The organism is Streptomyces sp. NPDC028331 (assembly GCF_055565775.1).
In genome coordinates, this window is sequence record NZ_JBVHTR010000003.1 from 280,300 (window position 1) to 334,872 (window position 54,573).

At 71.7% G+C, this 54,573-nt stretch carries 55 protein-coding genes and 1 pseudogene (1 of these 56 only partly in view); 33 read left to right on the forward strand and 23 right to left on the reverse strand.

What is annotated here, in order from left to right:
- Positions 1–97 carry the final stretch of a ribonuclease Z gene (locus tag ACZ4SW_RS05350; protein ID WP_468238201.1) on the forward strand. It extends 809 nt beyond the left edge of the window, so the window shows 97 of its 906 coding nt (coding positions 810–906); its start codon lies beyond the left edge, outside the window; it ends in the stop codon at positions 95–97.
- A gap of 20 nt (positions 98–117) precedes the next feature.
- Positions 118–1,110: an adenosine deaminase gene (locus ACZ4SW_RS05355; RefSeq protein ID WP_468238204.1), complete on the forward strand. Its 993-nt coding sequence runs from the start codon at positions 118–120 to the stop codon at positions 1,108–1,110.
- Here ACZ4SW_RS05355 and ACZ4SW_RS05360 read toward each other — a convergent pair.
- Positions 1,074–2,321 (reverse strand): MFS transporter, encoded by a 1,248-nt coding sequence (locus ACZ4SW_RS05360; protein WP_468238206.1) that lies wholly within the window; start codon positions 2,319–2,321, stop codon positions 1,074–1,076. The two genes, ACZ4SW_RS05355 and ACZ4SW_RS05360, sit on opposite strands and share 37 nt — an antisense overlap.
- 198 nt (positions 2,322–2,519) lie before the next feature.
- A complete protein-coding gene (locus ACZ4SW_RS05365) occupies positions 2,520–3,302 on the reverse strand; it encodes an IclR family transcriptional regulator (RefSeq protein ID WP_468238208.1) in 783 nt (260 codons plus the stop codon).
- 178 nt (positions 3,303–3,480) lie between these two features.
- Between ACZ4SW_RS05365 and ACZ4SW_RS05370 the strand changes: the two genes are divergently transcribed.
- From ACZ4SW_RS05370 to ACZ4SW_RS05380, 3 genes are all read left to right on the forward strand, one after another.
- Positions 3,481–4,377, forward strand: coding sequence for a 5-dehydro-4-deoxyglucarate dehydratase (locus ACZ4SW_RS05370; protein ID WP_468238512.1), 897 nt, complete (start codon positions 3,481–3,483; stop codon positions 4,375–4,377).
- On the forward strand, positions 4,374–5,669 hold the full coding sequence (locus ACZ4SW_RS05375; protein ID WP_468238210.1) for a glucarate dehydratase family protein: 1,296 nt from the start codon (positions 4,374–4,376) through the stop codon (positions 5,667–5,669). The genes ACZ4SW_RS05370 and ACZ4SW_RS05375 overlap by 4 nt, the downstream gene beginning before the upstream one ends.
- A 99-nt stretch (positions 5,670–5,768) precedes the next feature.
- Positions 5,769–6,884 carry a carbohydrate kinase family protein gene (locus ACZ4SW_RS05380; RefSeq protein ID WP_468238212.1) on the forward strand — a complete coding sequence of 372 codons (1,116 nt, stop codon included), beginning with the start codon at positions 5,769–5,771 and terminating at the stop codon, positions 6,882–6,884.
- Positions 6,885–7,133: 249 nt separating this feature from the next.
- Here ACZ4SW_RS05380 and era read toward each other — a convergent pair whose 3' ends face one another.
- Positions 7,134–8,084 carry a GTPase Era gene (gene era / locus ACZ4SW_RS05385; RefSeq protein ID WP_468238214.1) on the reverse strand — a complete coding sequence of 317 codons (951 nt, stop codon included), beginning with the start codon at positions 8,082–8,084 and terminating at the stop codon, positions 7,134–7,136.
- A gap of 187 nt (positions 8,085–8,271) precedes the next feature.
- On the opposite strand from era, the gene ACZ4SW_RS05390 reads away from it, so the two are divergent.
- Positions 8,272–9,582, forward strand: a complete 1,311-nt coding sequence (locus ACZ4SW_RS05390) for an ammonium transporter (protein WP_468238217.1) — start codon at positions 8,272–8,274, stop codon at positions 9,580–9,582.
- Entirely contained in the window at positions 9,579–9,917 is a 339-nt protein-coding gene (locus ACZ4SW_RS05395; RefSeq protein WP_468238220.1) for a P-II family nitrogen regulator, read from the forward strand. The genes ACZ4SW_RS05390 and ACZ4SW_RS05395 overlap by 4 nt, the downstream gene beginning before the upstream one ends.
- On the opposite strand, the pseudogene ACZ4SW_RS05400 reads toward ACZ4SW_RS05395, so the two are convergent.
- From ACZ4SW_RS05400 to ACZ4SW_RS05435, 8 genes and pseudogenes are all read right to left on the reverse strand, one after another.
- Positions 9,817–10,830 (reverse strand): annotated as a pseudogene (locus tag ACZ4SW_RS05400) (DUF916 domain-containing protein); the annotation flags it as partial. The gene ACZ4SW_RS05395 and the pseudogene ACZ4SW_RS05400 sit on opposite strands and share 101 nt — an antisense overlap.
- A gap of 101 nt (positions 10,831–10,931) precedes the next feature.
- Positions 10,932–12,260: a beta-xylosidase gene (locus ACZ4SW_RS05405; protein WP_468238223.1), complete on the reverse strand. Its 1,329-nt coding sequence runs from the start codon at positions 12,258–12,260 to the stop codon at positions 10,932–10,934.
- A 141-nt stretch (positions 12,261–12,401) separates the two neighbouring features.
- Entirely contained in the window at positions 12,402–12,878 is a 477-nt protein-coding gene (locus tag ACZ4SW_RS05410; RefSeq protein ID WP_468238226.1) for a hypothetical protein, read from the reverse strand.
- 292 nt (positions 12,879–13,170) lie between these two features.
- A complete protein-coding gene (locus tag ACZ4SW_RS05415) occupies positions 13,171–13,524 on the reverse strand; it encodes a cytidine deaminase (protein WP_468238229.1) in 354 nt (117 codons plus the stop codon).
- Positions 13,525–13,622: 98 nt separating this feature from the next.
- A complete protein-coding gene (locus ACZ4SW_RS05420; protein WP_468238231.1) occupies positions 13,623–13,982 on the reverse strand; it encodes an MmcQ/YjbR family DNA-binding protein in 360 nt (119 codons plus the stop codon).
- A complete protein-coding gene (locus tag ACZ4SW_RS05425; RefSeq protein ID WP_468238233.1) occupies positions 13,979–15,286 on the reverse strand; it encodes a hemolysin family protein in 1,308 nt (435 codons plus the stop codon). Before ACZ4SW_RS05425 ends, ACZ4SW_RS05420 begins: the two co-directional genes overlap by 4 nt.
- Entirely contained in the window at positions 15,283–15,780 is a 498-nt protein-coding gene (gene ybeY / locus ACZ4SW_RS05430) for an rRNA maturation RNase YbeY (RefSeq protein ID WP_103838288.1), read from the reverse strand. The genes ACZ4SW_RS05425 and ybeY overlap by 4 nt, the downstream gene beginning before the upstream one ends.
- Positions 15,781–15,794: 14 nt before the next feature.
- A complete protein-coding gene (locus tag ACZ4SW_RS05435; protein WP_468238236.1) occupies positions 15,795–16,865 on the reverse strand; it encodes a PhoH family protein in 1,071 nt (356 codons plus the stop codon).
- Positions 16,866–17,143: 278 nt separating this feature from the next.
- Here ACZ4SW_RS05435 and ACZ4SW_RS05440 point away from each other — a divergent pair, with 278 nt between their 5' ends.
- Genes ACZ4SW_RS05440 through ACZ4SW_RS05455 form a run of 4 tightly spaced genes read left to right on the forward strand, consistent with a single transcriptional unit; the run spans position 17,144 to position 21,154 of the window.
- Positions 17,144–18,214, forward strand: coding sequence for a M4 family metallopeptidase (locus tag ACZ4SW_RS05440; RefSeq protein WP_468238239.1), 1,071 nt, complete (start codon positions 17,144–17,146; stop codon positions 18,212–18,214).
- Positions 18,215–18,236: 22 nt separating this feature from the next.
- The gene (locus ACZ4SW_RS05445) at positions 18,237–18,503 is read left to right on the forward strand and encodes a protealysin inhibitor emfourin (RefSeq protein ID WP_468238241.1); all 267 of its coding nucleotides are present in this window, start codon (positions 18,237–18,239) and stop codon (positions 18,501–18,503) included.
- A gap of 57 nt (positions 18,504–18,560) precedes the next feature.
- Complete coding sequence (locus ACZ4SW_RS05450; protein WP_468238244.1) at positions 18,561–19,892, forward strand: GH1 family beta-glucosidase; 1,332 nt, start codon at positions 18,561–18,563, stop codon at positions 19,890–19,892.
- The gene (locus ACZ4SW_RS05455) at positions 19,889–21,154 is read left to right on the forward strand and encodes an MFS transporter (RefSeq protein ID WP_468238247.1); all 1,266 of its coding nucleotides are present in this window, start codon (positions 19,889–19,891) and stop codon (positions 21,152–21,154) included. Before ACZ4SW_RS05450 ends, ACZ4SW_RS05455 begins: the two co-directional genes overlap by 4 nt.
- A gap of 13 nt (positions 21,155–21,167) precedes the next feature.
- Here the strand turns inward: ACZ4SW_RS05455 and ACZ4SW_RS05460 are convergent, their stop codons facing one another.
- Both ACZ4SW_RS05460 and ACZ4SW_RS05465 read right to left on the reverse strand, forming a co-directional pair.
- The gene (locus ACZ4SW_RS05460) at positions 21,168–21,977 is read right to left on the reverse strand and encodes an SDR family oxidoreductase (protein ID WP_468238250.1); all 810 of its coding nucleotides are present in this window, start codon (positions 21,975–21,977) and stop codon (positions 21,168–21,170) included.
- 73 nt (positions 21,978–22,050) lie between these two features.
- Positions 22,051–22,905 carry an NAD-dependent epimerase/dehydratase family protein gene (locus tag ACZ4SW_RS05465; protein ID WP_468238253.1) on the reverse strand — a complete coding sequence of 285 codons (855 nt, stop codon included), beginning with the start codon at positions 22,903–22,905 and terminating at the stop codon, positions 22,051–22,053.
- Positions 22,906–23,028: 123 nt separating this feature from the next.
- Here ACZ4SW_RS05465 and ACZ4SW_RS05470 point away from each other — a divergent pair, with 123 nt between their 5' ends.
- The 4 genes from ACZ4SW_RS05470 (at position 23,029) to ACZ4SW_RS05485 (ending at position 28,045) form a co-directional block, all read left to right on the forward strand.
- Positions 23,029–23,889 (forward strand): helix-turn-helix transcriptional regulator, encoded by an 861-nt coding sequence (locus tag ACZ4SW_RS05470; RefSeq protein ID WP_468238254.1) that lies wholly within the window; start codon positions 23,029–23,031, stop codon positions 23,887–23,889.
- A gap of 221 nt (positions 23,890–24,110) precedes the next feature.
- A complete protein-coding gene (leuA, locus tag ACZ4SW_RS05475; RefSeq protein ID WP_468238256.1) occupies positions 24,111–25,832 on the forward strand; it encodes a 2-isopropylmalate synthase in 1,722 nt (573 codons plus the stop codon).
- A gap of 184 nt (positions 25,833–26,016) precedes the next feature.
- Positions 26,017–26,724, forward strand: a complete 708-nt coding sequence (locus tag ACZ4SW_RS05480; RefSeq protein WP_468238258.1) for a TerB family tellurite resistance protein — start codon at positions 26,017–26,019, stop codon at positions 26,722–26,724.
- Positions 26,725–26,839: 115 nt separating this feature from the next.
- Positions 26,840–28,045: a sialidase family protein gene (locus ACZ4SW_RS05485; RefSeq protein ID WP_468238260.1), complete on the forward strand. Its 1,206-nt coding sequence runs from the start codon at positions 26,840–26,842 to the stop codon at positions 28,043–28,045.
- 3 nt (positions 28,046–28,048) lie between these two features.
- Here ACZ4SW_RS05485 and ACZ4SW_RS05490 read toward each other — a convergent pair whose 3' ends face one another.
- Positions 28,049–28,984: a dihydrodipicolinate synthase family protein gene (locus tag ACZ4SW_RS05490; protein WP_468238262.1), complete on the reverse strand. Its 936-nt coding sequence runs from the start codon at positions 28,982–28,984 to the stop codon at positions 28,049–28,051.
- A 158-nt stretch (positions 28,985–29,142) separates the two neighbouring features.
- Here ACZ4SW_RS05490 and ACZ4SW_RS05495 point away from each other — a divergent pair, with 158 nt between their 5' ends.
- Complete coding sequence (locus tag ACZ4SW_RS05495; RefSeq protein ID WP_468238265.1) at positions 29,143–29,631, forward strand: protein-tyrosine phosphatase family protein; 489 nt, start codon at positions 29,143–29,145, stop codon at positions 29,629–29,631.
- Here ACZ4SW_RS05495 and ACZ4SW_RS05500 read toward each other — a convergent pair.
- Positions 29,612–30,145 carry a GNAT family N-acetyltransferase gene (locus tag ACZ4SW_RS05500; protein WP_468238268.1) on the reverse strand — a complete coding sequence of 178 codons (534 nt, stop codon included), beginning with the start codon at positions 30,143–30,145 and terminating at the stop codon, positions 29,612–29,614. The two genes, ACZ4SW_RS05495 and ACZ4SW_RS05500, sit on opposite strands and share 20 nt — an antisense overlap.
- Positions 30,146–30,408: 263 nt before the next feature.
- Here ACZ4SW_RS05500 and ACZ4SW_RS05505 point away from each other — a divergent pair, with 263 nt between their 5' ends.
- The 6 genes from ACZ4SW_RS05505 to ACZ4SW_RS05530 all read left to right on the forward strand — a co-directional run bounded on the left by ACZ4SW_RS05505 (position 30,409) and on the right by ACZ4SW_RS05530 (position 37,035).
- The gene (locus ACZ4SW_RS05505) at positions 30,409–31,212 is read left to right on the forward strand and encodes an SCO2525 family SAM-dependent methyltransferase (protein ID WP_468238271.1); all 804 of its coding nucleotides are present in this window, start codon (positions 30,409–30,411) and stop codon (positions 31,210–31,212) included.
- 72 nt (positions 31,213–31,284) lie between these two features.
- Positions 31,285–33,123 (forward strand): SCO2524 family protein, encoded by a 1,839-nt coding sequence (locus ACZ4SW_RS05510; protein WP_468238273.1) that lies wholly within the window; start codon positions 31,285–31,287, stop codon positions 33,121–33,123.
- A 2-nt stretch (positions 33,124–33,125) separates the two neighbouring features.
- The gene (locus ACZ4SW_RS05515) at positions 33,126–34,043 is read left to right on the forward strand and encodes an SCO2523 family variant P-loop protein (protein ID WP_468238515.1); all 918 of its coding nucleotides are present in this window, start codon (positions 33,126–33,128) and stop codon (positions 34,041–34,043) included.
- Complete coding sequence (locus tag ACZ4SW_RS05520) at positions 34,040–35,023, forward strand: SCO2522 family protein (protein WP_468238276.1); 984 nt, start codon at positions 34,040–34,042, stop codon at positions 35,021–35,023. The genes ACZ4SW_RS05515 and ACZ4SW_RS05520 overlap by 4 nt, the downstream gene beginning before the upstream one ends.
- Before the next feature lies 1 nt (position 35,024).
- Positions 35,025–35,993 (forward strand): SCO2521 family protein, encoded by a 969-nt coding sequence (locus ACZ4SW_RS05525; protein ID WP_468238279.1) that lies wholly within the window; start codon positions 35,025–35,027, stop codon positions 35,991–35,993.
- A gap of 145 nt (positions 35,994–36,138) precedes the next feature.
- Positions 36,139–37,035, forward strand: coding sequence for a DUF6879 family protein (locus ACZ4SW_RS05530; protein WP_468238281.1), 897 nt, complete (start codon positions 36,139–36,141; stop codon positions 37,033–37,035).
- Between the two features lie 15 nt (positions 37,036–37,050).
- On the opposite strand, the gene ACZ4SW_RS05535 is transcribed toward ACZ4SW_RS05530, so the two are convergent.
- Positions 37,051–37,884, reverse strand: a complete 834-nt coding sequence (locus tag ACZ4SW_RS05535) for an ABC transporter permease (RefSeq protein ID WP_468238284.1) — start codon at positions 37,882–37,884, stop codon at positions 37,051–37,053.
- Positions 37,881–38,795: an ABC transporter ATP-binding protein gene (locus ACZ4SW_RS05540; protein WP_468238287.1), complete on the reverse strand. Its 915-nt coding sequence runs from the start codon at positions 38,793–38,795 to the stop codon at positions 37,881–37,883. Before ACZ4SW_RS05540 ends, ACZ4SW_RS05535 begins: the two co-directional genes overlap by 4 nt.
- 134 nt (positions 38,796–38,929) lie before the next feature.
- Here ACZ4SW_RS05540 and ACZ4SW_RS05545 point away from each other — a divergent pair, with 134 nt between their 5' ends.
- Both ACZ4SW_RS05545 and ACZ4SW_RS05550 read left to right on the forward strand, forming a co-directional pair.
- On the forward strand, positions 38,930–40,138 hold the full coding sequence (locus tag ACZ4SW_RS05545) for a sensor histidine kinase (protein ID WP_468238290.1): 1,209 nt from the start codon (positions 38,930–38,932) through the stop codon (positions 40,136–40,138).
- Positions 40,135–40,788, forward strand: a complete 654-nt coding sequence (locus tag ACZ4SW_RS05550; protein WP_468238292.1) for a response regulator — start codon at positions 40,135–40,137, stop codon at positions 40,786–40,788. The genes ACZ4SW_RS05545 and ACZ4SW_RS05550 overlap by 4 nt, the downstream gene beginning before the upstream one ends.
- Positions 40,789–40,879: 91 nt before the next feature.
- Here the strand turns inward: ACZ4SW_RS05550 and ACZ4SW_RS05555 are convergent, their stop codons facing one another.
- Positions 40,880–42,121, reverse strand: coding sequence for a TolB family protein (locus tag ACZ4SW_RS05555; RefSeq protein ID WP_468238295.1), 1,242 nt, complete (start codon positions 42,119–42,121; stop codon positions 40,880–40,882).
- 409 nt (positions 42,122–42,530) lie between these two features.
- Between ACZ4SW_RS05555 and ACZ4SW_RS05560 the strand changes: the two genes are divergently transcribed.
- From ACZ4SW_RS05560 to ACZ4SW_RS05575, 4 genes are all read left to right on the forward strand, one after another.
- Complete coding sequence (locus ACZ4SW_RS05560) at positions 42,531–43,274, forward strand: class I SAM-dependent methyltransferase (RefSeq protein WP_468238298.1); 744 nt, start codon at positions 42,531–42,533, stop codon at positions 43,272–43,274.
- 542 nt (positions 43,275–43,816) lie between these two features.
- Positions 43,817–44,038 (forward strand): hypothetical protein, encoded by a 222-nt coding sequence (locus tag ACZ4SW_RS05565; RefSeq protein WP_263229803.1) that lies wholly within the window; start codon positions 43,817–43,819, stop codon positions 44,036–44,038.
- Positions 44,039–44,082: 44 nt separating this feature from the next.
- A complete protein-coding gene (recO, locus tag ACZ4SW_RS05570) occupies positions 44,083–44,829 on the forward strand; it encodes a DNA repair protein RecO (RefSeq protein ID WP_468238302.1) in 747 nt (248 codons plus the stop codon).
- 78 nt (positions 44,830–44,907) lie between these two features.
- Positions 44,908–45,744, forward strand: a complete 837-nt coding sequence (locus ACZ4SW_RS05575; protein ID WP_468238303.1) for an isoprenyl transferase — start codon at positions 44,908–44,910, stop codon at positions 45,742–45,744.
- 90 nt (positions 45,745–45,834) lie between these two features.
- Here ACZ4SW_RS05575 and ACZ4SW_RS05580 read toward each other — a convergent pair whose 3' ends face one another.
- From ACZ4SW_RS05580 to ACZ4SW_RS05595, 4 genes are all read right to left on the reverse strand, one after another.
- Complete coding sequence (locus ACZ4SW_RS05580; protein ID WP_468238305.1) at positions 45,835–46,266, reverse strand: Fur family transcriptional regulator; 432 nt, start codon at positions 46,264–46,266, stop codon at positions 45,835–45,837.
- A 61-nt stretch (positions 46,267–46,327) separates the two neighbouring features.
- Positions 46,328–47,230 (reverse strand): metal ABC transporter permease, encoded by a 903-nt coding sequence (locus tag ACZ4SW_RS05585; RefSeq protein WP_468238308.1) that lies wholly within the window; start codon positions 47,228–47,230, stop codon positions 46,328–46,330.
- The gene (locus ACZ4SW_RS05590; protein WP_468238310.1) at positions 47,230–47,997 is read right to left on the reverse strand and encodes a metal ABC transporter ATP-binding protein; all 768 of its coding nucleotides are present in this window, start codon (positions 47,995–47,997) and stop codon (positions 47,230–47,232) included. The genes ACZ4SW_RS05585 and ACZ4SW_RS05590 overlap by 1 nt, the downstream gene beginning before the upstream one ends.
- A gap of 17 nt (positions 47,998–48,014) precedes the next feature.
- Entirely contained in the window at positions 48,015–48,974 is a 960-nt protein-coding gene (locus ACZ4SW_RS05595) for a metal ABC transporter substrate-binding protein (RefSeq protein WP_468238313.1), read from the reverse strand.
- Positions 48,975–49,135: 161 nt separating this feature from the next.
- Here ACZ4SW_RS05595 and ACZ4SW_RS05600 point away from each other — a divergent pair, with 161 nt between their 5' ends.
- Together ACZ4SW_RS05600 and ACZ4SW_RS05605 are read left to right on the forward strand one after the other, a co-directional pair.
- Complete coding sequence (locus ACZ4SW_RS05600) at positions 49,136–50,518, forward strand: glycine--tRNA ligase (RefSeq protein ID WP_468238315.1); 1,383 nt, start codon at positions 49,136–49,138, stop codon at positions 50,516–50,518.
- Between the two features lie 92 nt (positions 50,519–50,610).
- Positions 50,611–50,757 carry a hypothetical protein gene (locus ACZ4SW_RS05605; protein ID WP_468238318.1) on the forward strand — a complete coding sequence of 49 codons (147 nt, stop codon included), beginning with the start codon at positions 50,611–50,613 and terminating at the stop codon, positions 50,755–50,757.
- A gap of 293 nt (positions 50,758–51,050) precedes the next feature.
- Here the strand turns inward: ACZ4SW_RS05605 and ACZ4SW_RS05610 are convergent, their stop codons facing one another.
- Positions 51,051–51,509: a VOC family protein gene (locus ACZ4SW_RS05610; protein ID WP_468238320.1), complete on the reverse strand. Its 459-nt coding sequence runs from the start codon at positions 51,507–51,509 to the stop codon at positions 51,051–51,053.
- A 601-nt stretch (positions 51,510–52,110) separates the two neighbouring features.
- On the opposite strand from ACZ4SW_RS05610, the gene ACZ4SW_RS05615 reads away from it, so the two are divergent.
- From ACZ4SW_RS05615 to ACZ4SW_RS05625, 3 genes are all read left to right on the forward strand, one after another.
- Positions 52,111–52,848 carry a chitinase gene (locus ACZ4SW_RS05615; protein ID WP_468238323.1) on the forward strand — a complete coding sequence of 246 codons (738 nt, stop codon included), beginning with the start codon at positions 52,111–52,113 and terminating at the stop codon, positions 52,846–52,848.
- A gap of 46 nt (positions 52,849–52,894) precedes the next feature.
- A complete protein-coding gene (locus ACZ4SW_RS05620; protein WP_468238325.1) occupies positions 52,895–53,704 on the forward strand; it encodes a thaumatin family protein in 810 nt (269 codons plus the stop codon).
- A 223-nt stretch (positions 53,705–53,927) separates the two neighbouring features.
- Positions 53,928–54,368, forward strand: coding sequence for a septal ring lytic transglycosylase RlpA family protein (locus tag ACZ4SW_RS05625; RefSeq protein WP_468238327.1), 441 nt, complete (start codon positions 53,928–53,930; stop codon positions 54,366–54,368).
- Positions 54,369–54,573 lie beyond the last annotated feature (205 nt).

Here is a 54,573-nt window from a genome sequence, read left to right on the forward strand (position 1 = left end):
CGACGACTTCGAAAGGCAGGCGCGGGAGGCCGGGTTCCAGGGCGAGCTGACGGTGGCGCACGACCTGATGCGGGTGCCGGTTCCGAAACGGCGGTAAAACACCCGTACGATGCTTCGATGCCCCTCCCGAAAGCTGAACTGCACCTCCATATCGAAGGCACCCTGGAGCCCGAGCTGGCGTTCGAGCTGGCCGCGCGCAACGGCGTGAAGCTGCCCTACGCCGACACCGGCGAGCTGCGCGCCGCCTACGCCTTCGAGGACCTCCAGTCGTTCCTGAACCTGTACTACGAGCTGATGGCCGTCCTGCGCACCGAGCAGGACTTCGAGGACCTCGCGAACGCCTATCTCGCGCGCGCCGCCGCGCAGGGCGTGCGGCACGCCGAGATCTTCTTCGACCCGCAGGCCCACACCGCCCGCGGCGTGGACATGGGCACGGTGGTGGAGGGCCTGTGGCGCGCACTCGGCAGCAGCGAGCGCAACCACGGTGTCTCCACCCAGCTCATCATGTGCTTCCTGCGGGACGAGTCCGCCGACTCGGCCATGGAGACCCTTCAGGCGGCGCGGCCGTACCTCGACCGGATCACCGGTGTCGGTCTCGACTCCGCCGAGGTCGGACATCCGCCGGTCAAGTTCCGCGAGGTGTACGAGGCGGCCGCCGCCCTGGGCCTCAGGCGGGTGGCGCACGCCGGTGAGGAGGGGCCGCCGGAGTACATCACCGAGGCCCTCGACGTGCTCGGTGTCGAGCGCGTCGACCACGGGCTGCGCTGCATGGAGGACCCGGCGCTGGTGGAGCGGCTCGTGAGGGAGCGGGTCCCGCTGACCCTGTGCCCTCTGTCCAACGTCCGCCTGCGTGCCGTCGGCACCCTGGCGGAGCACCCCCTGCCGGCCATGCTCGACGCCGGGCTGCTGTGCACCGTCAACTCCGACGACCCCGCCTACTTCGGCGGCTACGCCGGCGACAACTTCGACGCCGTCCGCACGTCCCTGGGGCTCGGCGAGGACCGGCTGCGCGAGCTGGCCCGCAACTCCTTCCTCGCCTCCTTCCTGGAGCACGACGAGGAGCGGCGGGCGCGCTACCTCGCCGAGGTGGACGCGTACGCGTTCCCGTAGGCGTCGGGTACGTCCACGACCGGTGCTCCCCCGAACTCCTCGAGCAGGACGGGCCCCCGGCCCCGGCGCACCGGTCCCAGCCGCAGTGTGCGGCCCCCGGTGTGCAGGGCGACCGCGGCCAGCGGGAGAGCCATCGCGAGCAGGCCGGTGGCGAGGATCGCGCCCATCGCGGGGAAGCCCGCCCGCGCGGACAGCACACTGCCGATGAGGGGGCCCGCCGCCGTGCCGAGCGAGGACGCGGAGCCGACGAGGACCGCCCACCGGCCGCGTCCGTCGAGGGAGGCGGCGAGGCCGATCAGATACGACAGCACGATCGGGTAGAGCGTGTTCCAGGCGATCTCGCCGGTGGCGAAGGTGCCGAGGCCGGTGGCGGACGCGCTGACCGCGATGCAGCCGGCGATGAGCGCGGTGCCCGCGCCGATGGGAAGCGCACGGCCGAGGCGGGGGCCGAGCGCGCCCGCGGCCAGTACGCCGAGCAGCCCGGCGCCGAGCGCGACGGCGAAGACCACGCCGACGGTGACCTCCGTCAGGTGCGCCTGGGTGAGGCCGATGCGTCCGCTCACGCCCCACAGGGAGTTCTGGGCGAGGGACCAGCACAGGATGCCGGCGGACAGGACCAGACCGGAGCGCGGGTGGGGCAGCCGGCCGCCGTCGCGGGTGGCCGCGGCGGCCGGGCCGTCGGAGGTGAGGCGACCGGTCGCGGGCCACACCAGCAGCGCGGTGAGCGCGATCGCGGCGAGCGGCAGGCCGTGGCCCGGGCCGAGGTGCGGGACCGTCAGATAGACGGCGCCCGCGAGCGCGGAGACCCCGAGCAGGCCGAGCGTGGAGGCGCGGTGGGGATCGCGATGGGCCGCGATGCCGGTCGCGGCGACGGTGGTGACCGTCCCCGAGCCGAACCCGCCGACGACCGCCCCGGTGACGACCACGGGGATGCTGTGGCTGAGGGCGGCCGTGCCGTAGCCGACGGCGGCGCACAGGAGCCCGGCGCGGGCGAGGCGGCGGGGGCCGATGCGCCGGACGTGCGCGGCGAGCAGAAAGCCCGCGGTGGCCGAACTCAGCAGCAGGGCACTGCCGATGGAACCGGCCTCGGTCGCGGAGAGCGGAAGACCGGAGTCGAGCCTGCCGACGGTGGTGGGCAGCAGGTAGGAGGCCAGGTAGCCGGCCGTGAAAAGGGCGACGAGGGGCCAGGGCGGGGCGGTGCGGGAGGACACGGGCGTTCCAGGGCGTGCGAAAAGAGCGGCTCAGAAAGGGGGGTGGGGCGCCGTCCGTCGAACGACAGGACCGTGCAGGGAATTTGTATCAAGCACGCGGTTCGGGAAGAAGCGCAGTGTGTGTGATGTGGACCACTTTCGAGTTTGATCCTGGTGGGGTCGGGTAAGAGCGTGCGCCCTCTTGGTCGTCCGCCGCCCTCAGCGCCAGTGCGGAGCGCCCGCGCCGCCCACCGGGATGCCTTCGATCCTGGCCCGGATCTCCCGCATCACCGCGACGATCCGCTCCTCGTGACCGGGCGTCAGCCGGGCCACCGGCACCGAACAGCTGATCGCGTCCTGTGCCGGGGTGTCGTAGCGCAGGGCGAAGCCGAAGCCCACGATGCCGACGACGCTCTCCTCCCGGTCGACGGAATGGCCCCGCTCCCGCGTCGCGGCGAGGTCCGCGAGCAGCGACTCCCGCGTCGTGTGGGTGTGGGGTGTCAAGGGCGCGAACGGGCCCTGCGGCACCGCCTCGTCCGGCCGTTCCGCCAGCAGCGCCTTGCCGAGCGCGCCCGCGTGTGCGGGCAGTCTCCGGCCCACGCGGCTGATCGTGCGCAGGTATTCGTGCGACTCGCGCGTCGCGAGGTACGCCACGTCCGTGCCGTCCAGCCGTCCCAGGTGGATCGTCTCGCCGAGCGCCTCGGACGCCTCGTCCAGATAGGGGCGGACGATGCGGACGCGGGGGTCGGAGTCCAGGTAGCTCGTCCCCGTCAGCAGCGCGTGGATGCCGATGCCGTAGAGCGAGCCGGTGACGTCCGTCCGCACCCAGCCCCGCGAGATCAGGGTCTGCAGCAGGGCGTACATCGAGCTGCGCGGGATGCCGAGTTCGTCCGCGAGCTCCTGCAGGCGTGCCGGACGGTCGCCGCGCGCGGCGAGCACCTCGAGCAGTTCCACCGTGCGCGCGGCCGACTTCACCTCGCGGACGCCCCCTGTGTCGGACATGCGGCGATGGTAATGCGGCGGGCGGCGCGGCTCTCCGGTCCCGGCGCGGGGCATTGACGGTCTCCGTTCGTCTATCTAACCTTCATCTTCATACGTGGATGGCATCCAGATGGGGAGATGAGCCAGGGTGAGCGGCGGTTCGGGTACGGAGGCCGTGGCACGGCGGCTGCGGGACGGCATGGCGCGCGGGGTCCTGTCCTTCCCGCTCACCAGCTTCCACCAGGACGGCTCCCTCGATCTCGAGGGCTTCCGCGCCCATGTCACGGCACAGCTCGCCACCGGCCCCGGCGCCGTCTTCCCCGCGTGCGGCACCGGCGAGTTCTTCTCCCTGGACGAGGAGGAGTACGGGCAGGTCGTCGCCGCCGCGGTGGAGGCGGCCGACGGCCGCGTGCCCGTCGTCGCCGGCATCGGATACGGCTGGGCGCAGGCCGTACGGTTCGCGCGCATCGCCGAGGACGCGGGCGCCGACGCCCTGCTCGTCCTGCCCCACTACCTGGTCGCCGCCCCGCAGGACGGGCTCGTCGCCCAGCTCGAACACATCGCCGCCCGCACCCGGCTGCCGCTGATCGCCTACCAGCGCGGTCAGGTCGCCTACGGCCTTCAGGCGTTCCGGCGCATCACCCGGATCCCCGGCGTCATCGGCCTCAAGGACGGCCACAGCGACCTCGACCGGCTGCAACGGCTCACCCTCGCCGCACCCGAGGGCTTCCTGTTCTTCAACGGCGCCGCCACCGCGGAGGTCCAGGCCCGCGCGTACGCCGCCGTGGGCGTCCCGGCCTACTCCTCCGCCGTCCACGCCTTCGCGCCCGAGATCGCGGACGCCTTCTTCACCGCGCTGCACGCCGGCGACGACGCCGCGGTGGACACGCTGCTGCGCGACTTCTACGTCCCGTTCGTCGCACTGCGCGACCGGGTGCCCGGATACGCCGTGTCGCTGGTCAAGGCCGCCGCCCGGCTGCGCGGCCGCCCCGTGGGGCCCGTGCGCGCCCCGCTCACCGAGCCGTCGGCCGGAGACCTGGCCGACCTCAAGGACCTGCTGACCGCCGGACTCGACCTCGTAGGAGCCGCCCTGTGACCCGCGATCTGACCGTCTCCGAGGTACGGCTGACCCCGATCCTGGTCGCCGACCCGCCCCTGCTGAACACCCAGGGCGTCCACCAGCCGTACACGCCCCGGCTGATCGTGGAGGTGGTCACCGCCGACGGGACCGGCGGGATCGGCGAGACGTACGGCGACACCAAGTACCTGGAGCTCGCCCGGCCCCTCGCCGACAAACTGGTCGGCCGCCAGGTGTCCGACCTGAACGGGCTGTTCGCGATGGCCGAGGAGGTGGCCGTCGACGGCTCCCGGGCCTCCGACCGGCTCGACGTCGGCGGGCTGCGCGGCGTCCAGACGACCGACAAGCTGCGCCTGTCCGTCCTGTCCGCCTTCGAGGTCGCCTGCCTCGACGCGCTCGGCAAGGCGCTCGGGCTGCCCGTGCACGCGCTGCTCGGCGGCAAGTTGCGCGACGAGGTCGAGTACAGCGCCTACCTGTTCTACAAGTGGGCAGGCCACCCCGAGGGCGTGGCGGGCGAGCAGGACGACTGGGGAGCCGCGCTCGACCCGGAGGGCGTCGTCGCGCAGGCGCGGCGGTTCAAGGAGCGGTACGGCTTCACGTCCTTCAAGCTCAAGGGCGGCGTGTTCCCGCCGGATCAGGAGATCGCCGCGGTCCGCGCCCTCGCCGAGGCGTTCCCCGGGCATCCGCTGCGCCTGGACCCCAACGGCGCCTGGTCGGTGGAGACCTCGGTGAAGGTGGCCGAGGAACTGCGCGACGTCCTCGAGTACCTGGAGGACCCCGCCCTCGGCACGCCCGCCATGGCCGAGATCGCCGCGCGGACCGGAATCCCGCTCGCCACCAACATGTGCGTGACCACGTTCGACGAGATCAAGGAGGCGTTCACGCGGGGCGCCGTGCAGGTGGTGCTCTCCGACCACCACTACTGGGGCGGGCTGCGCAACACACGCGAACTCGCCGCGATCTGCCGCGCGTTCGGGGTCGGGGTGTCCATGCACTCCAACACCCACCTCGGCATCTCCCTGGCCGCGATGACCCAGGTGGCCTCGACCGTGCCGGGCCTGCACCACGCCTGCGACACCCACTACCCCTGGCAGTCCGAGGACGTCATCACCGAGCGCATCGGCTTCACCTCGGGCCGGGTCGCCGTGTCCGACGCGCCCGGGCTCGGCGTGACACTGGACCGCGACCGGCTGGCCGCGCTGCACGAGCGCTGGCTCGCCGACGACGGCGGCCTGCGCGACCGCGACGACGAGGCGGCCATGCGGGCCGCGGACCCCGGCTGGGTCACGCCCACGGTCCCCCGCTGGTAATCGGTGCCGCGGCACCGGCCGCCCGCACGGGTGACCGGCACCGCCCGACGGGACGCTTGGTGCACACTGGCTGGACCAGCACACGCCAGGGAGTGCACCGTGACCGCGTCCATCGGAGAGGGACCACACCGCCACCACGCCCACGTCGACCCCCTTGCCGCGCAGCGCGCGCCCGGCGACCCGCCCTGGGACGTCTACCTCACGGGAACCGTGTTCCTCGACATCATCTTCACCGGCCTCGACTCCGCCCCGGTACGCGGCACCGAGTCGTGGGCGCGGGGGATGGGGTCGAGCCCCGGCGGCGTCGCCAACATGGCCACCGCGCTGGCCCGCCTCGGCCTGCGGACGTGCCTGGCGGCGGCCTTCGGTGACGACCACTACGGCGAGTACTGCTGGGACGAGTTGGCGGAGGGCGAGGGCATCGACCTCTCGCCGTCCCGCAAGGTCCCCGGCTGGCACTCCCCGGTCACGGTCTCCATGGCGTACGAGGGCGAGCGGACCATGGTCTCCCACGGCCACGAGCCGCCCCCGGAGGAGCCGGCCCCGGACCACCCGCCGCGCGCCCGGGCGGCGGTCGCCTCGCTGACACCGGGCCGGCGGGAGCCGTGGATCGCGGAGGCCGCGAAGCAGGGCACGCGGATCTTCGCCGACGTGGGGTGGGACGAGACCGGGGCCTGGGATCCGGCGGGGCTGGCCGACCTCGAACACTGCGAGGCGTTCCTCCCGAACGCCGAGGAGGCCATGCGGTACACGCGCACCGACTGCCCGCGCGCGGCCGCGCACGCGCTCACCGAGTACGTGCCGCTGGCCGTGGTCACCCTCGGCGCGGAGGGGGCGTACGCCGTGGACGGGCGCACCGGGGAGAGCGCGGGCGTGCCCGCGATCGCCGTGGAGGCGCTGGACCCCACGGGGGCGGGCGACGTCTTCGTGGCGGGTTTCGTGACCGGCACGCTGGCGGAGTGGCCGCTGGCCGACCGCCTCGCCTTCGCGGGGCTGACGGCGGCGCTGTCCGTCCAGGAGTTCGGCGGCTCGCTCTCGGCGCCCGACTGGTCGGAGATCGGGTCGTGGTGGCGCAAGGTCCAGTCCTACGAGAGCCAGGACCCGGCGGCCCTGACCCGCTACGCGTTCCTGGAGGGCCTGGTGCCGGAGGAGGACGTGGAGGCGTGGCCCCGCCGCCGGGCGGTCCCGACGATCGGCTTCCGCCGGCCGGGGTGACGCACGCCGGGGGCCGCGCGAGATGCGTTGCGCCCCCGCCGCCCCCACCCTCCCCGACCTCCACGGGCTCCGCCCCTCGACCCCGCCAAGGGGGCTCCGCCCCCTGGCACCCCCGCTCCTCAATCGCCGGAGGGGCTGATCATTCAGCGCCGGCCGGCATCAATCGGCCAGAGGTCGGTCAGGCCGAGCGGGGCCCGGGAGCGGCAGCCCCCGGGGACGGGGCGGGTAGGGGCGGCGGGGCGAAAATCCTCAGAAACCGAGGCGCCGGAGCTGCTTGGGGTCCCGCTGCCAGTCCTTCGCCACCTTCACATGCAGGTCCAGGAAGACCGGCGTCCCCAGCAGCGCCTCGATGTGCTTGCGCGACTTCATGCCGACCTCCTTCAGCCGCTTGCCCTTGGGCCCGATGATGATCCCCTTCTGGCTCGGGCGTTCGATGTAGACGTTGGCGTGGATGTCCAGCAGCGGCTTGTCCGCCGGGCGGTCCTCGCGCGGCAGCATCTCCTCCACGACCACGGCGATCGAGTGGGGGAGTTCGTCGCGTACGCCCTCCAGCGCGGCCTCGCGGATCAGCTCCGCCACCATGACCTGCTCCGGCTCGTCCGTCAGATCGCCCTCGGGGTAGAGCGCCGGCCCCTCCGGCAGCAGCGGGATCAGCAGGTCCGCCAGCAGGTCCACCTGCTTGTTCGCGGTCGCCGACACCGGAACGATCTCCGCCCACTCGATCCCCAGCTCCTTGCCGAGCTGGTCGATCGCGATGAGCTGCTCGGCCAGGGCCTTGGAGTCCACCAGGTCCGTCTTCGTGACGATCGCGACCTTGGGGGTCTTCCTGATCCCGGCCAGTTCCTTCGCGATGAAGCGGTCGCCCGGGCCGATCTTCTGGTCGGCGGGCAGACAGAAGCCGATCACGTCGACCTCCGCCCACGTCGTGCGCACCACGTCGTTCAGGCGCTCACCCAGCAGGGTGCGCGGCTTGTGCAGACCGGGGGTGTCCACCAGGATCAGCTGCGCGTCCGGCCGGTGCACGATGCCCCGCACCGTGTGCCGCGTCGTCTGCGGCCGGTTCGAGGTGATCGCCACCTTCTGCCCGACCAGAGCGTTCGTCAGGGTGGACTTGCCCGCGTTGGGACGGCCCACGAAACAGGCGAAGCCCGCCCGGTGGACGGCCTCGGTGGGCTCGGATGGCTGGGTGCGCACGCTCATGGCGCCCATTCTCCCTGATCCACGGAGCCCCGCCGCACGCCCGGCCGCGCCCCGGCCCCCGGGAGCGTCCCGGTGAGCTTCCGGAAACCTTCACGCAACACGAAACGTCGCGGAAACACAGCCGTACGCAACAGGAAACGCACGCCGGTGACCCTCGGACGAGCCCCCGTACCGTCTAGGAGAGCCCGTGACCCTGGCCGCGTCCCACATCGACACCGGCGACACCGCCTGGCTGCTCGCCGCCACCGCCCTCGTGCTGCTGATGACCCCGGGCCTCGCCCTCTTCTACGGCGGCATGGTCCGCACGAAGAGCGTCCTCAACATGCTGATGATGAGCTTCGTGTCGATCGCCCTGGTCACGGTGGTGTGGCTGGCCTGTGGCTACTCCCTCGCCTTCGGTGACGACGCGTTCGCCGGCCTCATCGGCGGGCTGCGGCACGCCGGTATGGCGGGCCTCGGCCCGGACAGCCTCCACGGCACCGTGCCCACCCTCCTGTTCGCCACCTTCCAGCTCACCTTCGCGATCATCACCGCCGCCCTGATCAGCGGCGCGATCGCGGACCGCGCGAAGTTCGGCGCCTGGCTGGTCTTCGTGCCCGTCTGGGCCCTGCTCGTATACGTTCCCGTCGCCCACTGGGTGTGGGGTCCCGGTGGCTGGATCCTGCACCGGCTCGGCGCCCTCGACGTCGCGGGCGGCCTGCCCGTCGAGATCACCTCCGGCGCGTCCGGACTGGCGCTGTGCCTGGTCCTCGGCCCGCGCCTGGGCTTCAAGAAGGACGCCATGCGGCCCCACAACCTGCCCATGGTGGTGCTCGGCGCCGGACTGCTCTGGTTCGGCTGGTTCGGCTTCAACGCGGGCTCCGCCCTCGGCGCCACCGGCCTCGCCGCGGCCGCCTTCCTCAACACGCTCGCCGCCGGCTGCACCGGCCTGCTCGGCTGGCTGTTCGTCGAGCAGAAGCGCGACGGACACCCCACCACCCTGGGCGCGGCCTCCGGCGCGGTCGCCGGCCTCGTCGCCATCACGCCGTCCTGCGGCACGGTGTCCCTGCTCGGCGCACTGGTCGTCGGCCTCGCCGCCGGCGTCGTCTGCTCCTACGCGGTGAGCTGGAAGTTCAAGCTGAACTACGACGACTCGCTCGACGTCGTCGGCGTCCACCTGGTCGGCGGCGTCATCGGCACCCTCCTCATCGGCCTGTTCGCGGTCAAGGAGATGACCGGCGGGGCCGAGGGCCTCCTGTACGGCGGCGGGATCGCCCAGCTCGGCAAGCAGCTCCTCGCGGTGGTCGTCGTGGCGCTGTACGCGTTCGCCGTGACGTACGCCATCGGCAAGCTGCTCGACAAGGCGATCGGCTTCCGGGCGAGCGAGGAGCAGGAGCACACCGGGCTGGACCTTACGGTGCACGCCGAGACCGCCTACGATCACGGGGTCCTGGGCCATGGCGCCCCGGTCGCCCACTCCGTCCCCGCAGCCACCCAGAAGGTCACCTCCCAGGCATGAAGCTCATCACCGCGATCGTCAAGCCGTTCCGTCTCGACGCGGTCAAGACGGCCCTGCAGGAACTCGGCGTGCACGGTCTGACCGTGACCGAGGCCAGTGGCTACGGCCGCCAGCGCGGCCACACCGAGGTGTACCGGGGCGCCGAGTACCAGGTGGACCTCGTGCCCAAGGTCCGCATCGAGGTCGTCGTCGCGGACGCGGACGCCGACGCCGTCATCGACGCGATCGTGAAAGCCGCGCAGACGGGAAAGATCGGAGACGGGAAGGTCTGGGCGGTGCCGGTCGAGACGGTCGTACGGGTACGGACCGGCGAGCGCGGCCCCGACGCGCTCTGACCAGCAGCATCCCGGTCACCACCCCGGCCGCGAACACCAGGACCGCCAGCAGCCCGGGCAGCGCGAAGAAGGAGGCGCCCGCCGACTGGCGGGTGCCCCGGGCCGTCGCGGTCAGGGTGACGTGCCCCCAGTCGAGCTGGGGTGCTCCGTGCCAGGTCTCGGTGAGCCGTACCCGCTGCCCGGGCAGCAGCTCGGAGGGCAGGCCGGTCAGGTCGCGGTCGAGCAGCGTCCGGCCGAACAGCCCGCGTGCCCTCAGCTCCACCTTCGGGTCGAGGGTGACGTTCCCGGTGTTGCGCAGGGTGTAGGAGATGGCCGCCGTACTGTCGCCGAGGCCGGGGACCAGGGGCTGGTGGTGGCTGATGTGCACCTTCTCCACCGAGAGCGCCGGAAGCGTGGGGCCGCCGACCCGGAGGTAGACCCGGGCGCCGACGGCCCGCTGCACGCCGAGGGCCAGCCTGCCGCTGCCCCGGTCCACCTGCTCGTCGAGCGCGACGATCGCGCCGGGGTGGTCGCCGGGTTCGGCGCCCTCGGGGACGTGCAGCGTGAAGGGCACGGTGACGGTGCCGTGCCCGGGCACGGTGATCCGTGAGGTGGCGGGCTTCGCCCAGGCGCCGACCCCGCGCATGCGTTCCTTCAGGGTCCGAACGGCGAACCCGCCGTCGCGCGCGGTGTTGTAGGCGTCGGCCGCGTAGAGCCGGAAGGTGAGCGGCCCGCCGGTCTTGTTGGCGACGGCGACCTTGTCGGTGAGGGTCTGGCCGGGGTCGGCGGAGAGGTAGAAGTAGGGCCGCGCGGCGATCTTCGAGGCGACCGGGTAGACGGACCAGCCGCCGTTGTCGGCGGCCCGCGCGGGGGCGCTCGGCACACCCAGGACGAGCGTGAACAGACTCAGGAGGAGGACGTACGGCTTGCGCATGGGTGCGGACCCCCCACGGGCTCGGATGGTGGCGGTCGGGCGGATGCGGACCCCGTCCCTGCGGCGGGGCGCCCGGCCACCGGAGTGAGTCGGAGTCGGGATCAGGTGAGCGTGAGGGTCAGGACGCCGGAGTACGAGCCCGGAGGCGTGAACGCCGGTACGTCCAGGGAGAGCCCGGCGTCGACGGTGAACTCACCGCCGGTGAGCGTGGAGTCGGGGGTCGACGCCAGGGTCGCTCCCGAGGTGCCCACCGTGCCGGGCGAACCGGCCTTGCAGGTGCTGGGGCTGCCCGCCTTGGTCGCGCAGGCGGGAGTCCAGCTCAGCTTCCCGGCATCGATCCTGGCGCCGGGACCGGTGAAGTCGGTGACCTTGCCGGTCAGGGACCAGCCGGCGGGCCCGCCGCGGAAGTCCTTGACGGTCACCCTCTGCAGGGCGCCGGTCGAGGCCCCGCCCTTGCCGAAGTCCACCGCCGAGAGGGCCACGGCGTCCCCGGACTGGGACATGGACAGGGTGCCCGCCTTGACGGTGGTGGTCAGCTTCTGGCTGCCGGCCGGGACGGGCGTGTTGTCGTTGACCACGTACGCCGCCGGGCCCGCGCCCTTGTCCGCGCTCCAGGAGCTGCCCTCGTAGGCCACGATCCCGGTCGTCGCCTTGTCCTTGACGACCAGCGAACCGCTGAAGGAGCCCTGGGCGTTGGCGGTCACCGTGGCGGTGTCCGCGGTCTGGGCGTCCCCGGCCCGTCCGGCCAGGGTGACGGTCGCGCCCGGCGTGAAGTTGCTGCCGCTGACCGTCACACTGGCGCCCGGGTCGCCGGAGGCCGAACCCAGGGAGATGGTGCGGGTGTTGGCCGGGGTGCCGTCGGTCGCCGTGACGGTCTGCGACACCGGGGCGGGCGGGCTGGTGACCGTGCACGGGGTGTCCAGCTCGAGGATGTAGCTGGTGTGGATGTTGTAGTCGCCCGGCGACAGGGTGATCCGGCCGGCCTTGGTGACGGTGAACGTGCCGGTCATGGAGAAGGACGGGAAGGTGGCCTTCCCCGGCACCGGCGGGTTCTTCTTCGGCCCGGCGACGGTCACGTCACCGGTCTGCGCGCCACCGAGGGTGACCTTGCCGGTCGGGGTCATGATGTCGGCCGGCAGGGCCAGGTCCGTGGGGTTGCCGGCCGCGGCCGTGACCACCGTGTAGGTCACGGTGACCGTGTCGCCGACCTTCGGGCTGGTGTTGTCCACCGACACGTTCGCGGTGCTGGTGCCGTCGATCGGCGGGATGCCCGCGACGGCGGGCGGGATGCAGTGCGTGGCGAAGTCCACGTTCGTGCCGGCGGCACCGGCCGGGCAGGCCAGCGCGCCGCCCGCGGTGACCGCGAGCGCGGTCGCCCCGACCAGTGACGCCCAGCGCCACCGTCGGGATCTTCGGGGTGTGGAACCCATGGGCCCCCTCCTGAGGGTTGCGGGCGCAGCGGCTCATCTGCGCCGACAGGGGGCATTGATGTGGAGCGGGGGTGAGAAGTCAATGGAGATGCCGCAGAAATCTGACGACTCATCAGTTCTGCGGCATCCGGAGCGGATCGCTCAGTCGAAGACGAACGGGCCGGGCGACTGCGGAGCGCTCGCCGTACAGGTCACGGTGATCCCGAAGATCACCATCTTCAGCGAGCCGCCGTAGGCGTCCAGGCTGTCACCGGAGGCGACCGTGCCGTCGAGCGGGCCCACACTGACCGGGTCGCCGGTGTTCATGGCCGGGTTCTTCGTGCCGCTGAACACCACGGTGCCGCCGCCCGACCTGGCCATGGTCAGCGTGGAGGAGATCGAGTCCTGCGCCACCGGGAGCGGTGCGGTGATCGCGGAGGAGGTGAGGGTGATGGTGGCCGAGGTGCCGCTCTGCGTGGCGGTGAGCGTGGCCGCACCGCCGCCGAAGATGCCGCAGCTCGCGGTGATGGTCGCCGACTGGGGAGTGACGGCTGCCGCGCTGGGGGCGAGGGCGAGTCCGGTGACCGCGAGGGCCCCGGCGACCACTGCCGCACCCGTTGCCGTGCGCTTGCCTCTCATGGGGATCCGCTTCCCTTCCTGGGGAGTGCCGTGTGGGGACGCCGACGGACGGGAGGCCGAGCAGGCGGGTGCGGACACGCTGCGGGCGGTGCGGATCTGACGGACCGTCGGTCGTCGGGGTCCATTGATGCGTGAGAGCAACAACCCAACAAGGTTGAATTCCGGCCGACTTCCGCCGGGCCGACTGCTGCTCGGCCGGTACCTCCTCTGCCGGCCGAGCGTGTTCCGGTCGGGGTCCGGCCGACCGGAACGGTGGACGAGCGGACGCCCCGGGGAGGGAGCCCCTGGTGGCTCAGCCCGCGGAGACGGTCCCGTGGACGGTGCCGTCCGGAGCGGCGAGCAGCACAGGCGTCCCCGCGCCCCCGAGATCGGCGACCGCGGCCAGGTCCTCGGCCGGAACGGCCTCCGCCTCGCTCACCACCGCCGCCGCCTCCAGGGACCGCGCCCCCGACGCCACGGCCATCGCGACCGCGGTCCGCAACGCGCTCAGCTTCAGGGAGTCCAGGGCCACGGTGCCGGCCACATACGTACGGCCCGTCTCGTCCCGTACCGCGGCGCCCTCCGGCACGCCGTTGCGGGCCCGCGCGGAACGGGCCAGGGTGACGATCTTGCGGTCCTCGGGGTCGAGCGCGTTGCTGTCGGTCATGCCCCGAGCATACGAACCCCGCACACGCCCGCCCCGCAACGGGGTGCAGCGGCCCGCGCCCGCCCTCCGGGTGCACGGTCCTCGGCGGGCGGGGAGGCTCAGGGCCGGTCGAGGCGGAGCCGCTCGGCTCGCGGCAGGCCGGCGACGACCAGGTCGTAGGAGTCCTCGATCAGCTCCCGGACCAGGCGGTCCGGGAGCCCGCCGTCGACCGTCACCGTGTTCCAGTGCCGCTTGTTCATGTGCCAGCCCGGGACGATCAGGCCCTCGTACTCCCTGCGGAGCCGCACCGCGTCGTCCGGGCCGCACTTGAGGTTGACCTTCAGGGGCCGCGCGTCCAGGGACGTCAGCGCGAAGAGCTTGCCGTGGACCTTGAAGACCGAAGTCTCCGGGTTGAAGGGGAAGTCCTCGACCGCCGCGTTGAAGGACAGGCAGAAGGCGCGCAGTTCCTGAGGGGTCACTCCGGCTTCTCCTCGTCGTCGCGGCGGTCCACCGGATCCACCGGTTCCACCAGCACCGTCACGATCTTGTTCCGGCGGCCCGCCGCGGCCTCCGCCGTCAGCCGCAGTTCCCGGCCGTCCGGGAGTTCCACCACGGACGACGCCCCGGCGATGGGCACCCGGCCCAGCGCCTTGGCGAGCAGGCCGCCGACGGTCTCCACGTCCTCGTCGTCGAACGCCTCGAGCCCGTACAGCTCGCCCAGGTCGCCGATGTCCAGGCGGGCGGTGACCCGGTAGCGGTCGTCGCCCAGCTCCTCCACCGGCGGCAGCTCGCGGTCGTACTCGTCGGTGATCTCGCCGACGATCTCCTCGAGGATGTCCTCGATGGTGACGATGCCGGCCGTGCCGCCGTACTCGTCGATGACCACGGCGACGTGGTTGCGCTCCTTCTGCATCTCGCGCAGCAGGTCGCCCGCGTTCTTGGTGTCGGGCACGAAGGCGGCCGGACGCATGGCGGTGGACACCAGCTCCGACTCGGCGTCCCGGCTGATGTGCGTCTTGCGGGCCAGGTCCTTCAGGTACACGATCCCGACGATGTCGTCCTCGCTCTCCCCGGTGACGGGGATGCGCGAGAAGCCGGAGCGCAGGGCGAGGGTGAGGGCCTGGCGGATCGTCTTGAAGCGCTCGATGGTGACCAGGTCCGTCCTCGGGACCATCACCTCCCGCACGAGGGTGTCGCCCAGCTCGAACACCGAGTGCACCATGCGGCGCTCCTCGGCCTCGATCAGGGACTCCTTCTCGGCGAGGTCGACGAGGGCGCGCAGCTCCGCCTCGGAGGCGAAGGGGCCGCGGCGGAAGCCCTTGCCGGGGGTGAGCGCGTTGCCGATGAGGATCAGCAGGGACGGGACCGGGCCCATGATCCGGGCCAGCGGCACCAGGACGTACGCCGCCACCGTCGCCGTGTTCAGCGGGTGCTGGCGGCCGATGGTGCGCGGGGAGACGCCGACGGCGACGTACGACACCAGGACCATGACCGCGATCGCCACCAGCAGGGCCTCGGCGGTCCCGGCGAACTCCTCCAGGCAGGCGTAGGTGACCAGCGCTGCGGCGGCCATCTCGCAGGCGACCCGGACCAGCAGCGCCACGTTCAGGTAGCGGGTCGGGTCCGCGGCGACCTGGGCCAGCTTGGCGCTGCCGCGCCGGCCCGCCCTGACGGCCTCCTCGGCGCGGAAGCTGGAGACGCGCGCCAGTCCCGCCTCCGCGCAGGCGGCGAGCCAGGCGACGACGACCAGGGCGATCGCGCCGACGACGATCTGCGGGCTCATGACACGGTGGGGGCCGGGGACGGACCGGTCAGGCCCCTCTCCGCGCGCCAGCCGTCCACGATGGCGGCCTGCAGACCGAACATCTCGGCCTTCTCGTCGGGCTCCTCGTGGTCGTAGCCCAGCAGGTGCAGCACGCCGTGGACGGTCAGGAGCTGGAGCTCCTCGTCCATGGAGTGCTGCGTCGGGGCCTCGGCGCCCTGCTTGGCGGCCACCTCGGGGCACAGCACGATGTCGCCGAGCAGGCCCTGCGGGGGCTCGTCGTCGTCCTTGGACGGCGGGCGCAGCTCGTCCATCGGGAAGGACATGACGTCCGTGGGCCCCGGCAGGTCCATCCACTGCACGTGGAGCTGCTCCATGGCGTCGGCGTCCACGACGATCACCGAGAGCTCGGAGAGCGGGTGGATGCGCATCCGTGCGAGCGCGTAACGGGCGATGTCGAGGATCGCCTGCTCGTCGACCTCGGTTCCGGACTCGTTGTTGACGTCGATCGACATGTGGTGCTCGGTCTCTACTTCCCCTTGTGCCCGGCCTTGCCCCGGCTCTGCCCCTTGTGCGTGCCGTTCTGGGTGCCGTGCCTGCTGTCGTACTGCTCGTACGCGTCGACGATACGGCCGACGAGCTTGTGCCGTACGACATCGTGGGACGACAGCCGGGAGAAGTGGACGTCCTCGACGCCCTCCAGGATCTCCTGGACCTGGCGCAGACCGCTCTTGGTGCCGTCCGGGAGGTCGACCTGGGTGACGTCACCCGTGATCACGATCTTCGAGTCGAAGCCGAGGCGGGTGAGGAACATCTTCATCTGCTCGGGGCTCGTGTTCTGGGCCTCGTCCAGGATGATGAAGGCGTCGTTGAGCGTACGGCCGCGCATGTACGCGAGCGGGGCGACCTCGATCGTGCCCGCGGCCATCAGCCGGGGGATCGAGTCGGGGTCGAGCATGTCGTGCAGCGCGTCGTACAGCGGGCGCAGGTAGGGGTCGATCTTCTCGTAGAGGGTGCCGGGCAGGAAGCCGAGGCGCTCGCCCGCCTCCACCGCCGGGCGGGTCAGGATGATGCGGTTGACCTGCTTGGACTGCAGGGCCTGCACCGCCTTGGCCATGGCGAGATAGGTCTTGCCGGTGCCCGCGGGGCCGATGCCGAAGACGATCGTGTGCTTGTCGATCGCGTCCACGTACCGCTTCTGGTTGAGCGTCTTGGGACGGATGGTGCGGCCGCGGGACGACAGGATGTTCTGCGTCAGCACCTGGGCCGGGGTCTCCTGCGCGACCTCGCCGTCCTCGCCCGCCCGGAGCATGGCGATCGAGCGTTCCACTGCGTCCTCCGTCATCGGCTGCCCGGTGCGGAGCACGAGCATCATCTCGGCGAACAGGCGCTGGATCAGGGCGACCTCCGCCGGATCGCCGACCGCGCTGATCTCGTTGCCCCGGACATGGATGTCGACCCCCGGGAAGGCCGTTTCGATCACGCGCAGCAGGGAGTCGCCGGAACCCAGCACCATCACCATCGGGTGCTGGGCGGGGACGGTGATCTGTGCACTCGCCTGCCCCTGTGCAGGGGTGTGAGCTGTGGGTGTCTGAGTCATGGGCCGGCTCTGTAGGCCTGCGATTCCTCCTCGGTACGGCCGCGCGACTTCAGGGGCGGCCTCGCGACTTCAAGAGTACGACGCGGGGCTGACAGAGCCGTAGGGCTTTTCGCCGGGGTCTTGCACCGCCGGTCGGGTGATGCCCGCCCGAACCGTCACGCGCGGACGCGGAGCTCTATACCACTTCTTCACGGAATGCACCGCTCCGCGTCCCGCCTTTTCACCAATCATGGTTGCGGCTCGTGACATGTCGGTGACTCAGTGCAATGGTGCCGGACATGAACAGTCACGGGGGCCACGAGCCCGTCTTCTGCACCATCGTTCCACCGCATGTCCTCGACAAGCTCGCCCAGCACGAGGACGCCGCGCTCGCCACTCCGGCGCGCCGCACCCTGGAGCGCGACGCCCTCGAGCGCACCCGCCGCCGGCTCACCACGGTCATCGGCGCCCCCACGGCGACCCCGCCCCAGGACACCGCCGGCCAACCGCGGCGCACCGTCTACGACGCCGGGCACCACCAGACGCTGCCCGGGAAGAAGGTCCGCGGCGAGGGCGACGAGCCCGGCAAGGACGCCACCGTCAACCGGGCCTACGCGGGCCTCGGAGCCACCTTCGAGCTGTACCGGACGGCGTACGGCCGCGACTCCATCGACGGCAAGGGGCTCCCGCTCGACGCCAGCGTGCACTTCGGCGAGGACTACGACAACGCCTTCTGGAACGGCGAGCAGATGGTGTTCGGCGACGGGGACGGCAGGATCTTCCTCGACTTCACCATCCCGGTCGACGTCATCGGCCACGAACTCACCCACGGCGTCACCCAGTACACGGCCAACCTGGCCTACTTCGGCCAGTCGGGTGCCCTCAACGAGTCCGTCTCGGACGTCTTCGGCTCGCTGATCAAGCAGTACACCCTCGGCCAGACCGCCGACCAGGCCGACTGGCTGATCGGCGCGGGACTCCTCGCCCCGCACGTGCACGGCACGGCGCTGCGCTCGATGAAGGCGCCGGGCACCGCGTACGACGACCCGACGCTCGGCAAGGACCCGCAGCCCGCGACGATGGCCGGCTATGTGAGGACCAGCCAGGACAACGGCGGCGTGCACATCAACTCCGGCATCCCCAACCACGCGTTCTACCTGATCGCCACCGCGCTCGGCGGACACGCCTGGGAGCGGGCCGGACAGATCTGGTACGACGTGCTCACCGGCGGCGAACTGCCGCAGGATGCCACCTTCGCGGACTTCGCGGAGCTCACCGTCGCGGCGGCCAAGGCCCGCTACGGCGCCACCGGCCGGGAACAGGGGGCGGTGCTCAAGGCCTGGCAGGAAGTCGGGGTGCCGACCGCGTAGTTCCGTACTACAACAGGTACTCATGCGTATTCACGTCAGGCGCACGGGCGGTTTCGCGGGCATCGAGCGGCAGGCCGAGGTGGACACCTCGGGGCGGCCCGACGCGCCCGAGTGGCACGCCCTGGCCGAGCGCGCGCTCGCCGCGGGCCAGGGCGCGCCCCCGGCGGGGGTTCCCGACGGGTTCAGCTACCGGATCACCGTGGACGGCGAAACGGTGTACGCCGCCGATCCCGAGCTGACCGACGAGCAGCGGCAACTGATCTCGCGGGTGCTCAAGGAAGGGGCGTGACCACGGGTCGGCGCCTGCCCGTTGACTTCTGTTACCGGCGGTAAGGATGATCCGCGCATGGCGATTGACGAGCGCACGGCGACGGATCCGATACCTCAGTTCCCGGCCGGCTTCCTGTGGGGCGTGTCCACCTCGGCCCACCAGATCGAGGGGGCGGCCGACGAGCGCGAGCCCTCCGTGTGGGACGCGTTCACCGCCGAGCCGGGCCGGGTGAAGGACGGCTCGACCGCGGCGGTGGCGTGCGACCACTACCACCGCCACCGCGAGGACGTGGCGCTCCTGGCCGGTCTGGGCGTGGACGCGTACCGCTTCTCCGTCTCCTGGCCCCGGGTGAACAGCCCCGGCGGCCTCGACTTCTACGACCGCCTGGTCGACGAACTGTGCGCGGCGGGCGTACGCCCGGTCGTGACCCTCTTCCACTGGGACCTGCCGGTCGCCCTGGACTGGCTGGAGCGGGACACGGCGTCGCGTTTCGCCGAGTACGTGTCGGTGGTGGCCGGCCGGCTCGGCGACCGCGTCCACAAGTGGATCACCCTCAACGAACCCGCCGAGCACACGCTGCTGGGCCATGCGCTGGGCGCGCACGCGCCCGGCAGGCGGCTCATGTTCGACGCCCTGCCGGTGGCCCACCACCAGTTGCTGGCCCACGGCCTGGCCGTACAGGCGCTGCGCGCCGCCGGGGCGGGCGACATCGGGATCGCCAACTCGCACGGCCCGACGTGGCCGGCGTCGGAGAAGCAGGAGGACGTGGAGGCGGCGGAGTTCTACGACCTCCTGCTGAACCGGCTGTTCTCGGACCCGCTGCTGCTCGGCCGGTACCCCGACGGCATCGGCGAGCTCATGCCGGGAGCCCCCGGAGACGTCGACGCGGACCTGAAGGTGATCGCGGAGCCGGTCGACTGGTACGGGATCAACTACTACGCGCCGACGCGGGTGGGCGCCCCGCAGGGCGCGGAGATCGAGTTCGGCGGCCTCACGCTCCCCGCCGACCTGCCCTTCACCGTCCGGGAGATCGAGGGCCGCCCGGTCACGGACTTCGGCTGGCCGGTGGTCCCCGAGGCGCTGACCGAGCTGCTGACCGGCTTCCGGGCCCGCTACGGCGACCGCCTGCCGCCCGTCGTGATCACCGAGAACGGCTGCTCCTACGAGGGCGTCGACGACCAGGAGCGCATCGCCTACCTGGACGGCCACATCCGGGCCCTGCACCGGGCGGTGGAGGCGGGCGTCGATGTGCGGGGCTACTTCGTGTGGTCGCTGCTGGACAACTTCGAGTGGGCGGAGGGGTACGCGCGCCGGTTCGGACTGGTCCACGTCGACTACGGCACGCTGGAGAGGACACCGAAGGCGTCGTACGGCTGGTTCCGCGATCTGGTGCGGGCGCAGAGATGACGACGGCCGACCGGGCCCTGCCCGCCGTCGACGCCCTCGCCGAACCCGTCGCACGGGTCGGCCGTGGCTGGACCTTCGCCCTGTCGCTGGCCAACGGGGCGATCTGGGTCGGCTGGTACGGCCCGCTGCAGATCCTGCTGGCCTCCCAGGCGAAGGACTTCGCGCCCGGCTCCGGGATGTCCAAGGAGACGATGCTCGCCTGGGTGACGGGCGCCGGCGCGGCGGTGTCCCTGGTCGCCAACCCGTTCTTCGGCGCGCTGTCCGACCGCACGACGGCGCGCTGGGGCCGCCGTACGCCGTGGATCGTGGCCGGTACGGCGGGCGGCGCGCTGTCGCTGCTGCTGCTCGCGGGCGCGGGCGGCCCCTGGACCATGGCGCTCGGCTGGTGCCTGGTGCAGCTCACGCTGAACGCGGCCTTCGCGGCGGTGACGGCGGCGGTCCCGGACCGGGTGCCCCGGCTGCAACGCGGCTCGGTGGGCGGCTGGCTGGGCGCGGCGCAGATCCTCGGCGTGGTCGGCGGGACGGGGCTGGCGACCGCGGCCGGGGGCATCGCGGCGGGCTATGCGGCGTGCGCGGGGTTCACGGTGCTGGGCGTCCTGCCGTACGTGCTCGCCCACCGGGACCTGCGGCTGCCGGTCGCGGCCCGGCCGCCCTGGTCCTGGCGGGGCTTCCTGGCCGGCTTCTGGCTGAGCCCGCGGCGCCACCCGGACCTGGGCTGGGCCTGGCTGACCCGCTTCCTGATCAACCTCAGCAACGCGCTGGTGCTGCTGTACCTCCTCTACTACCTGCGCGACCGGGTCCACTACCACGACCCGGACCGGGGCGTCCTGATGCTCACCGCGGTGAACGGGGTGACGCTGCTGGCCACCGTCGTGGTCGGCGGGGTCTGGTCGGACCGGGTGGGCCGCCGCAAACCGTTCGTGATCTGGTCGGGGGTGCTGATGGCGGTGGCGACGGCGGCCCTGTCGGCCTGGCAGACCTGGCCGGGGGCGATCGTGGCGGCGGCGGTCCTGGGCGTGGGCTTCGGGGTGTTCACCTCGGTCGACTTCGCCCTGATGACGGACGTCCTGCCGAAGGCCCTGGACCGGGGCAAGGACCTGGGGGTCATCAACGTCGCCAACGCCCTGCCCCAGGTCGCCGCCCCCGCACTGGCGGCGCCGATCGTCACCCACCTCGGCGGATACCGGGTCCTCTACCTGGTGGCGGCGCTGATCGGCATGGCGGGGGCGGGCCTCGTGGGGCGGATCCGCGGGGTGGACTGAGCCCGCCCCCGGTTCACGGGCGCCGCCAGTCGTCGCCGGTCATGTGCGAGCCCGCCATCGGGCCCATCCGCAGCATGCCGCCGTCCACGCTCCAGGAGGCCCCGGTGACGTAGGAGGCGTCGGGACCGGCGAGGAAGGCGATCACGGCCGCGACCTCGCGGGCGTCGCCCGGGCGCGCCAGCGGGACGCCGGGCCGGCGCTCGGTGTGCACGTCCGTGTCCTCCTGGCCGGTCATGGGCGTCGCGATCTCGCCGGGCGCCACCGCGTTCACGGTGATGCCGTACTCGGCCAGTTCCAGGGCCATGACCTGGGTGAGCAGGCCGAGGCCGCCCTTGGCCGCGCAGTACGGGGCCGCGCCCACCCGCGGCTGGTGCTCGTGCACCGAGGTCACGTTGACGATCCGGCCGCCGTCGCCCTGCCGGATCATCCGCCGTGCCGCACGCTGACCGCACAGGAAGGGACCCAGCAGATCGACGTCCAGGACGTGGCGCACGTCGTCGAGGCCCAGGTCCAGGAAGGGGGTCATGGTGCCCGTACCGGCGTTGTTGACCAGGACGTCGACACGGCCGAGTTCCTCGCACAGCGCGTCGACCGTGTCCGCCGCCTCGGGAAGCCGGGTGAGGTCCACCTGGGCGACGGCGGCCCGCCGCCCCTTGCCGCGGACCTCCTCGGCGGTCTGTTCGGCGCCCTTCCGGTCGCTGTGCCAGGTGATGCCGATGTCCATCCCCGCCTCGGCCAGGCGGACGGCGGTGGCACGGCCGATACCGGAGTCGGATCCGGTGATCACGGCGACCTTGGACGTGGCGGGGCCGGCGGCGGACATACGGGCCTCCCGTGGGGTGTGCGGTCCTGGACGAGCGATCGCAGTACCCGGGGACGTACCGGGCAAACGGCGGCTACAGGGCGCCGGCGTCGCGGGCGGCCCACACGGTCGGATAGTGAGGCCGGAAGCCGAGGTCCCGCCGGATCCGCTCGGTCGACATGATCCCGAACCACGGGTCGGGGTCCGTGCGCGTGTGGAGTTCGGCGGGCACCTCGACGCCGTTGAGCTGGTGCAGCTCCACCGCCGTCACCGGGGCGTCGTCGGCGATGTTGTAGACCGGTCCGCCGACCGCCGGCGCGTGCAGGAGGCGCAGCAGCCCCTGGGCGACGTCGGCGTGGTGCCCCATGTGCAGCCGCTGGACCGCCGCCCAGGCCGCCGCCCACCTCAGGGACTGCGCGAGGTGTGGATCGCCCTCGCCGTAGACGAAGGGGAGCCGGCCGATCCGCACGTCCACGCCCTCCAGCGCGAGCAGCTCCCGCTCGGCCTCGGCCTTGGACTCGGCGTAGGCGCCCCACATCGCGCCGCCGGGACGCACCTCGTCGTCCTCCGTCAGCGGCCGGCCCCGCCCGACGCCGTACACCAGCCCCGTGCTGACCTGCACGAAGCGCCGCACTCCGGAGGCCAGCGCGGCGCGGCCCAGTTCCACGGCCGCGTCCCGGTTGACGGCCCACGCCTCGTCGTCCGGCACCCCGCGGAAGGACGCCGCGACGTTCACGACCGCGTCCACCCCGGCCACCGCCTTGCCGAGCGCCTCCGCGTCCCGCAGGTCGCCCACCACGATCTGGGCTCCGAGCTCCGCGAAGCGCTCGCCGCGCGCCGCGTCACGCACCAGGACCCGTACCTCCTCGCCCGGCCGCCGCTGCGCCAGCAGCCTCGGGACGAAGCGCCGTCCGACCTGCCCCGTCGCGCCTGTCACCAGTGTCAGCATGATCTGCTCCTCTCGATCCGGTGCCACCAGCCTCGAACGGCGCCGCGCCGGCCGGGAGAGACCCGTCGATCAGGGGATCGGCAGTCCCTGGATAAGCGGGCGGGGCTGCCGCAGTCTTGAGCGGTGAACCGACCCGAACTCGCCGACTTCCTGCGCCGCAGCCGGGCTCGTCTCGGCCCTTCCGACGTGGGCCTCACCCCGGGCTCCCGGCGCCGTACGCCGGGCCTGCGCCGGGAGGAGGTGGCGGGGCTCGCCGGCATGTCCGTCGACTACTACACGCGCCTGGAGCAGTCCCGGGGCCCCCGCCCGTCCCGCCAGATGCTCACCGCGCTGGCCAGGGCGCTGCGCCTGACGGACGACGAACGCGACCACCTCTTCCACCTGACGGGCGAGGAGCCGCCGCGCCGCGAGACCGTGTCGAGGCATGTCCGCCCCGGGCTGCTGCTGGTCCTGGACCGGCTGCACGACACACCGGCGCAGGTGGTCACCGACTGCGCCGAGGTGCTGGCGCAGAACACGATGGCCAGGGCACTCGTCGGCGACGTGATGTCCCGCCCGCCGCGCGAGCGCAACCTGGTCCGCCGGTTCTTCCTCGATCCGGCCGCCCGGGAGTTGTTCCCGTCCGAGGACCGGCCCGACCACGCGCGGGCGCACGTGGCGAGCCTGCGCGCGGTGGCGGCCGCCCGCCCCGACGACCCGGAGCCGGCCGCCCTCGTCGCCGAACTCCGCTCGGCGAGCGAGGAGTTCGCCCGCCTGTGGGAGGAGCACGAGGTCTCCTTGCGGCACCGGAGCACCAAGCGCTTCCAGCACCCGGTGGTCGGCCTGCTGGACCTGGACTGCGAGGCGCTGCTCAGCCACGAGCACCATCAACTGCTGATCATCCACACCGCTCGCCCCGGCACGGAGTCGTACGAGCGCCTCCGGCTGCTGCGGGTGGTGGGCCTGCAGGACCTGACCCCGAGCGAGACCGTGAGGGAAATGTGACTTTAGGAACTCTTTGTCCGAAAACCGCCCCTGGTCCCGCATACTGATACGGGCCTTCGCATCCGGCGCGTCTCGGCTAGCATGCGGAGCATCATGCGTTTCGGGCTGCTTCTCCTTAGCTGCCGCGGCGAGGGCCTGTAGTCGAGGCCGACCCCCTCCCCGCGGAGCTTGGCGCTGCGTCGTCGGCCGTCCTCCCGGACCCTCCAAGGAGCCCACGCACCATGGCGAACCGCCAGCAGCCCACCTCCATGCCGATCCACAAGTACCGGCCGTACGAGCAGGTCGACATCCCCGACCGCACCTGGCCCGACCAGCGGATCACCAAGGCCCCGCGCTGGCTCTCCACCGACCTGCGCGACGGCAACCAGGCCCTGATCGACCCCATGTCGCCGGCGCGCAAGCGCGCCATGTTCGACCTGCTGGTGAAGATGGGCTACAAGGAGATCGAGATCGGCTTCCCGGCCTCCGGCCAGACCGACTACGACTTCGTGCGCTCCATCATCGAGGAGGAGGGCGCGATCCCCGAGGACGTGACGATCTCCGTCCTCACCCAGGCCCGCGAGGACCTGATCGAGCGGACCGTGGAGTCCCTGAAGGGCGCGCGGCGCGCCAACGTCCACCTGTACAACGCGACCGCCCCGGTCTTCCGCCGGGTCGTCTTCCGCGGCTCCAAGGACGACATCAAGCAGATCGCGGTCGACGGCACCCGGCTGGTGATGGAGTACGCGGAGAAGCTGCTGGGCCCCGAGACCGAGTTCGGCTACCAGTACAGCCCCGAGATCTTCACCGACACCGAGCTGGACTTCGCCCTCGAGGTCTGCGAGGCGGTCATGGACGTGTGGCAGCCGGGCCCGGACCGCGAGATCATCCTCAACCTGCCCGCGACCGTGGAGCGTTCGACCCCGTCCACGCACGCGGACCGCTTCGAGTGGATGCACCGCAACCTCTCCCGTCGCGAGTACGTCTGCCTGTCCGCGCACCCGCACAACGACCGCGGCACGGCCGTCGCCGCCGCCGAGCTGGCGGTGATGGCGGGCGCCGACCGCGTCGAGGGCTGCCTGTTCGGCCAGGGCGAGCGCACCGGCAACGTCGACCTGGTCACCCTGGGCATGAACCTCTTCTCCCAGGGCGTCGACCCGCAGATCGACTTCTCCCACATCGACGAGATCCGCCGTACCTGGGAGTACTGCAACCAGATGGAGGTCCACCCGCGCCACCCGTACATCGGGGACCTCGTCTACACGTCCTTCTCCGGCTCCCACCAGGACGCCATCAAGAAGGGCTTCGACGCCATGGAGGCCGACGCGGCGGCTCGCGGCGTCACGGTCGACGACATCGAGTGGGCGGTGCCGTACCTGCCGATCGACCCCAAGGACGTCGGCCGCTCCTACGAGGCCGTCATCCGCGTCAACTCGCAGTCCGGCAAGGGCGGTATCTCCTACGTCCTGAAGAACGACCACAAGCTGGACCTGCCGCGCCGGATGCAGATCGAGTTCTCGAAGATCATCCAGGCGAAGACGGACGCCGAGGGCGGCGAGATCACGCCGAAGGAGATCTGGGACGTCTTCCAGGACGAGTACCTGCCGAACCCGGACAACCCGTGGGGCCGCATCCAGGTCAGGACGGGCCAGACGACCACCGACAAGGACGGCGTCGACACCCTGACGGTCGAGGCCACCGTCGACGGCGAGGACACCGTCCTGACCGGCACCGGCAACGGCCCGATCTCCGCGTTCTTCGACGCCCTGCAGTCCATCGGCATCGACGTACGCCTGCTGGACTACCAGGAGCACACGATGAGCGAGGGCGCCTCCGCGCAGGCCGCCTCGTACATCGAATGCGCGATCGACGGAAAGGTCCTGTGGGGGATCGGCATCGACGCGAATACGACACGTGCCTCGCTGAAGGCGGTCGTCTCCGCGGTCAACCGAGCCGCCCGCTGACCCTCTGACCTCCACGTTCACGGCCCCGTCCGCCTCCCGAGGCGGACGGGGCCGCGTCGTGCACCGGCCATTTCGGCCGAAGATCACGAGGAGGTCTCGTCCGGGGTACTGACTCCGCCTCAACAATGTGGCTAACATCACGCCAGCAGCGGCGATGTTGCCGCGGCGAGGACGGAGGTGCGACGTGCTGCCAGGACGGGGACGCAACGGCCCGGAAGCCCGCAAGGGCCGCATTTCGCAGGTCCTCGGCGTCCGTACCGCGTGGACCACCGTCGGCGACGGCGAGTTCTTCTGCCCCGGCTGCGGGGGCGACCGCAACTACCAGCGCCTGACCGGGCGCCGCCGCCTCACCCTCGCCGGACTGCCGGTCCTGCCGCGCGGCGAGACGGGCCCGGTCGTGGAGTGCGCGGCCTGCGGCCACCACTACGGCACGGACGTCCTCGACCACCCGACCACCACCCGGCTGGCCGCCATGCTGCGCGACGCCGTCCACACCGTGGCCCTCGCGGTCCTCGCCGCGGGCGGCACCTGCTCCCGCACGTCCCTGGAGACGGCCGCCGCCGCCGTCCGCTCCGCCGGCTTCGACGACTGCACGGCGGACGGGCTCAGCGCCCTGGTCGACGCCGTGGCCGCCGACACCGGCCGGGTCTGCGGCGAGCCCGGCGGCGGCGCGAGCCTGGCCATAGAGCTGCACGAGGCCCTGGACCCGCTCGCCCCGCACCTCGCACCCACCGGCCGCGAGTCGATCCTGCTCCAGGGCGCCCGCATCGCCCTCGCCGACGGCCCCTACACCCCCGCGGAACGCGACGTGCTGGCCACGGCGGGCGCGGCCCTGACGATCTGCTCCGAGGACGTGACCCGCCTGCTCGCGGCGGCCCGCACGGTGTCGTAGTCACTCGGACCGGTGATGTGCCGCGGATCCGGGAGTCGGCGACGCGGACCCTGGGGAGCATGGGACCGACAACGGTCACCGTCCCTCAGGGGGCGCCACTTCGCAGGGGAGAGGGATGAGATCTCCCAGCCGTGTCCTCCTCGTCGCAGCGATGCTCCTCACCCCGCTCACCGCCACTCCACCCGCCCCGGCCCGCTCCGGCTGCACCTCGTCCGTGCCGTACACCGCCGGGCGCGGCGGCTATCACACCTACCGGATCCCCGCCGTGGTGGCGACCCGGAAGGGCACCGTGCTCGCCTTCGCCGAAGGAAGGCGCAACGGGGCGGGGGACAGCGGCGACATCGACGTCGTGCTGCGGCGCTCCTTCGACGGCGGCTGCACCTGGGGCCCGCTCACCGTCGTCGCCGCCGGAAGGGGTGACACCCGGGGCAATCCGGCGCCCGTGGTCGACCCGCACACCGGGCGGATCGTCCTGGTCACCTCCTACAACAGCGGCGCGGTCACCGAGGCGCAGATCATGCGCGGCGAGGTGACGCCCGCGCGGGGCCGCCGCGTCTTCGTGCAGACCAGCGACGACGACGGGCGGCGCTTCACGGCCCCGCGGGAGATCACGGCCGAGGTGAAGCGGCCCCACTGGCGCTGGTACGCGACCGGTCCGGGCCACGCCGTGGCGCTCACCCGCGACCCGCACTCCACCGGAGGGAGGACCCCCAGCCGTCTGGTCGTCCCCGCCGACCACTCCGCGGCCCCGCCCCCCGGCTCCTCCGACACCGGCCGCGAGGCCAGGTACTACGGCGCGCACGCGATCTACTCGGACGACGGCGGCCGCACCTGGCACCTCGGCTTCACCGACGACTCCCACGACGGCCACGACAACGCCAACGAGACCAGCGCCACCCGACTCCCCGACGGCAGGCTCTACTTCAGCTCCCGTGACCAGGGCGGCAGCAGCGCGGGCAACCGCCTCGCCGCGTACTCGAGCGACGGCGGCCGCACCCTGGACGGCCCCCTCACCGTGCAGCACACCCTCGACGACGTGCCGACGGTCCAGGGCAGCGTCCTCCAACTCCAGGCGACGGGCGCGCCGTTGTTGTTCTGCGCCCCGTCCGTCCCCACCGCGCGCCGCTCCCCGGCGATCTGGCGCAGCACCGACGGCGGCGCGACGTTCACCAAGGCGCTCACCCTGTCCGGGCGGCCGGCGGCCTACAGCGACCTCGTGGAACTGCCCGGCGGGAAGGTCGGCGTCCTGTACGAGACGGGGACCACCGGGCCCTACGAGTCGATCAGCTTCCGGCGGATCCCCGTCACCGAACTGCAGTGACCGTCACAGCAGCCCGGCGGCCGCCAGATACTTCCCCACCCGCTCCCGCTCCTCCCGCGTGAGCGGCACCTGCGGCTCCGCCGTCGCCGGGCACGCGATGACCCCGCGCAGGTGCAGCGCCGCCTTGAACGCCCCCAGCGCCGACGAACTCCCGCCCATCCGGACCGGGTCCCCGACCCCGACCATGCCGTACAGGGCGCACAGCCGCTCCTGTTCCGCCCGTGCCGCCTCCCAGTCGCCCGCGCGGCACAGCCGGTCCAGGCGGACATAGCCCTCCGGGTCCACGTTGGCCAGCCCGGGCACCGCCCCGTCGGCGCCCAGCGCCAGTGCCGAGTCCACGACCAGCTCGGAACCCGTCAGCGCGCCGAACCCGGTGAGCCCGGGACGCGACCGGGCCCCGGTCACGACCGCGCGCAGTCCGGCCAGGTCGCCGCTGGAGTCCTTCAGCCCGGCCAGCGTTCCGTCCGCCGCCAGCTCCAGCACCAGCTCAGGGTCCAGCTTCGTGTGCACGGAGACGGGGATGTCGTAGGCGATGACCGGCACGGGGGAGCGGTGGGCGACCAGCCGGTAGTGCCGGGCGATCTCCGCGGGGTGCGTCCGGGCGTAGAAGGGCGCGGTGACGACGACGGCCTGTGCGCCCGCCGCCGTGACCTCCCGGACGTGCTCGAGGACGCGGGGCGTCGTCATGTCGACGGCCCCGGCGATCACCGGGAGCCGGCCGCCGACGTGGCCGACCACCGTCTCCACCACCCGCCTGCGCTGGCGGTCCGTCAGAAACGCCGCCTCCGACGTGGAGCCCAGCACGAACAGCCCGTGCACCCCGCCGTGCACCAGGTGGTCGACCAGCCGGAGGAGTGAGGGGACGTCCACCTCGCGGTCCGGGGTCAGGGGCGTGCAGACCGGCGGGACGACACCGCTCAGCGGGACGGGCAAGGACATCGAGGCTCCCTTGGGTGGCTTCGGCGTGCGAGGTCGCGGCTGCGCTCGCCCTCCTTCCCAGGATGGCGCCGGCGGGAGCGGTGGCCGACGGCCGACGCGCCCGTCCGCCGCCCGCGAAACGGCACGCGCGCGCGGGCCGGGCGGCCCACACTGGGCCCATGAGTGATCCCGAACCGGACGACGGCACGGGCGGGGCCGACGCGGCCGACGGCGGAGGCTGGACCCCGGAGGCGCCCGGCGTCCTGCGGCTGCCGTCCGGGCGGCTGGTGCGCGGGCGCGGCCTGCGGCGCCCCCTGCCGGACGGGCCCGCGCCCACCTACGGGCTGTACCTGCTCGGCAAGCGGCCCCCGGAGGTGCCCTGGGCCTCCGACTGGCTGCGGTGGCCCGACTTCCGGCTGCCCAGCAGTCGTGCCGAGGCCCGGCTGCTGTTCACCGAGGCGTGGGAGCGGGCCGCGCGCGGGCGCGTCGAGGTCGCCTGCGGCGGCGGACGCGGCCGTACCGGTACCGCGCTCGCCTGCCTCGCCGTGCTGGACGGCGTACCGCCGGAGCAGGCCGTTGCGTACGTGCGCGCCCACTACGACCGGCACGCCGTGGAAACGCCCTGGCAGCGGCGGTACGTACGGCGCTTCACAGCGCCAGCGTCATGATCAGCCGGTCCTCGCCCGCACCGAAGTAGTCCTTGCGCACCCCCTCGTCGGACGAGAACCCCAGCGACCGGTACAGCATGATCGCGGCGGCGTTCGCCGGCTCCACCGTCAGCCGCACCTCGCGCACCTCCTCGGCCCGCAGCCGGCGCAGCACCTCCAGCATCAGCCGCCGGCCCAGCCCGCGCCCCCGCTGGTCCCGGGTCACCCCGAGACTGACGATCCAACTCCGGTAGCGGTCGGGCGTGGTGACGTACAGGACGTACCCGTGCAGGCCGTGCCCGTCGTCCAGCACCAGCAGGCAGTCCCCGTGCAGGTCGAACAACTGGCGCAGCACGAAGTAGGGGTAGGGGTCGTCGGGGAACGCCTCCCGGTCGACCCGCACCAGTTCGGGCAGGTCGTCCTCGGTCACCCCGCGCATCGTCAGGGGCCGGTCGACGAACGCCCCGTCACGGAACAGGGCCGGTCCGGTGGACCCGCCACGCGAAGGGAAACGTTCCTCTGGAAACACTGTCATGCCGCCCCCCTGCGGAATGGAGTCAAGGACGCGTGACCATCCGTACGGGTGGTACGAGTGGGACGCGCGCCGTCTGCCGTTCGGGTGTGTTCGACAGATTTCCGACCATCTTGAGCGGGACGATCCGGCCCGTTCAAGGCCGGATCAGGTCCAATAAGTCATTCGCCCCGGTGCGCCCCCGGTGCGCCCCAAGTGGGGTAACTGCTTCGCCCGGTTGGCCGAAGGGGGATCCCGTCCGGTCCCCGGATTGGTACGCTCGGCCAATGACCTTCAGATCGCCGGGGGATGTGCAACTGAATGCGGACGTATCATGGGCCGCATTCGACCCCATTGCCTACGTGGAGCACAATTATCGCGGCCTGCAGGCGGAGGACGCGGAGATCCTTCAGATCGTGGGCGATCATTTCGGCGATCACTTCCGGGGGCGCGACGCCACCCACGTTTCGGGCATCGACGTCGGGGCCGGTGCGAACCTCTACCCGGCCCTCGCCATGCTCCCCTGGTGCGACGAGATCACCCTCTACGAGCGCTCGCCCTCGAACGTGCGCTACCTCCGCAGCCAGGTCCCGTCCTACGACGGCAACTGGGACCAGTTCTGGGACCTGCTGCGCAAGAACGACGCATACGGCGCACTGGAGTTGGACCCGCGGGCCAGGTTCCGTGACGTCGTCCGGGTGCAGCCGGGCAACCTGTTCGACCTGGTACGGCACGAGGGGCGGTGGTCCATGGGGACCATGTTCTTCGTCGCGGAGTCGATGACCACCTCGCACGCGGAGTTCGCACGCGCCGTCGAGTGCTTCCTGCGCGCACTCGCCCCCGGAGCCCCCTTCGCCGCCGCGTTCATGGAACACTCGACCGGATATCACGCGGGCAAGCATTTCTTCCCGGCGTGCGACGTGGGAGAGTTGGAGGTGTACGAGAGTCTCGAACCTTTCGCGGGCGAGTTCAAGACCATGCGTCTGAAGTCCTCGGCCGCCGTGCGCGAAGGCTATTCGGGAATGATCGTCGCCTATGGCCGGAGGAATTCGGAGTCCGACATTCCGGAGTCCGGTATTCCGGCCGATTGAGGACCGCATCGTCACAACAGAAGACGGCACGTCCTCCAACGATGGCAGCGCGGCCTGTGTGAGGGGCATGGGATGCAGATCAAGCCACGCCAGCATCTGCTGGACATCTGGCAGGCGATCGCCCGCCATTCGTTCGACGGCGGGGAGTGGACCTGGGGCAAGCGGGGCGGGGAAAGCAGCGTCGCCGACGCCGAGCGCCTGCTCTGCATCCTGTACCCGGCCACGGAGATCCCCGCCTTCCGCCTGGACGACCCGGACACCACGCAGGACGACGTCCAGAAGGCGATGAGGAGGGCCGGCGGGCGCCTGGAGATCCCGGCGAGCCTGGTCACGGCCACCGCCGAGTTCATGCGCAGGCACACGAACGACAAGAGACCCACGTTCTCCGGCGGCCAGTACTTCGTGTCCGGGGACAGGGACCGCGAGCTCACCCAGGAACAGCGTGAACTCGGCGTCGTCGACTCGTACTCCATGTCGATCACCCTGTGCCTGGCCACCCTCGGCTTCCTCAAGATCTACGAGTCCAAGACCCGCCGCGGCGACATCCTGGAGACCATCCAGGAAGTGCGCACCGCCACCAGCAACCGCCTCACCGCCGCCATGGTGAGCCTGCTGCGCTCCTTCACCATCAACGTCTTCGACACCGACTCCTCCCAGGGCCGCACGCTGTGCGAACTCCTCGGCCAGGGACGGCTGTCGCAGCGGCACGTGCTGCGCAGGTTCCAGGACCGCTTCGAGGCACTGCGCGCCGCGATCGTCGAGAGCTTCGTCCTCGGTGTCGACGTCGAGGAGGGACTCAAGGACCCCAACCAGCTCTTCGAGTGCGGCTGGGGCTGGAGCATCGTCAGGGACGCGCCCGAGGTCCCGACCGACGAACCCATCGGGCCGCAGCCCCAGGGCATCGCCAACCCGGTGCCGTACCTCTACTTCACCGTGGTCGCCCTCGACGGCATCCAGGACCTCTTCTCCGACCGCACCCTCACCCTCGGCCTGCTCAACCCCGAACAGCAGCGGCTCGCCGAGGCGTTACGACTGCGCTGGGAGATCACCCAGCAGTTCTGGTCCGGCATCGCGCGCTTCGGCGGCGACCGCTGGCCCCTGGAGGACATCCCCTGGCGCACCACGGGCCAGAAGCTCGAGTCCGAGTACTTCTCCCTCTCCGTCGCCGCCATCCTCGTCCACGACCTGATGCGGCGCCGCGCCACCGACGACGACCTGACCCGCACCGTCAGCGTCATGGAACGCCTCGCCGAACGCGGCCGCATCACCAGCCGCATGACCCGCGACGATCCCATGGTCCGGCTGCACCACCCCGGCGTCACCCTGCCGCTTCAGGGCAGCGAGAGCGCGGGACCGCCCATGCAGTGGATCATGAGCGACTTCTCCGCGCAGCTCCTCAAGCGGACCATCCAGCTCTGCACGCTCTCCCGCAACCTCGGCTCCCACGACCGGCTGCTCCGCCTCGCCGAGGACATCTTCGACCACCTGTGGCGGCGCCGGATCAGCGACGGCGAGGGCACCGGCCTGTGGGACAACGTCCACGCCGCCTACCCCGAGACCCCGGCGTACGAGGGACAGGTCTCCTGGAGCATCACCGAGCGCGTCACCGAGGTGATGGTCCAGGTCCACCAGATGTACAAGCAGCCCCCGATCCGCAGCACCGAACTGACCGAACTGGCACGGGCGCTGCTGAGCGAGTCAACCCACCTCCTCGGGAACGAACAGATGGAGCCCGCGCCGGCCTCCGAGGGCAACCGCGGCATGGAACTCAGGAGCATCGAGGTCAAGTTGCGCCGCGCCCGCAAGCTCGTGGACGAACAGCCCGGTACCGCCTGCTCGCTGACCCTCGACGTCCTCGGACAGCTCGACGCCCTCGCCCGGGCCCGCGAAGCCGCGGCCCAGGGGGTGTGACCGTGCTCGTCTTCGCGGCCTCCGACAAGGGAGGCACGGGCCGCTCCGTCACCAGCGCCAACCTCGCGTACCACCGGGCGCTGGCCGGCGACGACGTCTGCTACCTGGACTTCGACTTCGGCTCGCCCACCGCGGCGGCCGTCTTCGACGTGCCCGACGCCCGCCGGGCCGCCGAGGACCGCGGCCTGCACTCCTACCTGAGCGGCGAGGTCGGCGAACCGGCCCGCATCGACGTCTGGGCCGACACCGAACACCCGGTGCTGCGCAACCGGCCGCCCGGCTCGGGCAGCCTGGTGCTGATGCCCGGCGACGTCAGCGGCGGCGAGTTCGCCACCACCGACGACACCCTGCGCCGCTGCGTCGACCTCCTGCTGCGGCTCAACGGCGAGTTCGACATCATCGTCGTGGACCTCAGCGCGGGCCGCAGCTACGCCGTCGACATGGCCCTGGAGGCCACCTCGCAGCGCGAGCTGCGCGGGGTCGAGGCCCGCTGGCTGGTCTTCCACCGCTGGACCCGGCAGCACGTGGCGGCCGCCGCGAGCCTGGTCTACGGCAGGCGCGGCATCGTCGCCGGCGGGGTGGCCCGCGGCCACGACGAGGACGCGCTGCGCAACGTCATCCGTTTCGTCCGGGCCGCCGTACCCGACCCCGAGTCCGCGCTGTGGTCGCAGGTGTCGGCGACCCAGTCGGCGTGGATGCGCGCCTGCGACCGCGACCTGAAGCAGATGTCCTCCAACCTCGGCATCGGCTACACCCAGGTCCTCGGCTCCGTGCCGCTGGAGCCCGTGCTGCAGTGGCGGGAGCAGCTCATCACCGACGAGGACGTCCTCGACAGCCAGATCGCCAACCGGGAGACATGGGAGGCGCTGAGCGAGCTGGCGAGCCGGCTGACCGACGACAAGTTCTGGGAGCAGCCGTGACGGAAGCAGTGTTCCGCGAGACCACCGCAGAGCCCCGCACCCAGTCCGTACCGCTCGCCCACCTCTCCCTCGAACTCGGCCACCTCTACATGGAGGACTTCGAAGCCGGGCCCGAGCGGCTGCGCGAGCACTTCGCCGAGGTACGGATCTGGGTGGACGCGGCCCGGGCCGCCGCCGCCCGCCGCACCGGCGGCAGGCGGCCCCGCATCAGCACCTGCTTCCTCATCGACGACTACTTCACCCGCTTCTCCACCCCCGCCGAGCTCGTCCCCGTGGTGCTCGAGGAGGCCGAGCGGGCCGGGCTCGTCATCGACTACCTGGCCCGCGAGTCGGGCTGCGCGGTCGCCGACAAGATCGAACTCGCCGAGTCCGTGATGCACCGCCTCGTCGAGTCGCCCCCGCCGGGCAGCTACGGCTCCCGCCCGCCCGTCAGCCAGACCGGCTGGCTCGCCAACGGGCAGCGCACCCCCGGCTCGCGCAGCGCCATGGGGGAGATCACCGGCTGGCAGCCGCCCCAGGAGACCGCCGCCCGCAACCACTCCGTGTTCATGGACGTCGAGCTGTGGTCCGAGAAGGACGGACAGCGCCTGTGGTCCTGCCCGTTCCTCGCCGCCGTCTGGCAGCTCGCCCGCCTCGGGCTGCTGCGCCACCTCGGCGAGCCCGTCCTCGTACCGCGCCCCTGGAACGGCCGCGACTTCCCCCACGAGTGGGACCGGCTGCCGCCGCTGATCCAGCTCAACCCGGCGGCGGCGCCGTTCAGCGCGTACCGCACCTGCACCCTGATGGCCAACCGCTTCCTCGCCGTCGAGGACGCCGTCCGGCTCATCCTCGACCAGATAGACGTCGACTCGGGCGCGCTCAAACAGGTCGCCGAGCGCTCCGCCCGCGAGGGCGCCGCGGTACCGGACGCGGTCGCGCAGCGCGCCACGTACGTCTTCTACGAGGAGCCCGCCGGCGCCTTACCCACCGAGGGGAACTGAGATGCCGACCGGGGGACAGCCGGCGCGTCCGGTGCTCGCCTGCGGTGAGGTGCGGACCTGTCTGCTGCCGTCCTTCCACGCACTGGACGGCCGGGCCGCCGCCCAGTTGCTCAGGCTGCGCGCGGACGAACACGTCCGGGTCTCCGAGCGGCCCAACCTGTACGCGCTGTCCCCGGACGTCCTGACCGGCGTGGACTGCCGGCTGCCCACCTCCAACGGCGCCAAGGTCCGCGCCGTCGGCACCGTGGCCGCCCGCGCCGCGCTCACCGAGGGCCGCGTCCTGCAGGCCACCGCCTACTTCAGCGCCCCGTCCGCCGGACCCGACACGCGCCGCCCCTGGGGCCACTACCTGGTCCGGCCGGGCCTGGTGGAACCCTTCGGGAAGCTCCCCGAACAGGCCACCGCCGAAGGCGTCCTGCGCGGCGGCGCACGCGGCGAACTGGACCTCGGGATGATCGCCGAGGGCCTGCTGGCGCAACTGCTGCGCCACCCGCTGCTCGACCACAAGGCGCCCTTCAAGTCCCGGCGCACCCATCTGCGCTGGGCCGCGCGACGCGCCCCCGAGGGCGAGGGACCGTCGCTCAAGCGCTTCACCCTCGCCGAGCACGGGCTGCGGACCGTGGAACTGATGCTGCCGGAGGGCACTCCGGCCGCCGCGGCCGCCGGCCTGTGCGAGGACCTCGCCCTGCACGACTGGCTGCTGACCACCGTCGTGCACATGCTGGACAGCAGCCGGCTCGGTGCGGCCGACGGCCCCGCGGCCGTCCTCGCGCTGCGCCCGGCCGTCGATCACCTGCTGCATCTGTGGATGCCGCGCGCGCACGTGGACCGCACCCTGGGCCACCTGTGGGACGTGCTGGAACGGGAGCCGGGGTTCACCCGTCAGTGGCAGACCCTGGTCCAGCGCATCCGCGACCAACTGGCCGTCCAGGCCATTCCGTTGCTGCACGAGGCGCTGAGCACGCGCTGAAGGGCGGCACCAACCGACAATCGCGACGGGGGCGAACGACATGACAGGAGCGTCAGGAGCGTCATCAGGGGGAGCACGGACGGGGGGCAGGAACGAGGGGGAGCAGCACTCACCGAACCTGTTACGGAAGACGCTGGTCACGGCGGTGGTGGCCGGCGCCACCTATTTCCTGACCAACGTCCTGAACCAGGACAAGAACGAGGTCTGGCAGCTCACCGTGTCCGTCGTCCTCGGCGGCGCGGCACTGATCATCCAGTACCTCGTGGACTTCGAGCAGCGGCTGAACTCGATGGAGCACGGCCTGGAGAAGTACCACCTGGAGATGCGCCGGGAGGTCGAGGGGGCCTTCGCCCGGATCAGTGAGGCGACCGAACTGTTCAGCGAGGTGGACCGCTCGGTGCTGCGGTCCGACGGCGTGGCCCGGCTGGCGCGCGCCTACACGCATGTGGGCCGGCAGGAGTCACAGCTCGTGAAGGACTTCGCCCAGGACCGGATCGCCCAGCTCGCGTCGACCATGGAGAGCCTGAGCCGGGGCAGCACGGACTGCCCGGGCGAGGAGCACGACTGGCTGATCGCCCTCACCTCGTGCGCCACCCACAGTCTGGAGGCCACCAGCACCCCCGTGGACCGCGACTTCTGGTCCAGCGAGCCCGCCAACCGGTACCTGAAGGCACAGGAGGAGGCCGTCAAGCGGGGAGTGCGGGTACGGCGGCTGTTCCTCGTGAAGAACCCGCGGGAACGCACCGAGGAACTCGAGGAGCTCTGCCGCAGCCAGCGGGACCTCGGCATCGACGCGCGCATCGCGGTCCGCTCGGAACTCCCGCAGCGAGCCCGCCTGACGCTCACGAACGACTTCATCGTCTTCGATGCGCAGCTCTGCTACGAGATAGAGCCGGACGTGGACGTCGTGCCGGCCAAGACGCTCCTGAAGATGACACCCGCGCACGTCCAGGAGCGCATGAAGCGGTTCAACGTCCTGTGGGAGGCGACCGAACCCACCGGACCTGACTCCCGGCCCGCACCGACCGCCGCGTCCGGCTGAGCGGCACACCCCAGGTCACACGTCGCGGCGGTCCACGGTGACCACCGCGACGACGGCCGCCACGAGCGCCCACGCCGCGAACACGATCCAGCCGCCCGTCACCGTCGTCGGATAGCGCGAGGTGAGGGTGAACGGGTCATGCCCGTAGCCGATGTCGACCAGACGCTCCCAGGCGTTGAACGGCAGGGCGTTCTTGACACAGGCCGTCCAGTGGTAGCGCTCGGTGACCATCGTCGGCAGGAGCAGCAGGACGAACACGGTGAGCACCATGGTCGTCGCGCTGTGCCGGATCAGTGCGCCCAGACCCATGCCGACCAGGGCGCACACCGGGGCGAGCAGCGCCGAGGCCACGACGATGCGCGACGCGCCGGGATGACCGATCGACACGCCCTGGCCGCGCCCGTCGAGGATGGCCTGCGTCACCGCGAACGAGGTGCCCGCGACGACGGCCCCGAACACCGTCATGACGGCGGTCACGACGAGGACCTTCGCGGTCATCAGCGCCCGCCGGTCCGGGACGGCCGCGAAGGTCGTGCGGATCAGACCCGTCGAGTACTCCCCGACGACGGTGATGGCGCCGATGCCCGCGACCGCGAGGACGAGGATCATGGCGGCGCCGGCGGTGAAGGCGTCCCGCAGTGCGATGTCGACGAAGTGGGTCCGCATGATCCGGTCGTAGTGCGGATAGTTGGTGTAGTCGGCGCGGGCCGCGTTGGCGTTGAAGGCGACGACGCTGACGGCACTGGCGCCGAGCGCCCAGTACGTCGACCGCAGCGAACGGAGCTTGATCCACTCGGCGGCCAGCAGGTCGGTGAAGCGGGCGGCGGGCAGGGCGAGGGCGGTCGTCATCGGGACTCCCCGGCGAGGTATTCGACGCTGTCGGCGGTCAGTTCCATGAAGGCGGTCTCCAGGGAGGCGGCCTGGGTGGCCAACTCCCACAGCAGGAACCGGTGTTCGTGGGCGATCTCCCCGATCCGCACCGAGTCGACCCCGGCGACCTTCAGGGTCTCGGTGTCGTACGGCACCACGGCCGCGCCCTCGGCGGCCAGCAGGGCGGACAGCGCACCGGCGTCGGGCGTCCGCACGGTGACGGTGGGCCGGGTGCCGCGCGCGGCGAACTCCCCGAGGCTCTCGGCGGCGATCAGCTCGCCCCGGCCGATGACCACCAGCTCGTCGGCGGTGTGCTCCATCTCGGACATGAGGTGGCTGGAGACGAAGACGGTACGGCCTTCCGCGGCGAGCTTCCGGAAGAGTCGCCGCACCCACAGCACGCCCTCCGGGTCGAGGCCGTTGAGCGGCTCGTCGAAGAGGAGGACGGGCGGGTCGCCGAGCAGTGCGGTGGCGATGCCGAGGCGCTGCTTCATGCCGAGGGAGTAGCCGCCGATCCGGCGCCGGGCGGCCGCCCCGGCGAGCCCCACCTCGGTCAGGACCTCCTCCACGCGGCGCGCCGGGATGCCGTTGCTGCGGGCGAGCGCGCTCAGATGCGCCCGGGCGGAGCGGCCGCCGTGCACGTCACCGGCGTCGAGCAGGGCACCGACGTGGTGCAGCCCGCGCGGATGCCGGCGGAAGGAGTGCCCGCTGACGGTGGCGGTGCCGGAGGTCGGCTCGATCAGGCCGAGCAGCATCCGCAGGGTGGTGGTCTTGCCGGCGCCGTTCGGGCCGAGGAAGCCGGTGACGTGGCCGGGGCGGACGGCGAAGGACAGGTCGCGGACGGCGGTGGTGTCGCCGTAGCGCTTGGTGAGGTGGCTGACTTCGATCACGGGGACCACGGTGGCGGCAGAGGGCCGCTTGCGGCATCGCCCGCTCGCTGACATTCGAACTCGGCGAGTGTCGACCGTGGTTGTACGTCCACGGGCCGATGACCTTCGCCGCGTCCCGCACCTACGATCACGGCATGCCCACCACCGTGCCGTTGCCTCCGCTCAAGCGTGTGCCGCCGGGCGCGTGGATCGTGCTCGTGTGGTGTGTGAGCACGCTCTTCACGCTGCTGACACGGGTCAGGCTGCCGGGGGAGCAGGAGCCCGAAGAGATGCCCGCGGTTCAGCTCTACCGCTGGGACGGTCTGACGATCACCGTGCTCTCCACCGTGCTGGCGCTGTACGGCAGTCGCCTGCTGGCCCGCAGGCCGCTCACGGCCCTGGCCCTGCTGATCCTGGCCTCGGTCTTCGAGACGAGCACCCTGGCGGTGGGCGGGATCCCGATGGCGCAGTACCTCGCGGCCATGTTGGCGCTGTACTTCATCGCGGCGACCCGTCCGCGCCGTACCGCGGTCATCGCACTGGTGACGGCGCTCGGCGCGCTCGTCGTGTACGAGGCCGTGCGGCTGCTGTGCGGATGGGGGGTCGGCACCTCGGCGGAGTCGGCCGTGGCTCTGGTCACCGCGATCGCCTGGCTGCTCGGCAACACGGCGCACGAAGCGCGCGAGCACGCCGAGCGGCTGAGGACGCAGACGGCGGCGCAGGCGGTGACGGAGGAACGGCTGCGCATAGCCCGCGAGATGCACGACACGGTGGCGCACAGCATCGGCATCATCGCCCTCCAGGCGGGCGCGGCGGCCCGGGTGGCGGCGACCAGGCCGGAGGCGGCGCGCGAGGCGATGCGGGCGGTGGAGACGACGGGCCGGGAGACGCTGGCGGGCCTGCGACGGATGCTGGTGGCGCTGAGGGCGGCGGACGCGGGCCACGGGGACGGGGACGCCACGGAGGCGGTGCCGATCGCCGGCCTGGACGACGTCGACCGCCTCGCCGCCGAGACGACGGCGGCGGGGGTGCGCGTGGAGGTGCGGCGGCTCGGGGAGCCCCGTCCCCTTCCCCCCGACCTCGACCTGTCGGCGTTCCGGATCATCCAGGAGTCCGTCACCAACGTCGTACGGCACTCCGGCACGGACGCCTGCCGGGTGACCGTGGACTACGCCGACGACGTGCTCGCCCTGGAGGTGACGGACGACGGCCGGGGCCACGGCGCGTCGACGGACACCGGCTTCGGCCTGGCGGGCATGCGGGAGCGGGTCGCCCTGCTGCACGGCGAGTTCAGCGCGGCCCCGCGACCGGAGGGCGGCTTCCGGGTGGCGGCGCGGCTGCCGGTGCCGGAGGGCGTGCGATGACGGTCCGGGTGGTCCTCGCCGACGACCAGCAACTGATCCGTACGGCGCTGCGGATGGTGATGGAGGAGATCGAGGACGTGGAGGTGGTCGGGGAGGCGGCCACGGGCGAGGAGGCGGTGGCGCTGACGGAGGAACTGCGCCCGGACGTCGTCGTCATGGACATCCGTATGCCGCGGGTGGACGGCATCGAGGCGACGCGCCGCATCACCGCCGGGCCGACGGACACGCGGATCGTGGTCCTGACCACCTTCGACGACGACGACTACGTGTACGGGGCGCTGCGCGCGGGCGCCTCCGGGTTCCTGGTCAAGGACATGGCGCTGGACGACATCATCGGGGCGGTGCGCGTGGTGGCGTCCGGCGACGCGCTGCTGGCCCCCAGTGTGACCCGCCGTCTGATCCGGGACTTCGCGGACCGTCCCGCACCGGCCCGCGGCGGCCGCGACCTGACGGGCATCACGGACCGGGAACGCGAGGTCCTGACCCTGGTGGGCTCCGGTCTGTCCAACGCGGAGATAGCGGCCGAGCTGTGCATCAGTGTGGCGACGGCGAAGACGTACCTGACCCGCCTGCTGACCAAGCTGGACGCGAGGGACCGCGTCCAGTTGGTGATCATGGCGTATGAGGCGGGGCTGGTGTCGGTGGGGTAGGCGCTCCGTCTCCGCCCGCACCGTATGGTGCGGGCTTCGCCCGTACGGCGCGGGATCAGGCCTGCTTCCGGGCGGCGGCGCGGCGCTGGAATCAGCGGTACCTCACGAGGAAGACGTCCCCTCGCTGGTTGGTGTCACCCGGTACCCAGTCGTCCTTCCAGGACACGAACACCCCCACGTCCGCGTGCGCGTCATAGACGACGTCGGGCAGGCGGGGGTCGTCGGGCAGCGGACGGGTGCGGCCCGTGCGCACATCCCGACGGTAGTCGCGTTCTCCCACATGGAAAACGTAGTCGTACGAACGACCCAGGAACCCGCCCGCCCGCGTCGCCGCCGTCGGGTCGTCCGGCGCGTCGACCGCGCGGGTGCGGCCCGTGACCAGATCACGCACATAGGCACCGGTGTGCCGGGCACCGGGGACCATCCTGTCCGACCTCGAGTCGAACAGGACGTAGCGGCCGTCCGGGCTGATCCCGTCGAGGTGCGAGGGGCTCGCGTTGGTGTCGCCGCCGTCATAGGCGACGTCGACGCGCTCGGTGCGTCCGGTGGCACGGCGCCATGCGTAGACGTATCCGATGGGTGGCCCGGACACACGGGGCCAGTCGGACGAGTAGGCGACGGCGCTCCCGTCCGGGGTGATGTGCGGTGCGAACGCCTGACTGTCCCCCTGCCGGCCCGTCACGGCGCTGACCATCCGCGTCGTACCGGTCTTGAGGTCCCGCACGTACACGCGCATGTCGTAGTTCAGGCTTGTCGGGTACCACAGCGAGGGCCCGGCCACGAAGGCCACGTACCGGCCGTCGGCGCTGATCGACGGGTCCCGCGAGACGATGCCGAAGCCCGGGTCGAGCCGCACGTCGGCCTTCGTGGTGCGGCCGGTGCGCAGATCGCGGACGTAGACGTCGGACTGCCGCCCGGGCGGACCTGCTTTCTCGTGGTGCGGCCACTCCGCTGTGAACGCCACATAGCGGCCGTCGGCGCTCAGGGACGCCTGATACGCCTCGGCGTCGGCGGGCGCGCCCACGTCCTGGGCGCTGACCCGCACGATACGGCCGGTGCGCACGTCCTTGACGAAGACATCGCGCCGGTTGTTCGTGTCGCCGGGCACGAGGTTCGTCGCGTCGGACTCGAAGGCGACGTACCGCCCGTCGGCGCTGATCGAAAAGTAACCGGAGTCGCCGTCGGCCTGGGTGCCGTCGGCGGCGACGCTGATGCGGTGGATGTGCGGAACCGGCTCGGCGGCGGACGCCGTTCCCGGCACCGTCGCCAGGGACAACAGCGTGAGGAGCGCGGCTCGGCTCGCCACGCGTGCGGCTCTGGTGGCTCTGGACATGTTTCTCCCCCCGAGAAACCGTCTCCCCCCGGCCCCACGCCGAGGGCACCCGTGGATACAAGCGCACCGGGAACCCCGGGTCAATCGGCCCGAGGTCGTACAACTCCGCCACGAGATCAACGGTCCGCGTACGAACGCCGCGGTGTGCGCTCCCCGCGAAGGCCGGCACGCACCCTGCGCACTCGCCGCGTGACGGACTGTCATGTCGCACATGCCAACCGGCCCCTGACCGGGCGTCGGCCGTCTGACAGCACCGAAGGAGCGAGCGGCATGGAGATCTCGACGCCGCAGAAGATCACCACGTTGCCGACGAGCCGTGGGACACCGGGGAGCAACCGGAACGGGCCTCGTGCGCGGCCGGGCCGACGGGCGACGCCTGAGACCGTGCCCGCTGGGCAGACTGACCGGCATGGCGACCTACGACACGCTCGGCGCGACGTACGCCCGTACCCGGCGGCCTGATCCGCGGATCGCCGCCCAGATCCGCACCGCACTCGGCGACGTCACGGACGTGGTCAACGTCGGCGCGGGTACGGGCTCGTACGAACCGCCGCAGACGGTCCTCGCGGTCGAACCCAGCCGGGTCATGATCGCCCAGCGCCCGCCGGGATCCGCACCGGCCGTGCGGGCGGTCGCGGAACGCATGCCACTGCGTGACAACGCCGCCGACGCCGTCATGGCACTGCTGACCGTCCACCACTGGGCCGACCTGGCGGCCGGGATCATGGAACTGCGCCGGGTCGCCCGCCGCCGCATCGTCGTCCTGACCTGGGACCAGCACATCTTCCGCGAACGGTTCTGGCTCGTACGGGAGTACCTGCCGGAGGCGGCCGCGTTCGACGACACCCGCGCCGTCCCCACTGACCGACTGGCTGATCTGCTCGGCGGGGCACGTCGGGAACCCGTCCTGGTCCCGCACGACTGCACGGACGGATTCGGCGCCGCGTACTGGCGCCGCCCCGGCGCTTACCTCGACCCGCAGGTGCGCGCGGGAATCTCCCTGTTCGCCCAGACCGGCGAAGACGCCGTCGCTCCGGGCCTGAACCGGCTCGCGGACGACCTGACGACCGGCCGCTGGCACGCACGCCACGCCGAGTTGCTCACGCTCGAGACGATCGACGTCGGGTACCGGCTGCTCGTGGCCGACCACTGACCGCCCGGCACGCTTCACCACGGCCGGATCATCGACGGACGTTCCCGAAGACGGCGTCTGCGCACTGACGGTCGGCGGTGCGTCCCGGCGCCGCTCGGGTGAATCCCGCGTTCTCCCGTCGCCGTTTCGCCTCGGCGCCGAAGACCTCCCACCCCGCCTGCCGCGCACCCTTGGCCATGGCTCAACACGCCTCCGCGGCCTCGCACTTGTAGGGCACAGACACCTGCTCAGTGTAGATGCACAGCGTCACCATGGAGATGCGAAGCGTGAAAGTGCGAGGGGAAGGGGAGCACGGTGACTGCAGTACGCGTATCACTCGGGGGACGAGACTCGGCGCAGCGCGTCGAAGAGGCGGAGGAGACAGTGAAGGAATTGCGGGCGGCGCTCGCGAGCGCCGGAATCACATGGCCGTCGCTCCGGCTCGACCCGGCAGGTCCGGCGCGGCGGACACCCTGTCCGCCGGTGGGATCCGGCGGCTGTTACGCCGCTGTCGCCGTCCGGCTCGCGGCGGCCCTCGGGACGCGGCCGGCGGCGGAGGCGCGATGAAGAAGAAGCCGCCGATCGGTTCGTACGCCGTGGACACCCGCACCGGGCGGGTGGGCGTCGTCATGGGGCACGAAGGACCGTACGTACAGCTCAGACCGTACGGCGGGGGCAAGGAGTGGGACGTCGAACCGGAGGCCGTGCGCCCCGCGACCCCGGCCGAGCGCCTGCGCGCCGCCACCGCGTACGCCAACGCACGCAGCCGCGGTGAGGTCCCTTGAGGACCCGGCCCGAGGCGGTCTCGCCGTAGGCGAGAATGGACCCCATGAGTCTGTTCCGCGACGACGGCATCGTGCTGCGCACCCAGAAGCTGGGTGAGGCGGACCGGATCATCACGCTGCTCACGCGGGGTCACGGACGGGTACGCGCCGTGGCCCGCGGGGTACGCCGGACGAAGTCCAAGTTCGGGGCCAGACTGGAGCCGTTCTCCCACGTCGACGTGCAGTTCTTCGCCCGCGGGAGCGAGCTGGTCGGACGGGGGCTGCCGCTGTGCACGCAGAGCGAGACCATCGCGCCGTACGGCGGCGGGATCGTCACCGACTACGCGCGGTACACGGCGGGTACCGCCATGCTGGAGACCGCCGAGCGGTTCACCGACCACGAGGGGGAGCCGGCCGTCCAGCAGTACCTGTTGCTGGTGGGGGGCCTGAGAACGCTCGCCCGTGGTGAGCACGCGCCGCACCTCGTCCTGGACGCCTTCCTGCTGCGCTCCCTCGCCGTCAACGGCTACGCGCCCAGCTTCACCGACTGCGCGAAGTGCGGCATGCCCGGGCCGAACCGCTTCTTCTCGGTCGCCTCGGGCGGTTCCGTGTGCGCCGACTGCCGGGTGCCCGGCAGCGTGGTCCCCTCGCCGCAGGCCCTGGAACTGCTCGGCGCGCTGCTGACGGGGGACTGGGAGACCGCGGACGCGTGCGAGGCGCGGTACGTCCGGGAGGGCAGCGGGCTGGTGTCGGCGTATCTGCACTGGCATCTGGAGCGGGGGCTGCGCTCGCTCCGGTACGTGGAACAGTAGAGCGCGTCACGGCGTCATAGCCGTTACAGCGACAGAGCGACAGAGCGATACAGCGAAGAACCGAGGAGCGAGAAGCACATGGCCGTACGCGGGTTTCTGGGCCGCCAGCGCCGGGAGTACAGGACGCCGGAGCCGCACCCGTCCGGCGCGCGGCCGCCGAAGCTCCCCGGGGAGCTGGTCCCGAACCACGTGGCGATCGTCATGGACGGGAACGGGCGGTGGGCCAAGGAGCGCGGCCTGCCGCGCACCGAGGGGCACAAGGTCGGTGCCGAGCGGGTGCTGGACGTGCTGCAGGGCGCGATCGAGATGGGCGTGGGAAGCATCTCCCTCTACGCCTTCTCCACCGAGAACTGGAAGCGGTCCCCGGAGGAGGTCCGCTTCCTGATGAACTTCAACCGCGACTTCATCCGCAAGACCCGCGACCAGCTCGACGAACTCGGTGTGCGGGTGCGCTGGGTGGGCCGCATGCCCAGGCTGTGGAAGTCCGTCGCCAAGGAGCTCCAGATCGCCCAGGAGCAGACCAAGGGCAACGACCGGCTCACGCTGTACTTCTGCATGAACTACGGCGGCCGTGCCGAGATCGCGGACGCGGTGCAGGCCATCGCGGAGGAGGTCAAGGCGGGCCGGCTCGACCCGTCGAAGATCACCGAGAAGACGGTCGAGAAGCACCTGTACTACCCGGACATGCCGGACGTGGACCTGTTCCTGCGCCCGAGCGGCGAGCAGCGCACCTCCAACTACCTGCTCTGGCAGAGCGCCTACGCGGAGATGGTCTTCCAGGACGTGCTGTGGCCGGACTTCGACCGGCGCGACCTGTGGCGGGCGTGCGTGGAGTTCGCCTCCCGCGATCGCCGCTTCGGCGGCGCCATCCCGAACGAGGAGCTGCTGGCCATGGAAGGCCGTGCGGACACCTGACAGCCGAGGCGGGATCCCGCGCCCCGAGGGGGCGCGGGGAACTGCGCGATCAGCCCACGACCACCCGCGGTCCGAAGCCGTCAAGCACCCCTACGGCGCTTGCGGACCCGTCCGACCCGCGGAGCAGTCCGCGCACGTGCCGAAGATCTCCACCGTGTGCGCGACGTTGACGAAGCCGTGCTCTGCCGCGATGGCGTCCGCCCACTTCTCCACCGCGGGCCCCTCCACCTCCACCGCCTTGCCGCAGACCCGGCAGACCAGGTGGTGGTGGTGTTCGCCGGTCGAGCAGCGGCGGTAGACGGACTCGCCGTCGGAGGTGCGCAGGACGTCCACCTCGCCGGCGTCGGCCAGGGACTGCAAGGTGCGGTAGACCGTCGTCAGGCCCACGGAGTCGCCCTTGTGCTTGAGCATGTCGTGGAGCTCCTGAGCGCTGCGGAACTCGTCGACCTCGTCGAGGGCCGCCGCGACGGCGGCACGCTGCCGGGTGGCGCGGCCCTTCACGGGCGGTCCTGCGGTGGTCACCGGTAGCCTCCTAAACGTCTGCGCCCTGCCGGGCCATTGTGCCAGCCCGGCCTGGGCGCGGTCAGACTCCGACCTCGTCGGCGGCCCCCCGCGTGGTCGGAATCGCGCACTCCACGGGGTCTCCGGAGGGCTGCGCGGCGGCGAGCGCCCGCGCGCGTCGCCGGGCCAGCGGAGTGGCGAGGGCGGTCAGTGCGATGAACGCCGCGATGGTCAGCAGCACGATCGTCGCGCCGGGCGGCACGTCCTGGTAGTACGACGTGACCGTGCCCCCGAGGGTGACGGTCACCCCGATGGCGACCGCGATCGCGAAGGTCGCCGCGAAGCTGCGGCCGAGCTGCTGCGCCGCCGCGACCGGCACCACCATGAGGGCCGACACCAGCAGCAGGCCGACCACGCGCATCGCGACCGTCACCGTCACGGCCGCCGTCACCGCCGTCAGCAGGTTCAGGGCGCGCACCGGCAGGCCCGTCACCCGGGCGAACTCCTCGTCCTGGCTGACCGCGAAGAGCTGGCGGCGCAGGCCGAGGGTGACCACGACGACGAAGGCCGCGAGCAGGCAGATCGCCACCACGTCCGACGGGGAGACGGTGGACAGGGAGCCGAACAGGTACGAGGTCAGGTTGGCGTTGGAGCCGCCCGGCGCGAGGTTGATGAACATCACGCCGCCGGCCATACCGCCGTAGAAGAGCATCGCGAGGGCGATGTCGCCGCGCGTCTTCCCGTACCAGCGGATCAGCTCCATGAGGACCGAGCCGAGGACGGAGACGGCCGTGGCCATCCACACCGGGGAGGTGGAGAGGAGGAAGCCCAGGCCGACGCCGGTCATCGCCACGTGGCCGATGCCGTCGCCCATCAGGGCCTGGCGGCGCTGCACGAGGTAGATGCCGACGGCGGGGGCCGTGATGCCGACCAGGACGGCGGCGAGCAGGGCCCGCTGCATGAAGGCGTAGTTCAGGAAGTCCATCAGCTCACCAGTCCCGTGCGGATCGGTTCGGTGCTCGTGGCGTCGTGCGGATGTACGTGGTCGTGGCCGGGCAGGGCGTGCTGGCCGACGGCCTTGGGGGGCGGGCCGTCGTGGAGCACGCAGCCGTCGCGCAGGACGATCGCCCGGTCGATCAGGGGCTCCAGCGGGCCCAGTTCGTGCAGCACCAGCAGGACGGTGGCGCCGGAGGCCACCTGGTCCTCGAGCGTCCGGGCGAGCACCTCCTGGCTCGCCAGGTCGACGCCCGCCATCGGCTCGTCCATGATCAGCAGTTCGGGCTCGGAGGCGAGCGCCCGGGCGATCAGCACACGCTGGTGCTGGCCGCCGGACAGGGCGCCCACGGAGTCCCTGGCCCGGTCCGCCAGGCCGACGAGGTCCAGGGCGTGGCGTACGGCCTCGTGGTCGGCCTTGCGCAGGATGCCGAAGCGGGCCCGGGACAGACGGCCCGCGGCGACCACCTCGGTCACCGTGGCGGGCACGCCGCCCGCGGCGGTGGTGCGCTGCGGCACGTACCCGACGCGCCGCCAGTCGCGGAAGGCGCGCCGCGGGGTGCCGAAGAGCGCGATCTCCCCGGCGCTCACCGGCACCTGGCCGATGATGCTGCGCACGGCGGTCGACTTGCCGGAGCCGTTCGCCCCGAGCAGCGCGACGACCTCACCGCGGTGCACGGCGAGGTCGATGCCGCGCAGGACGGGGCGCGAGCCGAGGTCGGCGCGTACGCCGCGCATCGATATGACGGGCTCTGCCATGACGTCCTCCGTGACGATCACTTGGTCCCCAGGGCCGTCTGCAGGGCCTTGAGGTTGGATTCCATGACCTGGAAGTAGTCGCGGCCGCGGGACTTGGGCGTGATGCCCTCGATCGGGTCGAGGACGTCCGTCTTCAGGTTCGCGTCCTGGGCGATGGTCTTCGCGGTCTTGTCGCTGACGAGCGTCTCGTAGAAGACCGTGGAGACGCCGTCGTCCTTGGCGATCTTCTCCAGGGCGCGGACGCGGGCGGCGCTGGGTTCTGAGTCCGGGTCCAGGCCGTTGATGGCCTCCTCGGTGAGGCCGTAACGCTCGGCGAGGTAGCCGAAGGCGGCGTGCGTGGTGATGAAGACCTTGGTCTTCGTGTTCCTCAGGCCGTCCGCGTACCGGGTGTTGAGGTCGTCGAGCTTCTTGACCAGCGCGTCGGTGTTCTTCTTGTACGTGTCCGCGTGCTTCGGGTCCGCCTTCTCGAACGCGGCGCCGACGCCCTCGGCGACCTGGGCGTAGCGCACCGGGTCGAGCCAGACGTGGGGGTCCTTGCCGCCGGACTCCTCGCCCTGGTGGGTGTCGTGGGCGGCCGCGTGCCCGCCGACCTCGTTGCCGTGCTGCTCCATGGAGGTCAGGGAGGCGGCGTCGATCTTCGTCCTGATCCCGGACTGGGCCACCGCGTCGTCGACGGAGGGCTGCAGGCCCTTGAGGTAGACGACCGCGTCGGACTCCTGGAGCTGCGCGGTCTGCTTGGCGCTGATCTCCAGGTCGTGCGGTTCCTGGCCGGGCTGGGTGAGACTGGTGACGTGGACGTAGGACCCGCCGATCTGCTCGGCGAGGAAGGCCATCGGATAGAACGACGCCACGACGTCGAACTTGCCGCTGTCGCCCGCCGCGGCGCTGGAGGAGGAGCAGGCGGAGAGGGCTCCGAGCCCGAGGGCGGTGGCCGCCGCGACCGCGGTCCCGGGTATGAGGCGTCGTCGTACGTTCATGACAGTCATTTTCATCAAACATGGAAACCGTTGTCAACAAGCTCCGGTGTGGGCCTGTGGACGGCACCGATTTGATTGAGGGGGAGCCACCGCCGGTACCCTGAAGCATTCGCTTTGAAGCGTCTCGCTTCGTCGCCCGTCGTCGTAATGAAGAGAGCACCGTGGCCGCCGACAAGATCGACACCATCGTCAGCCTGAGCAAGCGCCGTGGCTTCGTATTCCCCTGCAGCGAGATCTACGGCGGTCAGCGCGCCGCCTGGGACTACGGACCGCTGGGTGTCGAGCTCAAGGAGAACATCAAGCGCCAGTGGTGGCGCTACATGGTGACGTCGCGCGAGGACGTCGTCGGTATCGACTCGTCGGTGATCCTGGCGACCGAGGTCTGGGTGGCCTCCGGCCACGTCGCCACCTTCACCGACCCGCTCACCGAGTGCACCTCCTGTCACAAGCGCTTCCGCGCCGACCACCTGGAAGAGGCGTACGAGGCCAAGCACGGCCGCCTCCCGGAGAACGGCCTCGCGGACATCAACTGCCCCAACTGCGGCAACAAGGGCCAGTTCACCGAGCCGAAGCAGTTCTCGGGCCTGCTCTCCACCCACCTCGGCCCGACGCAGGACAGCGGCTCGATCGCGTACCTGCGCCCCGAGACGGCGCAGGGCATCTTCACCAACTTCCTCCAGGTCCAGCAGACCTCGCGCCGCAAGCCGCCGTTCGGCATCGCGCAGATGGGCAAGTCGTTCCGCAACGAGATCACGCCGGGCAACTTCATCTTCCGCACCCGCGAGTTCGAGCAGATGGAGATGGAGTTCTTCGTCAAGCCGGGCGAGGACGAGAAGTGGCACGAGTACTGGATGCAGGAGCGCTGGAACTGGTACACGGGTCTCGGCCTGCGTGAGGAGAACATGCGCTGGTACGAGCACCCGAAGGAGAAGCTCTCCCACTACTCCAAGCGCACCGCCGACATCGAGTACCGCTTCCAGTTCGGCGGCTCGGAGTGGGGCGAGCTCGAGGGCGTCGCGAACCGCACCGACTACGACCTCGGCGCCCACTCCAAGGCCTCCGGCCAGGACCTCTCCTACTTCGACCAGGAGGCCGGCGAGCGCTGGACGCCGTACGTCATCGAGCCCGCGGCGGGCGTCGGGCGCACCATGCTGGCGTTCCTGCTCGACGCGTACGTCGAGGACGAGGCGCCGAACGCCAAGGGCAAGATGGAGAAGCGCACCGTGCTGCGCCTCGACCACCGTCTGGCTCCGGTGAAGGTCGCGGTGCTGCCGCTGTCCCGCAACCCGGAGCTGTCGCCGAAGGCGAAGGGGCTCGCGCAGGCGCTGCGCAAGCACTGGAACATCGAGTTCGACGACGCGGGCGCGATCGGCCGCCGTTACCGCCGCCAGGACGAGATCGGTACGCCGTACTGCGTGACGGTGGACTTCGACACGCTCGACGACAACGCGGTGACGGTGCGCGAGCGTGACTCGATGAAGCAGGAGCGGGTGTCCCTCGACCAGATCGAGGGGTACCTGGCCGGGCGGCTCCTGGGCTGCTAGGCGCTTCGCGCGGGACCACGGAACGCCGGGCGGGCTGGAAGGATCCAGCCCGCCCGGCGTCGTCGTGCCGGCCCGGCCGGTGGGGTCAGCCGGTGGTGCCGCCGAGAACGATGCTGCCGTCGGCCCGCCCGACCAGGGGGCTGTGGGCGCTGTCCTGGGACGTGAAGATCGAGAAGTTCGCCTCCCAGTCGCCGTCGCGCGGCTCGGAGGTGGCGTCCTCGACGAAGCGCAGCCGGTAGGTGTGCGCGTCACCCGTGGCCAGGCCGGCCGGGATGGCGGGCAGCGTCCAAAGGGACTTGGATTCCCGCCTGGCGGCATGGACCTAACGCTATTGTGATGGCGTGATTGCGGAGCGTGTGTAAGGGAGGCGACAGTTCGGGCACCGCGCCCGTCTGGCGCTGACGCCTGCGCAGGCCCGACTTATCGACGGCCTGCAAGCCCGAGGCCCACACGTACCCCCCATCCAGGGCTCTCGGCGCCTAGCGATGCACGGCACCAGACGATGCGACCTGGACGGACGCTCACAGGACCCCTAGGCCACGCAGAACTCGTTGCCCTCCGGATCCCGCATGACCCACCAGTGTCCGGCCGGGCCCTTGTCCACCTCCTCGACGCGGGTCGCGCCCAGGGACTCCAGGAGCGCGACCGTCGCGTCGCGGGCGTCCGGGCCGACGTGGATGTCGAGGTGGAGGCGGTTCTTGACGGACTTCGGCTCGGGGACGTCCTGGAAGAGGATGCGGCGGCCCCGGCCGATGCCCGTCTCCTTGTCGTACGGGTCGTCCGGGTGCCGGACGGCGGCGAAACCCCGGAAGATCCGCCTGCCGTCGTGTTCCGCGACCGCCGCCTCCGGAAGCCGGCCCGCCGTCAGCAGGCTGTTGATCAGTGCGCTGTTGTCCTCCACCTCGTATCCCAGCGCCGCCGCCCAGAAGTCGGCGAGGGCGGGGGCGTCACGGGTGTCGACGACCAGTTTCCAGTCCAGAGCTGCTGTCATGGCACCACTTGTACGGGTTGCACGGAGTCGAGGTCCAGGGGCCGGGCCGATGCGCCCGGACTCCTGCTGCGGCCCCGGAGCGGGGCCGAATGCCGTTTCGACGCGGGCGCGTTGAGCCTGGAGTCGCCGCCCACCGGCGGGCCTGGGGCCTTCCGCGCGGTACGACGGTCCGGCCCCGGCAGTGGCGCGCGCCTGCTGTCCGACGCTGCGGCGCGCCGCGCGGGCGTGACGTTCTTCACGGGGCGGAAGGCATGATCCGGTCGACGATCGACCGTCCACACCTCCGGTGATCCACGCGCGGCCGGACCTCGCGGCCCACCCATGCGGAACCGAGTCCGCCGCTTGACCGGCGTCAACAGGTCTTCGTGGCCTGGGGAGTTGGGCCGCCCGTGGTGGAACCCCAGGATGTCCGGAAAGACGCGACACCTGGTCCGGACCATTGACAGGTTCCTGTCGGGATGGCTGTCATAGGGAGCCGTCAGATCCTGTGAGCGCTCTCAGGAGTCCCGTGAGGCATCGACTGTCATGCACCCAACAGTGGGGCTGACAACGTTGCCGAAGCCTCACGTGAGCCACCCCCCGTCCCTCAGGAGAGACAGCCATGCGCATTCGACGTGCCCTCGTGGCCGCTGCCGCGGCGGCGGCAGCCGTCTCGGCGCTCGTCCTGCCCACCTCGGCCGCCGCGTCCCCGGCCGGCGCGCCGGCGCGGGCGGACGCGGCCGACTTCGCCGTGACCCGGGCCCAGTTCCAGCAGATGTTCCCGAACAAGAACGCCTTCTACACCTACGACGCGCTGGTCGGCGCGACCGGCGCCTACCCCGCCTTCGCGCACACCGGCAACGACCGGGACAGGAAGCTGGAGGCGGCGGCCTTCCTGGCGAACGTCAGCCACGAGACCGGCGGCCTGCGATACATCAAGGAGCAGAACACCGCCAACTGGCCGACGTACTGCGACACGACGCGCCCCTACGGCTGCCCGGCCGGGCAGGCGGCGTACTACGGGCGCGGCCCGCTCCAGCTCAGCTGGAACTTCAACTACAAGGCGGCGGGCGACGCGCTGGGGATCGACCTGCTGCACAAGCCGGACCTGGTGGCGACGGACGGCCAGGTCTCCTGGAAGACCGCCCTGTGGTACTGGAACACCCAGACCGGTCCCGGCACCATGACGCCCCATCAGGCGATGGTCTCCGGCGCCGGGTTCGGCGAGACCATCCGCAGCATCAACGGCGCCGTCGAGTGCAACGGCCGCAACCCCGCCGAGATGCAGGACCGGATCAACCTCTACCGGCAGTTCGCGCAGATCCTCGGCGTGACCCCGGGCGACAAGGTGACCTGCTGAAACCCGCCCCCCTACCGCTCTTCATGACTCGTCCTACGGAGGAGTTGTGCGCAGAATCCTGACCACTCTGGCCGCCGCGGCCGCCGCCCTGCTGGTGGTCCTGGCACCGCACCGGACACCCGTACAGACCCACACGAAGGCGCCTTCGGACGCCGTCGCCCACCGGGTGGTGCCCGCCGTCGAGGCCGCCACCAACCACACCGTCACCTTCGTCAACCACACCGGACGCCGGATCTGGATCGGCAGCACCGTCAACGCCGACGGCTCCAAGCCGCTGACCGGACTGCCGGTCCTGGATCCCGGCCAGTCGGCGACCGTCACGATCCCCGAGACGGCGGCGCCGGACCACTGGCGCGGGAAGTTCTTCGCCCGCATGGGATGCGGCGGGACCGACGGCAGCACCTTCCACTGCCAACTCGGCGACTGCGGCGTGTACGCCCAGAAGTGCGACCCGAACAGGACCGAACAGCCCGTCAGCCTCGCCGAGTTCAACTTCGACAGCGCCGACGGCCTCGCCCCCTGGTACGACGTCAGCTACGTCAACGCCTTCTCCGTGCCGATCACCATCACCCCGGTGAACGTGACGGGAAGCGGCGGCGGCTGCGCCACCCAGGGCTGCTCCCAGAACCTGCTGCCGAAGTGCCCCGCCGCCGATCTGACCCGGTGGGCGGACGGCACGCCCATGCTCTGCACCAACCCGAACCGCGATGCAAAGACCGCCTACAGCGACATGATCGCGACCAACTGCCCGCGGGCCTACGGCTGGTCGAAGCAGGACCAGGAGCCCGGCAACCAGGTGATGCAGCAGTGCAGCCGGTGCAACGGCTTCACCGTCGAGTTCCACAAGGGAGCCTGAGCATGCCGTCGGACGCGCTGCGCGGAAGAAGCGCCGTCGCCGGGCTGCTCCCGCTTCGGGCCGGGCTCGCCGCGGGCGGCCGGGCGAGGGCGGCGGGCTGAGCCCCGGTCCGCCTCTCCTTCCTCCCTTCCGTTCCTCCTCCCTTCCTCCCTTCCTCCCTTCCTCCCTTCCGTCCTTCCGTCCGTCATCCATGCGACGACGTCCGAGAGAGGCAAGAAAAGCGATGAGTCGTGCAATACCCTTCGTTCGCTCCGCCGTCGGGGCCACTGCGCTCGGTGCGCTCCTGGTGATGGCGCCCACCGCCACCGCCGCGCCTGCCGAGGGCGCCGTGCGGGCGGCCGCCGACCAGTGCTGGGCGACGCACTACGGCCCCATCCCGGCCGGCGCGCTGACCGCCAGCGGCGAGGTCTTCGACAACAACGCGGACACCGCCGCCACCTCCCTGACCCGCAACCCGCAACTCCCCTTCGGGACCAGGGTGCGCGTCACGAACGTGGCGAACGGCAGGTCCCTGGTCGTCCGCATCAACGACCGCGGCACCTTCCAGCAGACGCCCCAGGAACCCAAGTGCCTGGACCTGACGGACGGAGCCTTCAGCCGGCTCGGGGGCGTCCTCGATCCCGACCAGGGGCACATCGTCGTCACCCAGCAGGTGCTCAACTGATGCCTCGTGAGACGGCCGAGGCCGCCGTCGGCATCGGCGACCTCTGACCGTCGTCAGTGGGCTTCGCCCTCCCGGCCGGCCTGCCGCCCGGTGCGGCCACGGGGGGCCCGTTGGCGTGACCGGTCGGGGGGGGCCCCGAAGGGCACAAACCCCCCCCCACTATGACCGAAAAGCCCAAAACCAAGGGGAGACGCGCGGGGGCGTC

What these genes read in the sequence shown, in the direction of transcription:
- ACZ4SW_RS05525 (WP_468238279.1), top strand. Translation starts at nt 35,025, where the DNA reads ATGCCGACCGGGGGACAGCCGGCGCGTCCGGTGCTCGCCTGCGGTGAG.
- ACZ4SW_RS05575 (WP_468238303.1), top strand. Translation starts at nt 44,908, where the DNA reads ATGGCCGTACGCGGGTTTCTGGGCCGCCAGCGCCGGGAGTACAGGACG.
- ACZ4SW_RS05595 (WP_468238313.1), bottom strand. Translation starts at nt 48,974, where the DNA reads ATGAACGTACGACGACGCCTCATACCCGGGACCGCGGTCGCGGCGGCC.
- ACZ4SW_RS05615 (WP_468238323.1), top strand. Translation starts at nt 52,111, where the DNA reads ATGCGCATTCGACGTGCCCTCGTGGCCGCTGCCGCGGCGGCGGCAGCC.
- ACZ4SW_RS05485 (WP_468238260.1), top strand. Translation starts at nt 26,840, where the DNA reads ATGAGATCTCCCAGCCGTGTCCTCCTCGTCGCAGCGATGCTCCTCACC.
- ACZ4SW_RS05505 (WP_468238271.1), top strand. Translation starts at nt 30,409, where the DNA reads ATGACCTTCAGATCGCCGGGGGATGTGCAACTGAATGCGGACGTATCA.
- recO (WP_468238302.1), top strand. Translation starts at nt 44,083, where the DNA reads ATGAGTCTGTTCCGCGACGACGGCATCGTGCTGCGCACCCAGAAGCTG.
- ACZ4SW_RS05465 (WP_468238253.1), bottom strand. Translation starts at nt 22,905, where the DNA reads ATGCTGACACTGGTGACAGGCGCGACGGGGCAGGTCGGACGGCGCTTC.
- ACZ4SW_RS05395 (WP_468238220.1), top strand. Translation starts at nt 9,579, where the DNA reads ATGAAGCTCATCACCGCGATCGTCAAGCCGTTCCGTCTCGACGCGGTC.
- ACZ4SW_RS05455 (WP_468238247.1), top strand. Translation starts at nt 19,889, where the DNA reads ATGACGACGGCCGACCGGGCCCTGCCCGCCGTCGACGCCCTCGCCGAA.
- ACZ4SW_RS05585 (WP_468238308.1), bottom strand. Translation starts at nt 47,230, where the DNA reads ATGGACTTCCTGAACTACGCCTTCATGCAGCGGGCCCTGCTCGCCGCC.
- ACZ4SW_RS05450 (WP_468238244.1), top strand. Translation starts at nt 18,561, where the DNA reads ATGGCGATTGACGAGCGCACGGCGACGGATCCGATACCTCAGTTCCCG.
- ACZ4SW_RS05405 (WP_468238223.1), bottom strand. Translation starts at nt 12,260, where the DNA reads ATGGGTTCCACACCCCGAAGATCCCGACGGTGGCGCTGGGCGTCACTG.
- era (WP_468238214.1), bottom strand. Translation starts at nt 8,084, where the DNA reads ATGAGCGTGCGCACCCAGCCATCCGAGCCCACCGAGGCCGTCCACCGG.
- ACZ4SW_RS05625 (WP_468238327.1), top strand. Translation starts at nt 53,928, where the DNA reads ATGAGTCGTGCAATACCCTTCGTTCGCTCCGCCGTCGGGGCCACTGCG.
- ACZ4SW_RS05415 (WP_468238229.1), bottom strand. Translation starts at nt 13,524, where the DNA reads ATGACCGACAGCAACGCGCTCGACCCCGAGGACCGCAAGATCGTCACC.
- ybeY (WP_103838288.1), bottom strand. Translation starts at nt 15,780, where the DNA reads ATGTCGATCGACGTCAACAACGAGTCCGGAACCGAGGTCGACGAGCAG.
- ACZ4SW_RS05495 (WP_468238265.1), top strand. Translation starts at nt 29,143, where the DNA reads ATGAGTGATCCCGAACCGGACGACGGCACGGGCGGGGCCGACGCGGCC.
- ACZ4SW_RS05365 (WP_468238208.1), bottom strand. Translation starts at nt 3,302, where the DNA reads ATGTCCGACACAGGGGGCGTCCGCGAGGTGAAGTCGGCCGCGCGCACG.
- ACZ4SW_RS05440 (WP_468238239.1), top strand. Translation starts at nt 17,144, where the DNA reads ATGAACAGTCACGGGGGCCACGAGCCCGTCTTCTGCACCATCGTTCCA.
- ACZ4SW_RS05355 (WP_468238204.1), top strand. Translation starts at nt 118, where the DNA reads ATGCCCCTCCCGAAAGCTGAACTGCACCTCCATATCGAAGGCACCCTG.
- ACZ4SW_RS05565 (WP_263229803.1), top strand. Translation starts at nt 43,817, where the DNA reads ATGAAGAAGAAGCCGCCGATCGGTTCGTACGCCGTGGACACCCGCACC.
- ACZ4SW_RS05490 (WP_468238262.1), bottom strand. Translation starts at nt 28,984, where the DNA reads ATGTCCTTGCCCGTCCCGCTGAGCGGTGTCGTCCCGCCGGTCTGCACG.
- ACZ4SW_RS05425 (WP_468238233.1), bottom strand. Translation starts at nt 15,286, where the DNA reads ATGAGCCCGCAGATCGTCGTCGGCGCGATCGCCCTGGTCGTCGTCGCC.
- ACZ4SW_RS05435 (WP_468238236.1), bottom strand. Translation starts at nt 16,865, where the DNA reads ATGACTCAGACACCCACAGCTCACACCCCTGCACAGGGGCAGGCGAGT.
- ACZ4SW_RS05500 (WP_468238268.1), bottom strand. Translation starts at nt 30,145, where the DNA reads ATGACAGTGTTTCCAGAGGAACGTTTCCCTTCGCGTGGCGGGTCCACC.
- ACZ4SW_RS05610 (WP_468238320.1), bottom strand. Translation starts at nt 51,509, where the DNA reads ATGACAGCAGCTCTGGACTGGAAACTGGTCGTCGACACCCGTGACGCC.
- ACZ4SW_RS05590 (WP_468238310.1), bottom strand. Translation starts at nt 47,997, where the DNA reads ATGGCAGAGCCCGTCATATCGATGCGCGGCGTACGCGCCGACCTCGGC.
- ACZ4SW_RS05555 (WP_468238295.1), bottom strand. Translation starts at nt 42,121, where the DNA reads ATGTCCAGAGCCACCAGAGCCGCACGCGTGGCGAGCCGAGCCGCGCTC.
- ACZ4SW_RS05510 (WP_468238273.1), top strand. Translation starts at nt 31,285, where the DNA reads ATGCAGATCAAGCCACGCCAGCATCTGCTGGACATCTGGCAGGCGATC.
- ACZ4SW_RS05370 (WP_468238512.1), top strand. Translation starts at nt 3,481, where the DNA reads ATGGCGCGCGGGGTCCTGTCCTTCCCGCTCACCAGCTTCCACCAGGAC.
- ACZ4SW_RS05560 (WP_468238298.1), top strand. Translation starts at nt 42,531, where the DNA reads ATGGCGACCTACGACACGCTCGGCGCGACGTACGCCCGTACCCGGCGG.
- ACZ4SW_RS05535 (WP_468238284.1), bottom strand. Translation starts at nt 37,884, where the DNA reads ATGACGACCGCCCTCGCCCTGCCCGCCGCCCGCTTCACCGACCTGCTG.
- ACZ4SW_RS05545 (WP_468238290.1), top strand. Translation starts at nt 38,930, where the DNA reads ATGCCCACCACCGTGCCGTTGCCTCCGCTCAAGCGTGTGCCGCCGGGC.
- ACZ4SW_RS05410 (WP_468238226.1), bottom strand. Translation starts at nt 12,878, where the DNA reads ATGAGAGGCAAGCGCACGGCAACGGGTGCGGCAGTGGTCGCCGGGGCC.
- ACZ4SW_RS05460 (WP_468238250.1), bottom strand. Translation starts at nt 21,977, where the DNA reads ATGTCCGCCGCCGGCCCCGCCACGTCCAAGGTCGCCGTGATCACCGGA.
- ACZ4SW_RS05445 (WP_468238241.1), top strand. Translation starts at nt 18,237, where the DNA reads ATGCGTATTCACGTCAGGCGCACGGGCGGTTTCGCGGGCATCGAGCGG.
- leuA (WP_468238256.1), top strand. Translation starts at nt 24,111, where the DNA reads ATGGCGAACCGCCAGCAGCCCACCTCCATGCCGATCCACAAGTACCGG.
- ACZ4SW_RS05550 (WP_468238292.1), top strand. Translation starts at nt 40,135, where the DNA reads ATGACGGTCCGGGTGGTCCTCGCCGACGACCAGCAACTGATCCGTACG.